Source organism: Fusibacter ferrireducens, assembly GCF_015352425.1.
Taxonomy (GTDB): Bacteria; Bacillota; Clostridia; order Peptostreptococcales; family Acidaminobacteraceae; genus Fusibacter_A; species Fusibacter_A ferrireducens.
Window position 1 is genome coordinate 312,699 of the sequence record NZ_JADKNH010000004.1, and the last position, 57,671, is coordinate 370,369.

Annotated in this window: 53 protein-coding genes, 1 riboswitch and 1 other annotated feature (2 of these 55 cut by a window edge); of the genes, 42 read left to right on the forward strand and 11 right to left on the reverse strand. The window is 37.9% G+C overall.

Annotated features, from left to right (window positions below):
• From ISU02_RS08375 to ISU02_RS08490, 23 genes are all read left to right on the forward strand, one after another.
• Positions 1 to 377, forward strand: partial view of a branched-chain amino acid ABC transporter permease gene (locus ISU02_RS08375; RefSeq protein WP_194701361.1) — the 3' portion only. The gene continues 646 nt to the left of window position 1, outside the view; 377 of the gene's 1,023 nt are visible here — the last part of the coding sequence; its start codon lies beyond the left edge, outside the window; it ends in the stop codon at positions 375 to 377.
• On the forward strand, positions 374 to 1,162 hold the full coding sequence (locus ISU02_RS08380) for an ABC transporter ATP-binding protein (protein ID WP_194701362.1): 789 nt from the start codon (positions 374 to 376) through the stop codon (positions 1,160 to 1,162). The genes ISU02_RS08375 and ISU02_RS08380 overlap by 4 nt, the downstream gene beginning before the upstream one ends.
• Positions 1,155 to 1,862: an ABC transporter ATP-binding protein gene (locus ISU02_RS08385; protein WP_194701363.1), complete on the forward strand. Its 708-nt coding sequence runs from the start codon at positions 1,155 to 1,157 to the stop codon at positions 1,860 to 1,862. The genes ISU02_RS08380 and ISU02_RS08385 overlap by 8 nt, the downstream gene beginning before the upstream one ends.
• 8 nt (positions 1,863 to 1,870) lie before the next feature.
• The gene (gene dhaK, locus ISU02_RS08390; RefSeq protein ID WP_194701364.1) at positions 1,871 to 2,866 is read left to right on the forward strand and encodes a dihydroxyacetone kinase subunit DhaK; all 996 of its coding nucleotides are present in this window, start codon (positions 1,871 to 1,873) and stop codon (positions 2,864 to 2,866) included.
• Positions 2,863 to 3,489 carry a dihydroxyacetone kinase subunit DhaL gene (dhaL, locus tag ISU02_RS08395; RefSeq protein WP_194701365.1) on the forward strand — a complete coding sequence of 209 codons (627 nt, stop codon included), beginning with the start codon at positions 2,863 to 2,865 and terminating at the stop codon, positions 3,487 to 3,489. The genes dhaK and dhaL overlap by 4 nt, the downstream gene beginning before the upstream one ends.
• Positions 3,490 to 3,649: 160 nt before the next feature.
• Positions 3,650 to 4,147 (forward strand): L-2-amino-thiazoline-4-carboxylic acid hydrolase, encoded by a 498-nt coding sequence (locus ISU02_RS08400; protein ID WP_194701366.1) that lies wholly within the window; start codon positions 3,650 to 3,652, stop codon positions 4,145 to 4,147.
• Between the two features lie 220 nt (positions 4,148 to 4,367).
• The gene (locus ISU02_RS08405) at positions 4,368 to 6,113 is read left to right on the forward strand and encodes a sigma 54-interacting transcriptional regulator (protein ID WP_194701367.1); all 1,746 of its coding nucleotides are present in this window, start codon (positions 4,368 to 4,370) and stop codon (positions 6,111 to 6,113) included.
• A gap of 310 nt (positions 6,114 to 6,423) precedes the next feature.
• Entirely contained in the window at positions 6,424 to 7,485 is a 1,062-nt protein-coding gene (locus ISU02_RS08410) for a hypothetical protein (protein ID WP_194701368.1), read from the forward strand.
• A gap of 97 nt (positions 7,486 to 7,582) precedes the next feature.
• Entirely contained in the window at positions 7,583 to 8,518 is a 936-nt protein-coding gene (locus ISU02_RS08415) for an ABC transporter ATP-binding protein (RefSeq protein ID WP_228727756.1), read from the forward strand.
• Positions 8,519 to 8,527: 9 nt separating this feature from the next.
• Entirely contained in the window at positions 8,528 to 9,868 is a 1,341-nt protein-coding gene (locus ISU02_RS08420; protein ID WP_194701369.1) for an ABC transporter permease, read from the forward strand.
• Positions 9,861 to 11,003 carry an ABC transporter permease gene (locus ISU02_RS08425; RefSeq protein WP_194701370.1) on the forward strand — a complete coding sequence of 381 codons (1,143 nt, stop codon included), beginning with the start codon at positions 9,861 to 9,863 and terminating at the stop codon, positions 11,001 to 11,003. The genes ISU02_RS08420 and ISU02_RS08425 overlap by 8 nt, the downstream gene beginning before the upstream one ends.
• A 56-nt stretch (positions 11,004 to 11,059) precedes the next feature.
• On the forward strand, positions 11,060 to 11,464 hold the full coding sequence (locus ISU02_RS08430; RefSeq protein ID WP_194701371.1) for a secondary thiamine-phosphate synthase enzyme YjbQ: 405 nt from the start codon (positions 11,060 to 11,062) through the stop codon (positions 11,462 to 11,464).
• A 282-nt stretch (positions 11,465 to 11,746) separates the two neighbouring features.
• Entirely contained in the window at positions 11,747 to 14,521 is a 2,775-nt protein-coding gene (locus ISU02_RS08435; RefSeq protein WP_194701372.1) for a sigma 54-interacting transcriptional regulator, read from the forward strand.
• A gap of 1,028 nt (positions 14,522 to 15,549) precedes the next feature.
• Entirely contained in the window at positions 15,550 to 16,578 is a 1,029-nt protein-coding gene (locus ISU02_RS08445) for a tripartite tricarboxylate transporter substrate binding protein (protein ID WP_194701374.1), read from the forward strand.
• 123 nt (positions 16,579 to 16,701) lie between these two features.
• Complete coding sequence (locus ISU02_RS08450) at positions 16,702 to 17,250, forward strand: tripartite tricarboxylate transporter TctB family protein (protein ID WP_194701375.1); 549 nt, start codon at positions 16,702 to 16,704, stop codon at positions 17,248 to 17,250.
• On the forward strand, positions 17,250 to 18,767 hold the full coding sequence (locus ISU02_RS08455; protein ID WP_194701376.1) for a tripartite tricarboxylate transporter permease: 1,518 nt from the start codon (positions 17,250 to 17,252) through the stop codon (positions 18,765 to 18,767). The genes ISU02_RS08450 and ISU02_RS08455 overlap by 1 nt, the downstream gene beginning before the upstream one ends.
• Positions 18,767 to 19,609 carry an MBL fold metallo-hydrolase gene (locus ISU02_RS08460; protein WP_194701377.1) on the forward strand — a complete coding sequence of 281 codons (843 nt, stop codon included), beginning with the start codon at positions 18,767 to 18,769 and terminating at the stop codon, positions 19,607 to 19,609. Before ISU02_RS08455 ends, ISU02_RS08460 begins: the two co-directional genes overlap by 1 nt.
• A gap of 153 nt (positions 19,610 to 19,762) precedes the next feature.
• Positions 19,763 to 21,790 carry a sigma 54-interacting transcriptional regulator gene (locus ISU02_RS08465; RefSeq protein ID WP_194701378.1) on the forward strand — a complete coding sequence of 676 codons (2,028 nt, stop codon included), beginning with the start codon at positions 19,763 to 19,765 and terminating at the stop codon, positions 21,788 to 21,790.
• 209 nt (positions 21,791 to 21,999) lie between these two features.
• Entirely contained in the window at positions 22,000 to 22,965 is a 966-nt protein-coding gene (locus ISU02_RS08470; protein WP_194701379.1) for a 2-hydroxyacid dehydrogenase, read from the forward strand.
• Positions 22,966 to 22,977: 12 nt separating this feature from the next.
• A complete protein-coding gene (locus tag ISU02_RS08475; RefSeq protein ID WP_194701380.1) occupies positions 22,978 to 23,670 on the forward strand; it encodes an RraA family protein in 693 nt (230 codons plus the stop codon).
• Between the two features lie 70 nt (positions 23,671 to 23,740).
• A complete protein-coding gene (locus tag ISU02_RS08480) occupies positions 23,741 to 24,874 on the forward strand; it encodes a metallo-dependent hydrolase (protein ID WP_194701381.1) in 1,134 nt (377 codons plus the stop codon).
• A gap of 163 nt (positions 24,875 to 25,037) precedes the next feature.
• Positions 25,038 to 26,495, forward strand: coding sequence for a sodium/proline symporter PutP (gene putP, locus ISU02_RS08485; protein WP_194701382.1), 1,458 nt, complete (start codon positions 25,038 to 25,040; stop codon positions 26,493 to 26,495).
• Between the two features lie 179 nt (positions 26,496 to 26,674).
• Entirely contained in the window at positions 26,675 to 26,827 is a 153-nt protein-coding gene (locus ISU02_RS08490) for a hypothetical protein (protein WP_194701383.1), read from the forward strand.
• A gap of 193 nt (positions 26,828 to 27,020) precedes the next feature.
• Here the strand turns inward: ISU02_RS08490 and ISU02_RS08495 are convergent, their stop codons facing one another.
• Entirely contained in the window at positions 27,021 to 28,919 is a 1,899-nt protein-coding gene (locus tag ISU02_RS08495) for an NAD(+) synthase (protein ID WP_194701384.1), read from the reverse strand.
• Positions 28,920 to 29,031: 112 nt separating this feature from the next.
• A complete protein-coding gene (gene map, locus ISU02_RS08500) occupies positions 29,032 to 29,919 on the reverse strand; it encodes a type I methionyl aminopeptidase (protein WP_194701385.1) in 888 nt (295 codons plus the stop codon).
• A gap of 361 nt (positions 29,920 to 30,280) precedes the next feature.
• Here map and ISU02_RS08505 point away from each other — a divergent pair, with 361 nt between their 5' ends.
• The 10 genes from ISU02_RS08505 (at position 30,281) to ISU02_RS08550 (ending at position 39,394) form a co-directional block, all read left to right on the forward strand.
• Entirely contained in the window at positions 30,281 to 31,372 is a 1,092-nt protein-coding gene (locus tag ISU02_RS08505; protein WP_194701386.1) for a chemotaxis protein CheW, read from the forward strand.
• A 50-nt stretch (positions 31,373 to 31,422) separates the two neighbouring features.
• Positions 31,423 to 31,815 carry a chemotaxis protein CheW gene (locus tag ISU02_RS08510; RefSeq protein ID WP_194701387.1) on the forward strand — a complete coding sequence of 131 codons (393 nt, stop codon included), beginning with the start codon at positions 31,423 to 31,425 and terminating at the stop codon, positions 31,813 to 31,815.
• Positions 31,816 to 31,831: 16 nt separating this feature from the next.
• Positions 31,832 to 32,875, forward strand: coding sequence for a PocR ligand-binding domain-containing protein (locus ISU02_RS08515; protein ID WP_194701388.1), 1,044 nt, complete (start codon positions 31,832 to 31,834; stop codon positions 32,873 to 32,875).
• Positions 32,876 to 33,267: 392 nt separating this feature from the next.
• Entirely contained in the window at positions 33,268 to 33,525 is a 258-nt protein-coding gene (locus tag ISU02_RS08520; RefSeq protein WP_194701389.1) for an HPr family phosphocarrier protein, read from the forward strand.
• Positions 33,526 to 33,694: 169 nt separating this feature from the next.
• Positions 33,695 to 34,018 (forward strand): PTS sugar transporter subunit IIB, encoded by a 324-nt coding sequence (locus tag ISU02_RS08525; RefSeq protein ID WP_194701390.1) that lies wholly within the window; start codon positions 33,695 to 33,697, stop codon positions 34,016 to 34,018.
• Positions 34,019 to 34,226: 208 nt separating this feature from the next.
• Positions 34,227 to 35,384, forward strand: a complete 1,158-nt coding sequence (gene nagA, locus ISU02_RS08530; protein WP_194701391.1) for an N-acetylglucosamine-6-phosphate deacetylase — start codon at positions 34,227 to 34,229, stop codon at positions 35,382 to 35,384.
• Between the two features lie 80 nt (positions 35,385 to 35,464).
• Positions 35,465 to 36,190 carry a glucosamine-6-phosphate deaminase gene (gene nagB, locus ISU02_RS08535; protein ID WP_194701392.1) on the forward strand — a complete coding sequence of 242 codons (726 nt, stop codon included), beginning with the start codon at positions 35,465 to 35,467 and terminating at the stop codon, positions 36,188 to 36,190.
• A gap of 14 nt (positions 36,191 to 36,204) precedes the next feature.
• Positions 36,205 to 36,453, forward strand: coding sequence for an HPr family phosphocarrier protein (locus tag ISU02_RS08540; protein ID WP_194701393.1), 249 nt, complete (start codon positions 36,205 to 36,207; stop codon positions 36,451 to 36,453).
• A gap of 6 nt (positions 36,454 to 36,459) precedes the next feature.
• Positions 36,460 to 38,160: a phosphoenolpyruvate--protein phosphotransferase gene (gene ptsP / locus ISU02_RS08545; protein ID WP_407646430.1), complete on the forward strand. Its 1,701-nt coding sequence runs from the start codon at positions 36,460 to 36,462 to the stop codon at positions 38,158 to 38,160.
• A 76-nt stretch (positions 38,161 to 38,236) separates the two neighbouring features.
• Complete coding sequence (locus tag ISU02_RS08550; protein WP_194701395.1) at positions 38,237 to 39,394, forward strand: MFS transporter; 1,158 nt, start codon at positions 38,237 to 38,239, stop codon at positions 39,392 to 39,394.
• Positions 39,395 to 39,488: 94 nt separating this feature from the next.
• On the opposite strand, the gene ISU02_RS08555 is transcribed toward ISU02_RS08550, so the two are convergent.
• Positions 39,489 to 40,373 carry a selenium metabolism-associated LysR family transcriptional regulator gene (locus tag ISU02_RS08555; protein ID WP_194701396.1) on the reverse strand — a complete coding sequence of 295 codons (885 nt, stop codon included), beginning with the start codon at positions 40,371 to 40,373 and terminating at the stop codon, positions 39,489 to 39,491.
• 127 nt (positions 40,374 to 40,500) lie between these two features.
• On the opposite strand from ISU02_RS08555, the gene ISU02_RS24290 reads away from it, so the two are divergent.
• The 4 genes from ISU02_RS24290 (at position 40,501) to ISU02_RS08575 (ending at position 45,532) form a co-directional block, all read left to right on the forward strand.
• Positions 40,501 to 42,150 (forward strand): ATP-binding response regulator, encoded by a 1,650-nt coding sequence (locus tag ISU02_RS24290; protein WP_194701397.1) that lies wholly within the window; start codon positions 40,501 to 40,503, stop codon positions 42,148 to 42,150.
• Between the two features lie 162 nt (positions 42,151 to 42,312).
• Positions 42,313 to 42,539 (forward strand) — a binding site (T-box leader).
• A 321-nt stretch (positions 42,540 to 42,860) separates the two neighbouring features.
• Complete coding sequence (gene cysK / locus ISU02_RS08565) at positions 42,861 to 43,766, forward strand: cysteine synthase A (protein ID WP_194701461.1); 906 nt, start codon at positions 42,861 to 42,863, stop codon at positions 43,764 to 43,766.
• 14 nt (positions 43,767 to 43,780) lie between these two features.
• Entirely contained in the window at positions 43,781 to 44,389 is a 609-nt protein-coding gene (gene epsC / locus ISU02_RS08570) for a serine O-acetyltransferase EpsC (RefSeq protein WP_194701398.1), read from the forward strand.
• Positions 44,390 to 44,731: 342 nt separating this feature from the next.
• Complete coding sequence (locus tag ISU02_RS08575; RefSeq protein WP_194701399.1) at positions 44,732 to 45,532, forward strand: ATP-binding protein; 801 nt, start codon at positions 44,732 to 44,734, stop codon at positions 45,530 to 45,532.
• Between the two features lie 255 nt (positions 45,533 to 45,787).
• On the opposite strand, the gene ung is transcribed toward ISU02_RS08575, so the two are convergent.
• The 6 genes from ung to thiC all read right to left on the reverse strand — a co-directional run bounded on the left by ung (position 45,788) and on the right by thiC (position 50,604).
• Positions 45,788 to 46,459 carry a uracil-DNA glycosylase gene (gene ung / locus ISU02_RS08580; RefSeq protein ID WP_194701400.1) on the reverse strand — a complete coding sequence of 224 codons (672 nt, stop codon included), beginning with the start codon at positions 46,457 to 46,459 and terminating at the stop codon, positions 45,788 to 45,790.
• A gap of 123 nt (positions 46,460 to 46,582) precedes the next feature.
• A complete protein-coding gene (thiE, locus tag ISU02_RS08585) occupies positions 46,583 to 47,185 on the reverse strand; it encodes a thiamine phosphate synthase (RefSeq protein ID WP_194701401.1) in 603 nt (200 codons plus the stop codon).
• Positions 47,182 to 47,970, reverse strand: a complete 789-nt coding sequence (locus ISU02_RS08590) for a hydroxyethylthiazole kinase (protein ID WP_194701402.1) — start codon at positions 47,968 to 47,970, stop codon at positions 47,182 to 47,184. Before ISU02_RS08590 ends, thiE begins: the two co-directional genes overlap by 4 nt.
• 4 nt (positions 47,971 to 47,974) lie before the next feature.
• Entirely contained in the window at positions 47,975 to 48,787 is an 813-nt protein-coding gene (thiD, locus tag ISU02_RS08595; protein ID WP_194701403.1) for a bifunctional hydroxymethylpyrimidine kinase/phosphomethylpyrimidine kinase, read from the reverse strand.
• Positions 48,774 to 49,274, reverse strand: a complete 501-nt coding sequence (thiW, locus tag ISU02_RS08600; protein WP_194701404.1) for an energy coupling factor transporter S component ThiW — start codon at positions 49,272 to 49,274, stop codon at positions 48,774 to 48,776. The genes thiD and thiW overlap by 14 nt, the downstream gene beginning before the upstream one ends.
• Before the next feature lie 13 nt (positions 49,275 to 49,287).
• On the reverse strand, positions 49,288 to 50,604 hold the full coding sequence (thiC, locus tag ISU02_RS08605) for a phosphomethylpyrimidine synthase ThiC (RefSeq protein ID WP_194701405.1): 1,317 nt from the start codon (positions 50,602 to 50,604) through the stop codon (positions 49,288 to 49,290).
• Between the two features lie 109 nt (positions 50,605 to 50,713).
• Positions 50,714 to 50,823, reverse strand: a riboswitch (TPP riboswitch).
• Between the two features lie 222 nt (positions 50,824 to 51,045).
• On the opposite strand from thiC, the gene ISU02_RS08610 reads away from it, so the two are divergent.
• Positions 51,046 to 51,579, forward strand: coding sequence for a GNAT family N-acetyltransferase (locus ISU02_RS08610; protein ID WP_207736229.1), 534 nt, complete (start codon positions 51,046 to 51,048; stop codon positions 51,577 to 51,579).
• Here the strand turns inward: ISU02_RS08610 and ISU02_RS08615 are convergent.
• Both ISU02_RS08615 and ISU02_RS08620 read right to left on the reverse strand, forming a co-directional pair.
• On the reverse strand, positions 51,566 to 52,465 hold the full coding sequence (locus ISU02_RS08615) for a PhzF family phenazine biosynthesis protein (protein WP_194701407.1): 900 nt from the start codon (positions 52,463 to 52,465) through the stop codon (positions 51,566 to 51,568). The genes ISU02_RS08610 and ISU02_RS08615 overlap by 14 nt on opposite strands.
• On the reverse strand, positions 52,452 to 53,003 hold the full coding sequence (locus ISU02_RS08620) for a Holliday junction resolvase RecU (RefSeq protein ID WP_194701408.1): 552 nt from the start codon (positions 53,001 to 53,003) through the stop codon (positions 52,452 to 52,454). Before ISU02_RS08620 ends, ISU02_RS08615 begins: the two co-directional genes overlap by 14 nt.
• A gap of 731 nt (positions 53,004 to 53,734) precedes the next feature.
• Between ISU02_RS08620 and ISU02_RS08625 the strand changes: the two genes are divergently transcribed.
• From ISU02_RS08625 to ISU02_RS08640, 4 genes are all read left to right on the forward strand, one after another.
• The gene (locus ISU02_RS08625) at positions 53,735 to 53,968 is read left to right on the forward strand and encodes a glutaredoxin family protein (protein ID WP_194701409.1); all 234 of its coding nucleotides are present in this window, start codon (positions 53,735 to 53,737) and stop codon (positions 53,966 to 53,968) included.
• A gap of 334 nt (positions 53,969 to 54,302) precedes the next feature.
• On the forward strand, positions 54,303 to 56,792 hold the full coding sequence (locus tag ISU02_RS08630) for a DsrE/DsrF/DrsH-like family protein (protein WP_194701410.1): 2,490 nt from the start codon (positions 54,303 to 54,305) through the stop codon (positions 56,790 to 56,792).
• A 62-nt stretch (positions 56,793 to 56,854) separates the two neighbouring features.
• Positions 56,855 to 57,118 (forward strand): metal-sensitive transcriptional regulator, encoded by a 264-nt coding sequence (locus ISU02_RS08635; RefSeq protein ID WP_194701411.1) that lies wholly within the window; start codon positions 56,855 to 56,857, stop codon positions 57,116 to 57,118.
• Positions 57,119 to 57,535: 417 nt separating this feature from the next.
• On the forward strand, positions 57,536 to 57,671 hold the 5' portion of the coding sequence (locus tag ISU02_RS08640; RefSeq protein ID WP_194701412.1) for an efflux RND transporter periplasmic adaptor subunit. The gene runs 1,103 nt beyond the window's last position; the window shows 136 of its 1,239 coding nt (coding positions 1–136); its start codon is at positions 57,536 to 57,538; its stop codon lies off the right edge, out of view.

Here is a 57,671-nt window from a genome sequence, read left to right on the forward strand (position 1 = left end):
CAACTTTAATGGGCATCAACACAACACGTTACAAGATCACCAGTTTTGTTATTTCGGCAATGTTAACTGGGCTTGGTGGTGCATTTTATGTGCATATGGTTAGGTTTATTGATCCAAATACCTTCAACTTTGATATTTCCATTCTCATCATAAGTATTGTCATCTTGGGGGGCATGGGAACCATGAAAGGCATTTACTTGGGCGCTGCGCTTTTGATCTCATTTCCTGAATGTTTGAGATTCGCCAGCGAATATCGCTTTATAATCTATGGGTTGATCCTTGTATTGATGATGCGATTTAAACCAGAGGGTATTTTAGGCGGTCAAAGTAAAAAACCATATAAAATGCCAAGTGGAATTGAAGGTGATTATCAATGAAGACAAAGAATAAATTGCTTTTAGAAGTGCAAAATTTATCGATAAGTTTTGGCGGTTTAAAAGCTGTGGATGAAGTGACATTTAAGGTGCATGAAGGTGAAATTGTAAGTATTATCGGGCCTAATGGCGCTGGAAAGACAACTATTTTTAATCTGCTGACGGGCATCTATAAATCGGATAGCGGCAAGGTTGTTTTTGATGGCGAAGAAATTCAAAATAGAACGCCTCAGGAAATTGTTAAAGCAGGCATTGCAAGGACATTTCAAAATATACGCCTCTTTAAAGAAATGCGTGTGATTGAAAATGTTTTAACGGGCATGCACATCAATACCGATTATAATTTTGTGGATTTACTCTTTAGAACTAAAAAGTTTAGGACGATTGAAAAGGAAAAGACGCTGAAGGCGATAGAGATTTTAGATTCTATTGGACTTGCTGATAAAATAAGTGACTATCCATCGAATTTGCCCTATGGTGACCAGAGACGTCTTGAAATTGCAAGGGCAATTGCCACAGATGCCAAAATCATCATTTTAGATGAGCCAGCGGCAGGGATGAATCCTCAAGAGTCCGAAGAACTTTTACAATTTATCAAGACACTTGTCCAAAAAGGGTACACGATTCTTTTAATAGAACATGATATGAGTGTGGTTATGAATGTCTCAGATCGTATTTATGTGATTGACCATGGTAGGAAAGTCGCTGAAGGTTTACCGGAAGAGATTGCCAATAACAAATTGGTAATTGAAGCGTATCTCGGTAAGGAGGTAGAAGATTGTGCTTAAAATGCAAAATATTCATACGTATTACGATAACATCCATGCTCTAAAAGGCATTAATCTAAACATCAATAAGGGTGAAATTGTAACACTTATTGGCAGCAATGGCGCGGGTAAAACCACGACGCTTGGTACCATTACAGGTCTTTTAAAGCCTAAAGAGGGCAAGATTCTATACAATGATGAAGATATAACTTGTGTTCAACCAGGGCACATTGTTAAAAAGGGCATCAGTTTATCTCCAGAAGGCAGAGAAGTGTTCCCGCAATTAACTGTTTTCGACAATTTGAAACTTGGAGCTTATACGCGCTCTGACAAGAAAGAGATCGATCAAAGCTATGAAATGGTCTATGAATTGTTCCCGAGATTATTTGAAAGAAAGACACAGATTGCTAAGACTTTAAGTGGTGGTGAACAGCAAATGCTTGCCATTGGCAGAGCTTTGATGTCCAAACCTGAAATTTTGCTCTTAGATGAACCTTCTCTTGGATTATCGCCCAACTTGGTCCTATTGATCTTTGAATTGATTAAGGATATCAATAAACTGGGCATGACCATTTTACTTGTTGAACAAAATGCAAAGATGGCTTTAAAAGTGGCAGATCGAGGTTATGTTTTAGAAACCGGAAAGATTATCATAGAGGGCAATGCAAAGGAACTGTTAAACGATGATCGTGTCAAACAAGCCTATCTTGGAAATTTATAGGAGTGATTATGAAAAAACTAATTAACAACCCAGATCATGTGGTTACAGAAATGCTCAGAGGGATTGAAAAAGCACATCCTGAATTGACTTATCACGAAGGATTCGAAGTCATCTCTAGAAAAGATAAGAAAACAAACAAAGTGGGCTTGGTTTCTGGCGGAGGTTCAGGGCATGAACCGGCTCATGCAGGCTATGTTGGCTACGGTATGCTCGATGCAGCTGTCTCAGGAAACGTATTTGCATCTCCAAGTCCAGACAGAATTGTGAAGGGCATAGAAACAGCGAATTCAGGTGCAGGCGTTCTATTAATTATCAAAAATTACTCTGGCGATATTATGAATTTTGAAATGTCTAAAGATATTGCAGAGATGCAAGGCATAGAAGTGGATTATGTCGTTGTAAAAGACGATGTGGCTGTGGAAGATAGCACGTATTCAGCTGGCAGAAGAGGCATTGCAGGCACTGTCTTTGTTCATAAAATTGCAGGTGCAAAAGCTGAAATGGGCGGCAGTTTAAGTGAAGTCAAAGCAGCTGCAGAGAAGACGATTCAAAATGTGCGTTCAATGGGTATGGCGATGGCACCATGTATTTTACCAGGTGTGGGGAAACCCGGATTTACACTGGGAGAAGATGAAGTTGAAATCGGTATGGGGATACATGGCGAGCCAGGTGTGTTTCATACCAATGTCAAGTCCGCAAAAGCATTTGCAGAGATACTGGTTGAAAAAATACTGGCAGATTACGATTACTCGGATTCGGAAGTGGCAGTAATGATCAATGGCTTGGGCTCAACACCATTGATGGAGCTCTATATCATGTACAATGAAGTGGAAAGTCTTTTAAAGGAAAAAAATATTAAAGTCTATAGATCATTCGTGGGCAATTATATGACGGCACTTGAAATGTCAGGTTGTTCAGTGAGCTTGTTGAAACTGGATGATGAATTGAAAACACTTCTGGACTATGAAGCCAATACGCCGGGATTAAAAGTGAGGTCATTATGAATAGCAACAATATAGTGGACATGTTTTTAGAAATTGCTGAAAAAATAGAATCTGAAAAGGATTATATCACAGAACTTGATTCCGTTCTTGGCGACGGCGACCACTGGGTCAATATCAATAAGGGCTATCAAGAAATTGTTAAAATGGAAGACACCCTAAGGGGGCTACCGCTCAGTGAATTGTTTATGAAAGTTGGCATGAGCATTATGAGTGTGGTCGGCGGGTCATCAGGTGTTTTATATGGCGATGCTTTTTTAAAAGCTTCCATGACCTTAAAAGGACAAGAAGCCATGGACTTACAAAAAGGACATGAATTTTTAGAGACGGCGCTGGATGCCATGATGAGCAGAGGCAAGGCAAGTCCAGGGGACAAAACCATGATCGATCCACTGTTCAGTGTGGTAAAAGCATATGGTGATGGACTTGAAAAAGCACTTACGAAGCAGGAACTGGGTGCCGCGATATCAAGGGCTGCTGAACAAGGGATGCTGGACACCAAAGCAATGATTGCAAAAAAGGGTCGAGCAACTTATAGAGAAGATAAGGGCGTTGGATATATCGATGCAGGTGCAGCGACCATGTATTATCAACTGGACATCTTGGGAAAACATATTTGTAAGTAATATCTATAAACGTTTTAAGTGAACGTACCCAATGAACAGCCAAAGGCACTGTGCCAAATAAATCTGTTAAATTTTAAGATTTGATTCAGCGTATTAAAGCATTTGTTTTATAGATTTTTCAATTTAAAATCTAAATAATATAAATCAATGGAGAGAAGAGATGAAAGAGATCAAAAACACTGCAAAACATACGGATAATGAGGTTGTCAATGGCTTAAGAAGTGCTATTGAACATAGAGCAACATGGATGGCTTTGATGATGGATGAAGCTAAAAAAGCGGGATTTGATTCAGAAAAATTCACAAGAGATGCTATTTTTAAAACAGGTGGATTTCACGGTGAAGATATAAAAGCGCGTCAAGTTGGAGAAGGCATTGTAAACTTTGAAAAGACTTTTCTACCAGAAAACACAAAGAAGATCTTCGAGATGGAAGTGAAAACTTGCAATGAAGAAAAGCTTGAAGTAGAATTTAATTATTGCCCACTGGTTGCTGCGTGGAAAAAGCAAGGCTTTTCAAATGAAGAGATTGAGCTCATGTGTGATTGTGCAATGGATGGCGATAGAGGTATCGCAAAAGCAAATGGATATGAGTTTAAATTAGGTAAAACCATTGCTGCTGGAGATGATATTTGCGAAGTTAATTTTTATAAAAAATAGAGCGTTAGTGTGTCAAAAGTTGAGCAGTCATCTATCTTATGATGTCGTTTATGGGTAGTTAGCGATACAGCATATGATGGGGACGTCATGCGAAACGGACGTTTGACACTCTAATCATAGGCTTAAAAGCAATTAAGGTGTCATCAGAAGGTGGCACCTATTGCTGATTGTGGAGGCTTTAAAAGCGTACATATAAATCATTCGGGTTGGGGGAGATAAAATGGATCTAAAGCTCATAGGACATACGGTGTCTAACATATGTGAAGCAATTGCAAACGTTTTAGATGTGGATGTTATTGTGGTGGATCAAGATTTGACGATTATAGGCAACACTTATAAATACATGTTTGAAAATGAAATTGATGTGACGAGTAATTCAATCATAGCAACCAGCATTCTAGAGCGGAAGAATAAAATTGTTATGGACATCAATGAGTTTGAGAAATGTCGCATATGTAAAAATAATGCAATCTGTAAAATCAGAGGGGTTATCTCCATACCACTTATCCACGAAGACAATTTATTCGGTGCAATTGGCTTGATGCTTGAAAGTTATGAAAAACAAGAAAAATTCTCTGAAAATTTACAAGGCATTACGACTTTCTTGGAAAACATGTCTGAATTACTCATCAGTAAACTGATCAGTGTCGATCAGGTGAATCGCATTGAGGTGATCAATCATAAAATTGAGCACATTATCACGAATGTCAAAGATGGCATCATCTATTTGGACAAGGATGATCGTATTTCTTACTATAATAATGTGTTTAAAGCCTATTTTAATATTCAAGAAGATATCAAAAATCGGAATATTGACGAAGTGATTAATCATACGATTATTAAAAATTACTTGTTTAGCAAGAAAAACTTATCGGATGAAGTCTTTGTTTTGCAAAATAGTCAGGTGAATTTTAAGGGGCTTATCAGTTGCGTCAATACGAATTTGAATTCGGAGTATTTGGGCAGTGTGATTACATTTAGAAAGATTGAAGAAACTTTCCGAGTGATGAATGAGATGCTAAACAATAAGTCAAGCATTAAAATGAGTCACCTCATATGCAAGGATGAGACGACCTATCGTGCTGTGGAAAAAGCCAAAAAGGTGGCTATTTATGATGAGCATGTTTTAATAACAGGAGAAGAAGGCACGGGTAAAAAGACGTTGGCCTACAGCATTCACAATTTTTCAGATCGAAAATCCAATTATGTGATTACGATTGATTGCAAGTATCTGCCGAGAACGTATTTCTTGTCTGAACTCTTCGGCATCGGCGAGAGTATGATCAATCCAGGGATGATGCAACTGGCGGACAAGGGGACGATTGTCTTTAACGAAATTACGCTGTTGCCGCTGAACATCCAAATGGATTTACTGAATTACATTATTTCTGGAGAGATTGAACTTGAAACGGGGATTGTCATTAAAGATATCGACGTTAGAATTATTGGAACAACTCAGTATGATATCCAAGATAAAATCAAACAGGGTTATTTTAATGAAGAACTCTACTATAGGCTAAATATGCATGCCATACATTTACCGCCATTGAGAGAGAGAAGCTATGAAGATTTTAAAGGCTTCATCTTCAAGTTCTTAGATATTTATGCAAAAATATTTTCGAAGTCGAGTTTTACCATTGAAAGTGAAGCTATACGAGTGCTTCGAGCGGAGATTTGGCAAGATAATTTGACGGGTCTTGAAAAGTTTTTAGAACAGCTCGTCTGTAATTGTAATGAAAGTTTGATTACACGGTATATGATTGAAGATGAGCTGGATAGAATTCATGAAGTGGATCGGTCCAAGAAATGCATCTTAACATTTGATGAATATGAAAAGGATTTTATTGAAAAAGCGCTACATCAATATAGAGGTGTCAAAAACCAGATTGACATTGTGGCAGATAAACTGGGGATAGGTCGGGCGACGCTCTATCGAAAAATCAATAAGTATAATATTGTACCATAGCATAGGATGTTACTATACACTGAAACAGCCCTCATTCGCTCTAAACGAGAGAACAAGGGCTGTTTCTCTTTCTCGGTTAAGTCTGGAACAATACATATATGCCTCTAGGGCGCTGGAAGTTATGGATAAAAACTTGAATACTTGGATAAACCATGACTTTTGTCATGATTTAATCCGTAGATTCATGACAAAGGTCTCGTGTGTAAAATCTGGTTAGAGTTTATAATGGATTTATAGTGAATGGATCAATAGAACTATTGAATAGGATAAACTGTTGAATCGGATAATAGGAAAGGTTAGGAGGATCACTATGAAAATGAAAACAACGCTTCATAGAAAATACGTGAAGGGATTTATATTACTCTTGTTATTATCTTTGACACTTACAGGGTGTCTTGGAGAGTCAGATTATAAGGCTTATCATGAGGCGGCCCTCAAAACAGCTGGAATTCAAAGAGGAGGTCAATCTCTGAGCGTTAGTATGGATCAGGCATTGTTCGCAGAAGCCTTAAGTAATCACGCATTAAATGGTCTAGAGCATGTTCAGTTTGATTTATCTGGTCAATTTGATTATGAAAAAAACTTAGCACTGTATGATATCTACTATTACTATAATGGTCTTGGAAGCGATATCCAATACATTAGAAAATCAGAGTCAGAACAGTACATTAAAATGCCTCTCTTTAAAGACTACTTAAAACTCGATACTCAAGCCAATGTAGATGAAGGTATGGACAAAACTGCTCCTGTAAATGGCAATACAGATGTCATTAAAAATATCATCTCTGAAATTCATACTGAGTGGCATGCCATGATTCAAAAGGAAAATATTTTCGTAGGTGAAAAAACGACGATTAAGAATGAAGATGGCAATGTGAAAGCGACAAAGTTTACGATTAAACCCACAACTGAACAATTAGCACTCATGGAGAATCATATAAAAACCAGTCTTTTAGCACACTCGGATGAGCTTGTAAACGTGTTTAATTCATATTTATTGCAGGAAACACCTATGGCAGGCACATCGATGGATCGTGAAGCAAGCACCAATAACTCTGGAGAAATGATGAAGATGGATTCAGATAGCGTCAGAAAACTCATCGAAAACTCAATGTCCAATATGAATATTACACATTACGAAGAGATGGCCTATGTGGATTTAGATGGCTATATAATAGAAGAAAGCACTGCTATTGGGATTGAATATACGCAAACGGATCAATTTACCCCACTGTTTAGATCTCAGGAAATTGTCATCAATTCTAAAAACTGGGGTATAGAACAAACACAAAAATTTGATTTTCCAGAGATTGACGCGAGCAATAGCAAGTCATTGGAGGGGTTTGATTTTAGTGGTGGCATGAAGCAATAGTTTAAAAGCTATAATTTTTAAGCAATAGTTTCTAAACAATAGTGTTTAAACGATAGTTTCGCGTAAGCAATATAACTATGAAAAAGGAGAGACTCATATGATGCTAGAAGTAAAAACACTCAAAAAAAAATATGGTGAATTCACCGCTGTGGATGGCATATCACTTCATATAAACAAAGGGGAAGTTGTAGGGCTTTTAGGACCCAATGGTGCAGGTAAGTCCACAACGATCTCCATGATCGCCACACTCTTTAAACCGAATTCAGGCGAAATCTTATTTGAGGGGGAGAATATCGTCAAGAATCCTAAAGTGATTCAACCCTTTATCGGCTATGTGCCTCAAGAGATTGCACTTTATGAAACGCTTTCAGGGTATGAAAATCTTAAATATTTTGGTGCACTATACGGCCTTAGCGGCAAGGCAATTAAAGAGCAAATTCAAAGAATTTCTAAAATTATCGGGATAGAAGATCGGCTTAAAGATCGGGTAAGCACTTATTCTGGAGGAATGAAAAGGAGAATCAACATAGGCGTGGGACTTCTTCACAATCCAAAGCTCGTCATTATGGATGAACCCACAGTGGGCATAGATCCTCAGTCTAGAAATCACATACTCGAAACGGTCAACAAATTAAAGTCAGAAGGCATTAGCGTGCTCTACACCAGCCACTATATGGAGGAAGTTGAGGCGATCTGCGAGCGCATCTACATCATGGATCATGGCAAGATCATAGCAGACGGAACTCAGGAAGCACTGCTTGAACAGTCTAAAATACAAAGCGGCATGAAACTTAAATTTGAGAAGCCTGTGGCACAGATTGTAGATCAGATTAAGGCAATGGCTTGGGTAACTCAGGTTCAAATTTTGGATGAATATGAAATGATTATACGTTCAAGTGGCAATGGCAGTAGTCATAAAGATATTCTCAATGCGCTTATGGCCATGAATTCAGGACTCATATCATTTGATATTCAAAAACCGGACCTTGAACAGGTATTTTTACACATGACGGGTAGAGGGCTCAGAGATTAGGAGGAGAAAATGATATTAAAAATGCTCAAAAAAGACATAGCAGTCCTCTTTTCTGAACGCAAAAGTCTAATAATCTTTATTATAATGCCTATTGTTTTAACCACGATTTTGAGTTTTTCACTTAAGGGCACTTTTCAAGAGACGGGCAAGTTTAATGCGTTTAAAGTAGCCATTGTCAAAGCCTATGATTCAGAAGAAGATCTCTCTTATTTCAGAACAAAGCTATCTGCATATGTGGATTTCGATAAAGTAATGGCAGATCAAAATAATATGGACTTTGAAAAAGTATTTTTTCAGGACTTTTTAGAAAATGAGGATGTCAAATCTATTATGACTAGTGTAGTGATGACAGACGAAGAAGCTCAAAAGGCACTTTTAAATGATGAAATTGTGGCTATTTTTTACTTGCCGAAGGGCTTTATTTATAACCAACTCATCAATTTTACAATGCCCTATCGCAATGAAATTCAGATTAGAATGATTTCCAGCTCTGAACATCAATATGCATCTCAAATAGCAGAATCTGTCATGATGAGTTATTTTGATCTCATGAATGAAAAAGTGATTCAAAAAAATGTTTTTATAGAGGTTGGCGCATCTTATTTGGATACTCAAGACCTTTTTGCTCATCTTGGAGAGATACTGGATAATCGTGTGGAAAATCCTAATTCGGGCAAAATGCAAGCGACAGCTGGCATGCAGATTCAACATGAAACCATAAGCGGTGAAAAGGCAATCGACAGCTTTACTTACTACAGTATCGCTATGATGTCAATGTTCATACTCTATGCCTCTGGTTATGTGGGCAGAGCGCTTTTGAGAGAAAAGAAAATGCAAACCTTGAGTAGAGCCGCAGTAGCTGGTGTAACCAAGGTTAAAGTACTCGTCAGCAAATTCTTGATGACTCTGATTTTATGTATGGTTCAGATGTCGTTGCTCTTGATCTATGCCAAAATCGTTTTAAAAGTAGACTGGGAAAGACCTTTAATGATGGCAATCGGTATTTTATTCAGTGCAATTGCAGTGAGTGGCTTAGGTATTTTCATAAGTGCCATTACATTGACACGGGATTCTTATAAAGTTGCCAATATATTTGAGACTGTATTGATTCATATATTTGCACTATTTGGCGGCAGTTATGTGCCGCTGGAAGTATTGCCGAGCATCGTTTCTAGAGTGAAGTTCATCGCTCTAAACAGTGCGGTACTAGATTTGTTCTTGGGTATTTATAAGGGGGTTGAAATATCTAATCTCCTGCCGCAGATTGGCATGTTAACCTTTATAAGCATCCTATTTTCATCACTTGCAATTTGGATTGTCAGCAAGAGGGAGGCGCAAGATTATGCTTAGACTTAAATTGAGACTTTTAAAAGACAATACTTCGCTGTATGTGATCATGATTTTGATGAGCCTCTTGCTTACGGCAGTCTTTGGAAACGCTTTTAACGGCGACTATAAGGGGACAATATTTATAGAAGATACGACAAACAGTGTTGAAAATTCAGATTTGATTCATACCTTAGAGCAGGAAGGCAGTTTCGACATCAAGTTGGTTTCCCATGAAGAAGGACTGAAAAAAGTCTCTGGAAGAGAGGGGTTGATGTTCATACAACTGAGTGATGAAATCAAGATCTTTGAGCTGAAACCCACTGTGGAACGCTATCAAATTGAAAAGCTGCTAAATGATGCTGTGTCATCGCGCAATACTTTAGAAGAATATTCGGAAAAGGTTTATCAGATTATTTCAGAGAACTCTGAAATTGCAGTGGATAAAGCGTCTCTGGTTCAAATGGTAAAAGTGAAAGTTAAAGTTTCTGAGAAAAATGATAAAGTGTTTACACTGGATCATCAGATCTTCAAAGCGGATCTGCTTTCAAATTTTGACGCCAAAATTCACTATATGGTGGGCATGACTTTGTTCTTTGTAACTTATTCATTGCTCTTTACAGTGGGCGACTATTTAGAGGACAGACGATTGCACACGTTGGATCGGATGATGGTGTCGCCGATATCCAGATTTCAGATTTTAACGGCAAATGTGATCCCTGCATTTTTGATTGGCGCTTTTCAGATTGTGGTGATGATCTTATGCGGTCAATATTTATTTGGCATCCAGTGGGGCACACAAGTGGGATTAATTCTCATCATAGGCATTATGTATATTTTTACGATGACTGCATTGAGTTTCTTCATTGTGAGTCTTGTGAAAAACATGTCTCAACTTGGAGCGATATCCCCCATTATATTGACAGGCATGGGGATGCTTGGCGGATGCATGTGGCCTCTGGAGATTATAAGTTCCAAAATGCTTCTTACCTTGGCGAACTTGACACCACATCGATGGGCAATTCATGGCATTGAAACGCTTATGATCACAGGACGTGCTTCTGAACAAACGGTTATAGCTGTAGGCATCCTGTTTTTGATGGGCTGCGTTTATATGGTTTTAGCTGAACGCATGCTTGCCTATAAAATAAGTGATTAGACACGCTTAGATAACCGTATAAATAGAATAACAAGGTTATTTAGGAGGTGTGGTTTATGTTTGAATCTATTGAAATCAAATCAAAAGAGAAAATTGAAATGATTGATATTATGGATAGTATAAAAGAAGCCGTCACAAAGAGTGGTGTTAGACATGGCATTATTGTCGTATACGTGCCACATTCCACAGCGGGGATCACTGTCAATAAAAATTACGACCCTGTAGTTGAAGAAGATATCATGAATAGAATGAATGAGCTGATTCCAAAGGATGGTCATTATCAACACATAGAAGGCAATTCAGCGGCACATATTAAGGCCTCTATATTTGGCAGTTCCGTCACTTTGATCATCAGCAATGGGCATATTGAGCTTGGTATGTTCCAGTCGGTATTCTTCTGTGAGTTCGATGGCCCGCGTAAACGCAAGTATTTCATAAAAATTATGAAAGATGAACACTAAATTATGAACATTGAACCCCCAATATAAAAATATATAATCAAAATTGACCAGCCACAGGCTGGTTTTTTTATGTGTGCTTTTAGCTAAAAGGACGTCGCTTCACAAAAGCATTTAGGAGGCCATTTTATTTATATCTTGCTGGAGTAAGCTGTTTAGATCGTTGACAAAGCGATTCTTCCTGCAATGGTAACAACAATTGTGCGTTGAATTCTAAGTAGGGGTTAGGTATAATTGAGAAAAGCCAATGGATGACCGTGAAGAGATAAAGGAAGTTAGTCAAATATGAAAAAAGTGGATCAAATTTATGAGTATATGAAACAACATCATAATGAAGGCGTCACAGCATCTAAAATTGCTGAAGTGCTTGAACTCGATCGCACAAATGCCAGTCGTTATCTCAACTTGCTTTGCCAAGAGGGCAAGTTGACGAAACTTTCGGGACGACCTGTGAAGTATGTGTTGGTTGGCATGCAGCTTAATCAAGCGAGTGATGAGCGACAAGATGATAAAATACGTGAGTCCAAGAGCAAATCACCTCGCAGATTAGAATCGCCCACTGTAGAGACGTCTAAGTTAAAATCAGAGCACAGTCTTTTGGGGCGAAAGTTTTCTCTGGATATGCTCATTGGCGCAAGTAAGAGTTTAAATGTCCCGATTCAACAGGCAAAGGCGGCGATTTTATATCCTCCAAGAGGGTTGCATACACTGATTTTAGGGGAAACAGGCGTCGGTAAATCCATGTTTGCAGAACTCATGTATCAGTTTGCAAAGGAAGCACAGATGCTCAGTCCGGATGCGCCTTTTGTACGATTCAACTGTGCGGACTATGGTGAAAATCCGCAACTGCTCATGGCTCAAATCTTTGGCGTGAAAAAGGGCGCGTACACAGGTGCTGAGAAGGATCGCGATGGTCTTTTAAAGAAAGCAGATCATGGAATTCTTTTTTTAGATGAGGTCCATAGACTTTCCAACCAAGGTCAAGAAATGCTGTTTACCTTCATCGATAAGGGGCAGTTCAGTAGATTAGGGGATAGTGAAGAAAGGCAAACAGCGGATGTTCAAATTATAGCGGCAACCACCGAAGAACCTGAATCTGCATTGCTTAAAACATTTACGAGACGCATCCCAATGACGATTAAATTACCACCTCTCAAAGAACGTGGGCTTAAAGATCGTTATAAGCTCATAGAAAATTTTATCAAAGAGGAGTCCAAACGGCTTTCCAAGAGTATTTATATTAACAGAAATGCACTTGAATCCATGTTGCTCTATGAGTGCCCAAGCAATATAGGGCAACTTAAAAGCGATATTCAATTGGCATGTGCAAAAGCTTTTCTCAACTTTAAGTCTCAACGTAAAAATTATATTTTAATAGAGCAATCGGATTTGCCGCAACAAGTTAAAAAAGGGTCTATGAAAATTAAAGAACATCGACAAAAACTTGAAAAATTGCTCAAGCATCAAGAAGATATCTATAAATTTTATTATGATGAAGAAGAGACCTACCTCAATGAGGGTGCGCTTAGAGAACCGCACTTTTATGAAAGTATTGAAAACCGTCTTGAAGCGCTCAGAGCAGAGGGCAAAACAGAAGAAGAGATCACTCAAATTATGAGTCTCGATATTGAATTGCACTTTCAAAAATATATCGTAGAAATTCCAGAGCAATATAAAAAAGAAGAAATCGGCAAGGTTGTTGACAGTGAAATTGTGGATATCACAGGAGAAATTTTGACTTATGCACAGGAACGACTTGACAAAATCTATGATGAAAAAATCTATTTTGGTTTAGCACTTCATCTACAGGGCAGCATAGAGAGGATTAGAAGCCATCAATCAATTTATCACCCTAAGCTCAATGTGATTCGAGTCAATTATCCAGATGAGTTTGTGGTGGCAATGGAAGTTGCCAAAAGAATTGATCAGGCTTTTGAAATCGAAACCCCACTGGATGAGATTGGCTATCTCGCCATGTTTTTATCATCTAATCCCTATACGATGGAAGGTGAGCCAGAAGATTTAGTGGGGATATTGTTGATCATGCACGGCAATTCCACAGCAACGAGTATGGCTCAGGTTGTAAATGATCTTGTGGGTATAGAACATTGCGAAGCGTTGGATATGCCCCTGAGTATGCGGCCAGAAGCAATGTATGAAATGGCAAAAAAAAGAATTGAGAAGATCAACAATGGGCGTGGTGTACTGATTTTAGTGGATATGGGCTCGTTGACGAGTTTTGGAGATATGATCTACGAAGAAAAGGGCATTCTCACCAAAACACTGGATAAAGCCAGCACGCCGATGGTGCTAGATGCCTGCCGAAAAGCCGTTTTGGGAAGGGATCTTATAGAGATTTACAATTCGTGTTTAGATCTGAGTGGAACGGTGGTTAAGGCGCGTGAAAATCCAAAAAAACCTTTGATTATCACAGCATGTTTTACCGGAGAAGGTGCAAGTGAAAAATTGAGGCAGATTATTGAAGAGCATCTTGAACTGGATGATATCTATCAGGTCATCAGCCTCAACTTAATAGATCGACGCGAGTTTGTCAGCATGCTCGATTTCTATAAAGAGGCTTATGACGTGCTTGCTATTGTGGGAACCGTTGAAATAGAAGTGGATGGCATTCCTTATATTTCTGCTGTGGATTTACTCTCAGGTGCAGGGATCGATGTGCTCAAAAAAATTATAGAGCGAGAAGATTTGTTTTATAGAATTGAACAGTCGTTGGGAGCGCACATTAAATCGGTGAACAGTACCAGCCTGTTGAGTCAAGTGAGACATTTTATAGATCGTACAGAAAAAGTTTTGAAGATCAACCTCCATCAAGATGTGAAAGTGGGTATTGCACTACATCTGAGTTTTCTAGTGGATAATTTAATACAGAAAATTGTGATGAATCCCAAGAAAGAACTGAATGACTTCATGGCTCAATATTCTCTTGAAATAGAGCTTGTACGCAATGAATTGAGAGCAATTGAGCAAGCCTATGAGGTTCGATTTTCCACAAGCGATCAAACTTATATTTTAAAGATGTTTTTAGCAAATAACGAGTGAAAGGGAGTGCCTCACCCCAATATCGGCCCGCTCCACTATATACCCAAAGGGCTAGAGTCCTCGGCAGGTACCGCGGATAGCTTTTTAGATGTGTATTGGGGTTTTGTGTTTGGTGGAGTCTTGGATATGAAATAGATGTATATAATGAAACGGGAGAGTAATTTGTTGCGGGATGAGGGCAGGATGGAAGGACTTTGATTACGAGGGTCAGCAATTTGAAGATTTTTTTACAAATATTATGATTAAAGGTAACTCTAATTTTTCACCAGTAAAGTCTTATGGAAATATTGGAGATAGACAAAAGGATGGATTTGATAAATATAAAGGTATTTCCACACCAATTCATCAAAAAATATTAGAATTAAGAAAACAGTTTTCCAATGTTGAATTTGCAATTTTTCCTTCAAATAAACTTGAAGATAAGTTCCTTATTTTGATCAGAAAATTGAACTCTGTCCTGTAATTATGCAGATTATGAGTGTCAAAATTGGAAATCCAATTTTGAATCTTTAGAGAAAAATGGTAAAGATAATTTGACCGATAATCCGTCCTAAAATGCTATGATATATATAGGCCTTTTTAGGGCGGTTTTCAATGTATGGATGATGTCTCATAAATAGATATTTAGAAAAGGCCTTTGTTAAAGTATTGCTTAAAACTTAAAAAGTATGTCAACAATGAAATCTTTTTGGTTTCATTGTTGAAGTCACAATGATATAAAATTAACATGAGTTTTCTTGGAATGCATTAAAATCAATACATTCCTTTAGAACCCTAATTGGCATCAATTTTGCAACTATTAAAGATAACTAATGTGAAAGGGGGAATTCAATAGCTCAATTATTGAGTAATATTGCACAATTTATGGTAAAGGTAATAAGTGACGCAATTTACGACTTAGTTATAATAATTTGATTTATGATTAAGTATAATTTTAATCCCGCTGGAATTTCAAGTATGCTATTGAAAAAGTTTGCTAATGCGGGCACTTAACGATGGAGTATACAAAATATAAGGAGAGGTTTATTATGGGTAAAATGTTTAATAAAAAATTCTTGGTTCTATTCCTAGCTCTTGTAATGATGTCAGTTACTGCTTGTGGTCAAGAAACAACAGAAAAAGAAAATGAGGCACCAGCAGCTGCAGACAATACAAATAATCAGGCAGCAGCAAGCACTGCATCTGAGGCGGATGATTGGCCAAGCCAACCAATAAATATTATGGTACCTGCTTCAGCAGGCGGTGGAACAGACATTTTTTCTAGAACTTTAGGGGAGTTTATTACAGAAGAAACGGGTGCTCCAGTGGTTATAACAAATCAATCAGGATTAGCAGGATATGAAATGGTTCGTACACAAGATCCAAATGGTTACAATTATGCAATGGCGATTACAGGTCTATTAATCTCCAAAGCACAAGGCGATTTGGACTATGGTCATGAGGCATATGATCCAGTTGGAATGATCAGTGCAGAAACTTCAACAGGAATTATCGTTCGTGCGGACTCTCCTTACCAAACAGTAGAGGATCTTTTTAATGCAATTAAAGCGGATCCTCAATCTGTAGTAGGTGGTATTTCAATGACAGGTTATCCATACCTTTACATGCTTGCGATTGAAGATGCCCTTGATATAGATCTATACTGCGTAGATGCAGGTAACTCCGCAGAACGTAACACAGCATTATTAGGCGAACAAGTAGACTATATTATCTCAAATGCAGCTGTTACAAAACCTTATCTTGAGTCAGGCGATTTTAAATATCTAGGAATTGCAGCGAAGGAGAGAAATGCTTTCATTCCGGATGTGCCAACATTTACTGAATTAGGCTATGATTTAGTATTCCCGGGCCAAGCTATTTATTTAGTGGCACCTAAAGGCACTGACCCAGAAGTTATTGAAAAATTCAATGGCGTATTAGATAAAATATTAGCAAGAGAAGATTTTATAGAAAAAATGACCAGTATGAGCTTCGGTGTGGTGAAAGGTATATCTGTTCAGGAAACATTAGACGAACTTAACGATGCGGCAGCGACTTTTGAAAAATATACAAAGTAAACATTTTAATTGAACGAAAATAAGTCTTAAAGAGGCGTTATAATTCATAAAATATCCTACAAGAGTTGTAATTGTAGGATGTTTTATGGTTACGCGTAATTATTATTTTTGGAGGTCTAATTTATGACAAAAAAAATCGATGTATTTATCAGTTTAATCATCCGCGGTTTTTATACGTATAGTGACATAGTGCTTGGTTTTATTATAGTAGCAGTGTCAGCGGGATTATATATGAATACAAGTCATTTAAAGGTATCAGCTCAGTCAATTACCCCGATGGATAGTGCACAGTTCGTACCCAAACTAACATTTGGTATACTGATTTTTTTAGGCATTATAATATTACTTCAAGGTGTTAAAAAGATTAAAGAAAATAAAAAAGCTTTACCAGAAGGAGAACAGTTAATTGCTGCTATTATTGGTTTTAAACGTGCAACAATTGCTTTGACTAGTATTGCTTTATTTATACTCCTAATGACTCGAATTAGTTTTATAATTGCAGCAATTTTATATTTGATGTTTAATATGTACTTTATGGTGGAACGTAGAGGCTGGAAACATAAAACGTATTTTATTACTGCAGTGATTGTTTCAATATCATTATATTATCTGTTTAATCGGTTCATTTATGTCAAACTGCCACTTGGTTTCTTGAAAGGGGTGATCGGATAATGACAGCACTTATTGGCGGTGCAATGGCACTAATAACGGTAAAAAATGTTCTTTTAATGTTTGTGGGCGTAATTGTTGGCATTCTTTTCGGGGCTATACCAGGTTTGAGTTCTACCATGGCAATTGCGCTTTTTCTACCAGTTACATTTGGGCTTAGTACTTATGAATCCTTTGCACTTTTAGTTGCCTTATATATAGGCGGTGTATCAGGAGGCTTGGTATCTGCGATATTGATCAATATCCCAGGTTCGGCTATGTCTATTGCAACAACGTATGATGGGCATCCAATGGCTAAAAATGGCCAAGCTCATAAAGCATTGGGCGTTGGAGTTGTATTTTCATTTTTAGGGACACTTTTTGGTTTAGCAGTCATGATATTTGCAGCGCCTGCTCTTGCGCGTTTTGCAATTACATTGCAGCCTTATGAATACTTTGCGTTATCTTTTATGGCATTGTCTTTAATAGCAAGTGTCAGTGGTCAAAATATTTTTAAGGGCCTAATGGCAGGTTTCATGGGAATTGCTTTTTCTACAATTGGTATGGCGCCTATTGATGGTGTTGTTCGATTTACATTTGGCAATATACAATTGATGAATGGATTCACCTTATTACCTGCAGTAATCGGTATGTTTGCCGTTACAGAAATTCTTTTAACAGTGGTTAAACCAGTTTCTGCGGATAAAGTTGTACAACAGGAACGTGAACATATAAAAGGCTTTGGTTTTTCTTTCAAAGAATTGATAGGTCAAACAAAAAATTTAATTTTAGCATCATCAATAGGAACAATTGTTGGATTTTTACCTGGTATGGGGGGATCGCTTGCAAATCAGGTGGCTTATGTTGCCGTACAAAAAACTTCAAAGTATCCTGAAAAATTTGGAACAGGTATTATTGATGGTGTCGTTGCTTCTGAATCTTCAAATAATGCATCCATTGGTGGGGCAATGATTCCACTCTTAGCGCTAGGTATTCCAGGTGATGGACCAACAGCTATGTTGCTTGGTGCATTTATGATTCATGGATTGGTTGCAGGACCAATGTTATTTAAGACAAGTGGTGAGTTAGTATATCTGATTTTTGCTGCCTTAATTATATGTAGTTTTATTATGGTTGTTGTTGAATTTTATGGGATCAAAATTATTGTAAAAGCACTTAATATTCCCCGTGAAATATTATATCCAGTCGTTATTACAGTTTGTGCTGTTGGTGCATATGCGGCAAATAGCAATATGTTTGACTTATGGACTCTTTTAGTCTTTGGTATATTAGGCTTTATGATGTCAAAATTTAAATTACCGCGTGCTTGTTTTGTATTGGGTTTTGTATTAGGATCTTTAGTAGAGACAAATTTAAGACGTGCTATTCAATTGAGTAGAGGATCCATCATGCCGTTCTTTACTAGACCGCTTACTGTGGTGTTATTGGCTGTGACTTTTATCATAATTATTAGAACTGTTTGGGTTCAAATTATACTGCCAATGAAAAATAGTAAAAAAGCAAAGGGGGAATATGCATAATGGAAAAAAAAGACGTAAACAAAGTTAAAGATATTTCTGCGCGTGCCCTTAGAATGATGAATAATCCATGGACGATACAGCATGAGCCATTTGAAGTTATCGATGATGTTTACTTTGTAGGCACATCTTGGGTTTCCTCTTTTTTAATAGATACGGATGAGGGTCTTATTTTAATTGATTGTGCAATGCAAGAGACCTTATATTTATTAATAGACTCAATCCATAGACTTGGATTTGATCCGAGAAATATCAGTAAATTGCTATTGACGCATGGGCACTTTGATCATTGTGGTGCAGTACGTGCGATTCAAGAAATGAGCGGGTGTGAAGTTTGGATAGGTAAAGATGATGCTTACTTTTTTACTGAAAGAAGAGATTTGATCGTATTTGAAGATCATGTCCCTGAATTCAGAATTGACCATTATTATGATTATTCTAAACCGATTAAAATGGGCGAAATAAGCATTATGCCTGTTCATTGTCCAGGGCATACTGAGGGAACAACGAGTTTATTTTTTGATATTGAGAAGGATGATAGCGTGTTAACTTGCGGGATACATGGTGGTCTTGGCTCTTATGTGATGAGAAAAGAAAATTTATTGAAGAGTAACATGCCACTTTCGCTCCAAACGACTTATTTAGAAAGTATCGATGCAATTGTCGATAAAAAGGTAGATGTGGTTTTACCTTCGCATGTTGGTCACCTTGTGGATCATGATTTTTTAGGCATTGCCAAAAGTGGTGACAAACGTAAATTTATTGATTCTAGTGTATGGTTAAGAATGCTATTGTCTAAAAAACAAGAAATGCTAGACATCATTGAAAAAGAGAGAGAAGCATAGATTTCGCTCAGAGATATCAGAAAGATTGAAAAGAGATTAACGACTATATGTGCTTATAGTCGTTTTTTGTTGGATAAATATATGATATCATCTGATTATAAGATGTGAAATTGAGTTTGAAGTAGTCGATTTTTAAGATGGGGGATGTTTTAAATGGATAATGAAATTATTATTATTTCTACAACTGCTGCGGTGACACGGAAAGTTAAAGAAGTTATAGAATCCAGGGAAATGGATTTCCCTATCATTGAAGCTACAATGGAAAATGCTTTAGAAATATCCAATAGGGAAATTTCAAGAGGTACTAAAGTCATTATATGTAGAGGTGGTACAGCTACATATTTAAGAGAGAGAGTTGATGTCCCTGTTATAGATATCCGGCATGGGTTTATTGATATTTACTATTCTGTAAAACAAGCAAAACAGATATCAGAACATATTGGCGTTGTTGGATATAGTAACTTATGTGATGCAGCCTCAGATTATGTTGACATAATGGGAGATGATATACCAATATCGATTGTCGATACAGATGATGAAATCGAAAAGAGGCTTATAGAGCAAAAAGAAAAAGGCATCGAAGTTTTTATTGGTGGATTTCAACTCTTTGAAGCAGCAAAAAGAAATGGTGTGACTCATATTATGGGAGAGGCTGATCCAGTAGCAATCAATAAATCCATTGATGAAGCGCTTCATTATTTAAAAATTGAACATGAGCGAAGAGAAAAATTTGAAACGATTAATGCCATACTAAATTGTACTTCAGATGGTATTATTGCAATAGAAAATAGTGGGAAAATACTGCATATTAATGAGATTGCCAAAAAAATATTTGCCTATAATAATGCAAAACATATTAATGAGATAATCCCTAATTCTAAACTTTTAGATTCAGCGATGCATGGCGTAGAACATTTTAATGATTTTATAAAATTCGGCAGTGATGCAATTGTTGTCAGCAGTGTGCCCATTAAAATTGAAGATAAAACGATTGGCGCTGTAGCAACCATTCAAGAAGAAATTAAAATCCAGTCGATTGACCGGGAAATTCGGAAAAAGCAACTTGGAGATGGATATGTTGCTAAAAAAACATTTAAAGATATTGTCGGATCATCACAAGAGATAAATCAAGCAATACGCCAAGCTTCTAGGTATGCTAAATCAGAAAGCACTGTTTTGATTTATGGTGAGACTGGAACGGGAAAAGAAATATTTGCCCAAAGTATACACAACTATTCAAGAAGAAGCAATCAACCCTTTGTTGCAATAAATTGTGCGGCATTACCGGAAGCTGTACTAGAGAGTGAATTATTTGGTTATGTAAAAGGGGCGTTTACAGGTGCTAGCAAAGAAGGCAAGGTCGGTATTTTTGAACTCGCTCATAATGGCACAGTTTTTTTAGACGAAATAGGAGAAATTTCGACAAATGTTCAAGTTAAGCTTTTAAGAGTTATTCAAGAAAAAGAAGTATCAAGAATTGGAGATGACAAAGTTACTCCCATTGATGTTAGAATATTGGCAGCAACGAATAAAAATCTCATTGAGGAGATTCATAAAAAAAGATTTCGTGAAGATCTCTATTTTAGATTGTGCGTCTTAGAATTGGAACTGCCTCCGTTAAGAGATCGAAAAGAAGATATTAAAGAACTGATGATGCATTTTATTGATAAAAAAACAATAAAGAGAATCAAGTTTCCAAAGAAAACGATAGAACTGTTTGAGTCATATGATTGGCCTGGCAATATACGGCAACTGTCTAATGTGATTGAGCGTTTGATCGTTATTAGCGAGGATGGTGTTATTTCTGAAAAATCAGCTGCAGATGCTCTGAAAGACATTAAACTTAGAAAACCTGAAGAAGACAAGTTTGACGCACCAGTAACAGATATGGAGTTAAAACTTATTCGGCTTATAGAGAATATGCTGAATAGGGACAGCGTCGATAAATGCAGCCATAGAGAAAATTATAATGGTAAAGTAGAGGATGAAACTGAGGAACCAAAAATATTTTCTGATTTTGAAGAGGGCCTTGATATGGATAAGTATTTAGAAAAAGGTGAGGCTGAAATTATAAAAGCTGCAATAGAAAAATGCAGTGGCAATCGTGAGCGGGTAGCAGCGTATTTAGGCATTAGCAAGGCGACTTTATGGAGAAAAATGAAAAAGTTTGATCTTCTGTAGTTAAACAATGCTTTAATAGAATAGAGTTTCAATATTGAAATAATTTTACGGAAATGAAATGTCAAAAATCTCAAATTCGAAATATGTTGTTGAAATATTCACGAAAAAGAAAAAAAAAACCTAGAAATAGTGTAAAAAACCTATTTTTTAAATTGGCACGCTAATTGCAACATATAAAAGACAATGATATGTTGAAAGGAGTGAACAATTTGAAAATCGCTTTAGTTGGTATATTTCCAAGTGGTACTTATGAAATGTTTGATGAAATGATACCAAAAGATTTATTTGAAATTGAGATCATTGATACTCAAGAAAAATACGAAGCATTGACGGATGCTGAAATTATGGTTTTAAGATTGTTTAAAATCACAAAAGAAGATATTGAAAGAAATCCGAATTTGAAATTTATTCAAAAATGGGGTGCTGGCTACGATACTGTTGATATAGAAGCAGCAGGTAAACAAGGCGTTTATGTAGCAAACTCGCCAGGTGCAAATGCTTATGCAGTATCTGAGATTGCAATTTTACAAATGTTAGCGGTTTATAGAAATCTTATCATTCAGGATGAAGCAATGAGAAAAGGGATTTGGACAAAAATAAACTATCTAGACCGTTCTTTTTGTATTCTGAATAAGGTTGTAGGTTTAGTTGGATGTGGCCATATTGGAAAAGAAGTTGCTAGAAGAGTACAGGCATTTGGTGCTTCAGTCCAGTATTACGATATGTTTCGTATGAGTGAAGAGGAAGAAAAAAGTCTTGGCATGCGTTATGTTGAAATGGATGAACTCTTTAAGACATCAGACATTATAAGTCTTCACCTTCCGCTTAATGCAGGAACGAAGCATATTGTAAATCGTGAAAAATTAGCGCTTATGAAACCAACCTCTATTATTGTCAATACATCAAGAGGCGGCATCATTAAAGAAGATGATTTGATTGAAGCACTTGAGAATGAAGTAATTCTAGGTGCTGGATTGGATTGTGTTGAAAATGAACCCATTCAACCAGATAACCCAATTTTAAAGGCTCCAAATGTTACCTTATCGCCACATATTGGGGGTACATCTGCGGATCTGTTGGTACACATGGTCCCTTTAATGGTAGAGAATATAATTGCTTTTGGTAGTGGAGATAAATTTAAATATGTTGTAAATAAACAATTTATTAAAGAATAGTGGAGGCAGGAAATGAGTGTAGGCAATAGAGTGTTTTTAAAAAGAGATTTACCTTCAAAGGAACTTGTTGAGGCATTTAAAGAAATACCAGCTGCAAATATTGAAGATTGCATGAACAGAATTTTCGGATTAAATCCAGAAATCAAATTAATGTCAACTCCTAAGCAAAATATGGTGGGGGTAGCATTGACGGTTAAAACACGTGCAGGTGATAATTTGATGATTCATCAAGCATTGGAAATGGCGGGTGAAGGTGATATTATTATCGTTTCAAATGAAGGCGATAGAAGTAGAGCTTTGATCGGTGAAGTCATGGCACAGTATGCACAATGTACACGAAAAGTTGCTGGACTTGTGTTTGATGGCGCTATTAGAGATATAGATGAGATTTCAAAAATGCCACTATCGATTTATGCTTCTGGGTATACGCCAAGTGGTCCATTCAAAGAAGGCCCAGGCGAAGTAAATGTACCAATTGCGATTGGTGGCGTAATAGTAATGCCGGGTGATATTCTTGTAGGTGATAGCGATGGTGTTATTGTTATTCCTAAAGCAGATGCGGAGACTGTATTAGCAGAAGCAAAAATTGTCTGTAAAAAAGATGCGGAAAAAGTGCAAGCTGCTATCCATGGGACAGCCAATAAAAATTGGGTGAATGAAAAGTTAGTGAAAAAAGAATGTGAGTTTATTGACAAAACTTATTAAAAGCACTGAAGAAATTTATATCTAAAATCTTGAGAATTCGAGTGATATCGACTAGAAAAGAGATGAGAAAATGGTGGATTTAATAATAAAAAATGGGAGAGTCATAGATCCGTTGAATGGCGTTGATAAAATATGTGATGTGCTTGTGCAAGATGGTAAGATCAAAAGTATTAGTAATTTTAAAGATGTAGAATGCCAAAAAGAAATTGATGCGACTGACTGTATTGTAACACCTGGTCTTATTGATTTTCATGCACATGTTTATCCATTGGCTGAGATTGGTATCCCGACGGAGGTTACATGTTTTTCTTCTGGGATTACCACAATTGTAGATGCAGGTAGCACTGGCTGTGCGAATTATGAATCCTATCGTGGATTCATAAATACTAGCAAAGTGAGGATAAAATGTTTTCTTAACATGTCATCAAGTGGGCTGACTTCTAGTAGCTCCCATGAAAATATTGATCCTCAATTTTTCAATTCAAAAAAGATTAAATGGCTGTTTGATAAATACCCTAATGAGTTATTAGGATTAAAAATACGTTTTTCAAAAGAAATTGTTGATGATTTAGGCATTGATCCCTTAATAAAAACAATTGAACTTGCGAATGAAATAGATGTTCCGATAGTCGTTCATAGTACAAACGCCCCAATTTCTATAGATAGATTGGTATCCTATTTGAGACCTGGTGATGTTTTAACACACGCATACCATGGTATTGGAAACTCAATTTTAGATGAAAATGGCAAAGTTTCATCTGGGGTTAAAGATGCCAGAGCTAGAGGTGTAATCTTTGATGTTGCAAATGCAAGGTTTCACTTTGCTTTTAAGACAGCGAGAGCGGCGTTAAGCGAAGGCTTCTTGCCAGATGTGATAAGTACAGACTTGACCACTAAGAGTTTGTATAAAAAGCCTCAAATTTTTAATATGATGTTTTTATTATCTAAATATTTGAATATGGGATTGGATTTATATGAAATTATCTCGCGTTGTACAAGTATCCCTGCTGATTTAATGGGTATGAAAGGTGTAATTGGCTGCCTGAGTGAAGGTGCATGTGCCGACATAACCATTATCAAATGTCTTGAAAGAGAAGTCCATTTTGAAGATTGGGATGGTGATAATCTAACTGGAAACAGATTATTGAAGACAATGCTTACGGTAAAAGATGGTCAAATTGTATTCCAGGATATTGAACTTTAGTAATCCCCCCTCATTTTTATATAGAAGCGTCTATGACATTTGAAATTTAATGTTTTAGGCGTTTTTATATTCAAAATGTATAAATATGCAATTTTGATCTTTTGAAGTTACAATCATATGTTATAATTAAAGGCATTAAAATTAGATGGGAATATTAATATTTATGAATAGTGGTATTTTATTCACTTTTATATTCTATTTTATCTGTATGTTTGGCATTGGGTTGTACTATTATAAAAAATCCAAAAATTTATCAGACTACATTTTAGGTGGGCGTAGTTTAAACGGCTGGGTAACTGCTTTAAGTGCTCAAGCATCAGATATGAGTGGATGGCTTTTATTGGGATTGCCTGGGGCAGCTTATTTAAGTGGACTTGAAGCGGGTTGGATCGCCATTGGGTTGTTAATAGGGACTTTTATTAACTGGAAATTTATCGCAAAGAAGCTCAGAATTTATACAGAGTATGCAGGAGACTCCATTACAATACCTGATTATTTGGAAAATCGTTTCAAAGATCATTCTAAAATACTACGTGTGTTATCGGCTACTTTTATTTTATTTTTCTTTTTAATCTATACGTCTTCAGGATTTGTTGCTGGGGCCACTCTTTTTGAAAATGTATTTCATTTGGACTACCAAGTGGCACTACTTGTTGGAGCAGTCATCGTGATTTCTTATACATTTTTGGGTGGTTATTTAGCGGTTTGCTGGACGGACTTTTTCCAAGGTACATTGATGTTTTGTGCAATTATTATAGTGCCTGTTGCAGGGATTATTCAGTTAGGTGGCTTACAAGGTGCCATACAAGCTATTCAAAATGTTGATCCAAATTTACTAAACTTATTTATGAATGCTAAGGGTGAAAATATAACTTTTATGGCAACTGTATCGAGTTTGGCATGGGGGTTAGGATACTTTGGACAACCTCATATTTTAGTTCGATTTATGGGGATTAGAAGTGCAGATGAAATCAAGAAAGCTAGACTAATCGCAATGGTTTGGGTAACTTTATCCTTGATTGCCGCTATATTTGTGGGGATCATTGGTCGAGCTTTATTGCCTGCACTTGAAGATGCAGAAACTGTCTTTATGACTTTAGTGGGTTTGGTTTTTCATCCTGCAATTGCTGGCATCTTATTAGCAGCTATTTTGGCCGCAGTTATGAGTACTGCGGATTCACAACTTTTAGTAACGGCATCTGCGATTTCAGAAGATTTTTATAAAGTGATCTTTAGAAAAAATGCAAGCAACAAAGAATTGGTATTCGTCAGCCGTTTGACGGTTATGATCACGGCAATCATTGCATATTTAATCGCCAGAAATCCAAATAATTCAGTTATGGATTTAGTATCATATGCTTGGGCTGGATTTGGAGCCACCTTTGGACCCATTATTATACTGTCACTTTATTGGAAGCAGATGAATAAATGGGGTGCACTTGCAGGTCTACTATGTGGTGGCGTGACAACTATTGTGTTTAAGGCGTTAGATACAGGCTTATATGAAATCGTACCGGGATTCATCGTGGCACTGATCGTGTCAATTATTGCAAGCATAATCACTGGTGGAGCAGATAGAGCAGTGCAAGAGCATTTTGACAAGGCACAAGAGCAATACTGACTTAGAGAAAGAAGAGGGGGTCAAAATCTGAAATTCAATTGGATTTTGGCTCTTTTTTAAAATAGCGAAATGTGAGATAAAAAATTTTCTCCGTGGCCGCTATACTTAATATACCTAAGGAGTAAACCAAATGGCAAAATATGATAATATGCTCGCAATTCTATAAAAATGAACCGTGTGTGAGCGATGGACAACTGATAACCGCTTCTGGAATCGCTGCCTTAGAATTTACGGTTCAGGTCTTAAAAGCGTTGGCGGTATGGACACCTAAAATGCTAGATGAATGGTATGGTCTTTTTAAGTACCACAAAATGGATTTCTTTGAAAGCTGAAAATGAGAAGAGGCATTTCATATGGAATGCTCCAGCTAATAATAATACTCCGACCAAATCTTGTTATTTAAAAAAGCACCTGATCAAAACGCCGATCAGGTGCTCTTAAAATTATTTTAAATAGGCTTAGTTTTCTCGCATGTACATCTTAAAGTAAGAAGATGTTGATATCTAAGTTTGAAAGACGGATCATTTAAAAAGGATATTTGACATCGGAAGGCATACGCCAATCTCCTCGTGGGGATAAGGATACTGTACCCACTTTTGGACCATCTGGAAGACAAGAACGTTTGAACTGTTGGGTAAAGAATCTATAGAAGAAATTATTCAGTGTCTTATCTATTTCCTCTGCGTTAATTTGAGGGAATGCAATACGTGCGAGCACCTCAATTTTTTCTTTTGAGAAGCCGTTGCGGACAAAGTGATACAAGAAGAAATCATGTAGATCGTATTTGCCAATGGTCTCTTCAGTGGATTGCATATCAGATTCATCCTTTGAAGGCAGTAATTCAGGGCTAATAGGAGTACTGCATATGGATGTCAACACTTCTTTTAGTTTGGGATGCATATCACCATAAGCCGATACAAGATATCTTACAAGTGTTTTGGGAACACCCGAATTTACAGCATACATGGACATGTGATCGCCATTATAAGTGCTCCAACCCAGCGCCAATTCCGACAGATCTCCTGTCCCTATGACCAAAGCATTTTCTTGATTGGCAACATCCATTAAGATTTGTGTACGCTCCCTTGCTTGGACGTTTTCATAAGTGACATCATAGCAGTTAGAAGCGTGACCAATATCTTTAAAATGTTGCTCACAGGCGGGTTTGATATCAATAGTTCTTGCAGTGATGCCCATTAACGCCATTAGACGATCTGAATTGGACTTTGTTTTGTCGCTTGTTCCAAATCCTGGCATGGTGATACCGATGATATTTTCAAGAGGTAATCCAATCATTTCATGCGCATCGGCAATTACCAGTAAGGCCAATGTACTGTCCAAACCACCTGAAATGCCAATAACAGACTTTTGGATACCTGTTTTTTTAAGACGTTGTGCTAAACCACGTGCTTGCAAATGTAGAATCTCTCTACAACGTTCTTCCTTTTCATCACCTACGGGAATAAAAGGGAATGGATTGACATAGTGTGGCAGGGTCTCTTCTTGGGCTGTAGCTTCAGCGGTGATAAAGTTGTATTTATAAGCTTGGGTTTCATTTATTTTAATGCCTTCGGCAAAACTATTAAATTTAACGCGGTCATTTTCGAGTTTTTCGAGGTCTAAGATAGCGGTCATAAGACCAGTGCCGTCTTTTTCTTCTGCAACGATGCCGCCATTATAGGCGATGATGTTGTGACCGCTAAACACCAAATCGGTTGTACTCTCTCCCAAACCAGAGGATGCATATATGTAGGTGCCCATACATTTACCGGATTGCATTTTGACGAGGTCTCTTCGGTATTCGCTTTTGGTGGCCACTTCATTAGATGCAGAGGGGTTGACAATAATGTTTGCACCATACATGGCATGGATACCACTGGGTGGATTGCTAACCCATAAATCTTCACAGATTTCACAGGCAAGTCTTAAACCGTCAGGTGTTTCAACGATAAGGTCGGGTGTAAACGCCACTTCTTGATTGCAAAATGAAATTTGATCTGCCATACGTGATGAGGCGGGACTAAACCATCTTTTTTCATAGTACTCAGAATAGTTGGGTAAAAACGTTTTCGGTACAATGCCCAATATTTGAAACCCCTGTATGATCACTGCGGCGTTAAAGAGCAACCCTCTTTGTTTTACCGGACAGCCTATGATCGTGATTATTTGATGATTATTTTCTCCAAGGTATTGGCATATCTTTTGTATTTCAGATTCAGCTGCCTTCGAAATATAAGGCTTTAGGAATAAATCACCACAGGTATATCCTGTTAGGGACAACTCAGGAAATAATAAAACCTCAACATGTTCTTCAATAGCTTGCTTCATAATTTTAATTATCTCTTTTGAATTTGCCTCAGGATTGCCCACAACAACTTCAAAAGAACCTGTCGCTACTTTGACAAATCCATATTTTGTACCCATTTTTAGCACCTACTTTTCCTTTAAAATCATTAAAAATAAACTTGCACTTTTATTTTACCATATTGTATGAAATTCTTGTAGAGAGGCAAATTAATTTTACAATGCATAGCCGTTAATAGGCTAAGATTTCATAGCCTTCATTTGTCACTAAGACCATGACTTCCCATTGTGCAGAGGGTTTGCCGTCTGCCGTATAAACCGTCCAACCATCTGCCTCGTCTAAGAAAATTTCATCTGAACCTTGATTGAGCATAGGCTCAATTGTGAAGACCATTCCAGGCACCAAGAGCATCTCCGTTCCCTTTTTTGAGACGAAGCTCACCCAAGGCTCTTCGTGAAATTGTAATCCAATGCCGTGACCACCAATTTCCTGTACAACAGTGTAACCGTTATTTAAGGCATGTTCATGAATGGCTTGTCCCATGTCGCCTAAAAATCCCCAGGGTTTTACCTGTGCTAAACCGACTTCAATGCATGCCTTTGTCACATCCACAAGGCGTCTATTTTCTGCACTGGTATTGCCAATGCAAAACATTCTAGAAGAATCTGAGAAATAGCCATTATATATGGTGGAAACATCGATGTTGATGATATCGCCATCCTTTAAAATCACGTCATCTGAGGGGATGCCGTGACATACTTGATCATTGATGGATGTGCAAACGCTTTTAGTATAACCTTCATAGTTGAGTGTTGCTGGAATGCCGCCTAATGCCAATGTTTTTTCATGAATGAGAGCATCAATTTGATTTGTTGTCATGCCGATGTGTAATTTATCAGATATAAAATCTAAAATGGCGATATTGATTTTGCCACTCTCTCGGAGACCGTCAATCTGTACTTGATTTTTGATGATTTTTCGTGGTGGCACAATGCACCCTTGTGCTTTATATCTGGCTATTTTTTCGTCGAATGCTTCGTGACAGTCTTTATATTCGATACCACTTTTGCACCAACAGAGATCATTTTTATTCATTTTTTTTCTAAATCTTTTATACATAAAAAACACCTTTTCCTTGTTGTAGATCATTTAATTTTCATCTGAAAATAATGGATGTATTTCGGAGAGCGTCATAAGAATACAATTAAATATAGCATTATATTCTATTAAATTCAAATATAGAAAATGTGTTTTAAAGATAAGGAAGACGCACTGAAATGAATTTACGAATCAGGCATTCATTTATATTGGATAGAGTTTAAAAAACACAATTTAAGGGTATATTTATGAAAATGTATAAATTTGTGTTTCCACAAATATTTAAATTGGAAAAGATCAAAATTTGCGCATTTTACCTGTAGAAATGAGATACTAGGGGCATCGAATTTCTATAAATATAATACTGAAGGGGGGGAAAAAAATGGGTGAAAGATATGTATCCGAAACATTAACGGTAAACCGGAAAAACTTGACTGAAATTCTTAGCTTAGTTGAAGAACTTGTGATTAACAAAGTGAGTATCGAAAAAATAAAAAATGGAGATACTGAAATTTCATACAGCAAAGTATTAGATCAGGAATTGAGAATTATTTCAGAAATTCAGAGCAATGTAAAGAACATTGGCTTGGCAAGACTAGAAACCATTCACGCTTCTTTGGAAGAGATTGTTAAGCAAGAAGCTTCTCAGCGTCAAATGAATGTTGATTTTGTTTTTGAAGGGGCAAAGACGGAAATTGAAGCGTCGCAATTAGATCATATTCATAATATTCTAGCAGGTTTTATCCAAGATATATTTGAAAATCACTCTAGTCGTGATTTGAATCAAATCAGGGTGAGTGCTCATTCAGATAATAAGAATTTTTCAATAAGTGTTGAAGGGCATGAGGCGCAAACGAACAGCACTGCCATCAGTACGGTTTCTTCTGCTAATATGCTTGAACTGACAGCATTAAGCGAAGATAAGGCAATTGAGAGCCTCCAAAACAACAATTGTAAAAATGTACTCTCTGATTTAATTGAGTTAAGGGATCAACTTGAGTATTCTGGTGGTCTTATTAATTTCGAATCAGAAGAACATCAGCTTATGCGCCTCGATATAGTAATACCTGTTGCATCTTCTATCATGACAGGGATGCTCATCCAATGCGACGATCAATCATACGCGATACCAACAGAATTTATTGAAACGATTATAAATACAAAAAATGTTAAACAACAAGAAGCCTTTCATCAAAATATGATCTTGTATTTAGATCGAGTCATAGCCGTTGAAAATATAGCAGAGCGTTTAGGCGTGGAAGCTTCAGGCGAATTATCTGCAATTGTAATCGTTCGTGTCAAAGATGAATTGCTGGCGTTACTTGTGGACTCTGTTATTGATCAAGTGGATATGGTGGTAAAGGCAAAACCACCAACGATAAAGAACGTCAAAGAGTTTCGTGGGACGACCGTATTAGGAGATGGGAAGGTAACACTTGTACTGGATGTACCATTCCTAATCAAGAATGCTTAGGGAGGAGGGTGTATGATAAATTCCTTTGAATTTATGCATACAAAGTGGATATGCAAGTATTAATATTCATAATAAAAGATAAGGAATATGCGATTGAAATTAATCGTGTAGACACCATAGAAAAGCTGGAAGCAATGACCTATATCCCAAAATCAGACAAAGAAATCATGGGCCTCATAAGTAGTCGTGGTCACGTCATTACTGTTATTGATACAAGCAAGCTCGTCATGCATAAGGTCGACCAAGAGGAGCTTAAAAAATTGATTATCATTACTGTACGAGGAGAGAAAATAGCACTTGCGGTTACAGATATAGAAGATGTCATAGATGTTGATGAACAAGGCGTTGAATTCGTAGATAACGCCAGAGCGGTTTCTGTAATCAATATCAATGAGAGAGTCGTCATGCTATTAAATGAGAATCAACTCGATAAGATATATTAAATTAGGAGGCAGAAACATGATTAAGATGTTGAGAAATGGCAATTTGGATATAGAGGCATTAGAAATTAAAGATGTTATCGATATAAAGACACTTCAAATGTTTCAGGATAACTTTGCAATTGGAATGAACATCGCAAGTGTAACCGTTGATAAGAATGGAACGCCTGTTACCGAAGAGAGTTCATATACAAAATTCTGTATGGATTTCACACATTCCACTAAAGTTGGTGATGATCGATGTGCTGAATCGCATCGAAAAGCAGGTGAAGTCGCTGCACAGACAGGTAAACCTTATGTTTTTACATGTCATGCGGGTCTTATAGACTTTGCTGCACCCATTATGGTGGAAGGCCATTTGCTGGGCACTATTCTGGGTGGACAAATTTTAACTTCAGATCCTGGGGAAGAAAAGTTTAGAAAAACAGCAATTGAAATAGGGGTTGATCCAGAAGGCTATGTGAATGCCTCTAAGGAAGTTTACAAGACAGAAGAAAAAAATGTAACTGCAGCAGCAGAAGTGCTCTATATTGTCACAAATGCGCTTTCGAAAACAGGCTATGAACAGCTCAGACTGAGTCACATGTCACAGGAACTGTCTGAAAACGTAACACAGATTGCGGCGACTATGGAAGAGTTAACAGCATCTTCTGTGGAAGTTACTTCGAATCAACATTCTCTAAGTGAGGAGATTCTCAATGTTAAAAAGGTATCCAATGAGATCAACTCTATATTGGATTCAATCAAAAGTATTGCAGATGAGACGAAAATGTTAGGTCTAAATGCTGCAATCGAAGCTGCCAGAGTAGGTGAGGCAGGTAGAGGTTTTGGCGTAGTAGCCACTGAGATTAGAACCTTATCCATGAACTCAAAGGATACAGCCATAAAAATTGAAGAATTGACAAAGAGTATAGAGGTATCTGTAGACAGTACGATTAAAACTTCAAATGCGACGCTTCTCACGACGGAACAACAGACTGCGGCAATTGAAGAAGCCACTGCGAGCATCATGGAGATGACGATTCTTGCAGATAATTTAAATTCAATGACGAATACGAAGTAGTTGGTGTGCACTCAGCACAATTATCATTTGAAATAAATGATAATTGTGCTTTTTTAAAGAAGTGCGATGCGAGCGCAAAACTATTTTTATACGAATTGCATGTAAATATTCACGAACAATAAATTTTAGTGTGTATTTACACACTGATTTAAAAAGACTACACACTAAAGATAAAATACACACTAAAACAAATGAAAAAGCATACAAAAACATCAGTTTTTACACGGTAAATACAGATATTTTATGTGTTTTTTTTATGTCTTCAAAAAAAAATAGCTTACAAAATCAACGTATTAGAGAATTTGTCGAACGAAAAATTAACATCGATTTAACTTTGGCATGATATATGCGTTAATATAGTGTGCAAAATAGTGTGCAAAGGAGGTGTTAGTATGAAAGACTTTTCAGTAACGGTGAACAGTGCAACGGGATTGCATGCAAGACCCGCAAGCCAATTGGTAAGTGAAGCTTCTAAATTCCAAAGTGAAATTAAATTGATTAAAGGCGAAACATCGGTTAGTGCTAAAAGTATCATGGGTGTCCTGGGATTGGGTGTTTTAACTGGGGATAAAGTGCGTATCACTGCTGATGGTGCTGATGAACATGATGCGATTAAAGCTTTAGAGGCTCTATTTGAATCCGGTTTATAATCTGATTAAAGGTGTCGTAAATTTAATTGATGAATGCAGAATCTTTTAAAATTATGGCTAAAGCGTATTTAAAACCCGATCAAGAGCGTATTCAGAACGCTATTAAAAATTACATGAAATTAAAAAATGGTGAACACACTGATCAAGCCGTTTTGAAAGGGAGCACGCAATGAAGAAAATATATTTATTTTGTAGTGCGGGCATGTCAACCCATATACTTGCTAATAAAATGCAGGAAGTTGCAGATGTTCATGATTTAGGGGTGAAAGTTGAAGCTTTCCCCCTAACTGAAATAGACGAAATATATAACGCTGAACCTCCAGACTGCATTTTAATAGGACCACAAGTTAGATTTATTTATGAAGAAACCAAGAGTAAGTATAAGCCTCTAAAAACCCCTGTTGGATTAATTGATGCGAGAGACTATGGCACGATCAATGGTGAGAAGGTCTTAGATGATGCAATAAGGCTTATTGAACAGGGTGTTGAGTAAAATCCATTTATACAACCGTGTTTAGGGGTAGCGTCCTTTATTGGATGAATGCCCTTAAAAAGGTTTATTTTCATTTCTGAAAGAGTTACTATTAAGGTGAAGATAATGATTGAGGGAGAGATAATTAAAGTAGGAAGCATCTATGAGAAAATCTGAAATCAGTTGAAGGTCAGAACTTTATAAAAACAGATATGAGGAGGTGAAATTTATGAAAGCAATTATCAACGCACAAATTCTTTTGGAGGATCAGATCATTGAAGAGGGTTATCTGCTCTTTGATGAAAAAATTAGAGGTTATGGTTGCATATCTGATTTTGAGGAGACATTAAGTCGCTTAGAGTTATCGCGTGATACTGTTGAAATCATAGAGGGTGAAGGTCGGTTTGTCGGCCCGGGGTTTATAGATATACACATACATGGTGCTGGCGGCAGCGACACTATGGATGGTACTCAGGAAGCCCTAGAAATCATTTCAACTACAGTTTTGAAGAGTGGCGTGACACGATTTTTGGCAACGACGATGACGATGGCAAGTGATGAGATTAGAGCGGCGCTAGAAGCCATAAGAGAGCGGGTCAAAAGGCAAAAAAATCAAAAGACAGCTCAAATTTTAGGGGTTCACCTTGAAGGGCCGTTTATCAATGTGGCTAAAAAAGGCGCTCAAAATGGTCAATATGTTGTGCCTCCAGATTTTGAATGGGTTAAACCGTATTTGGATCTTATAAAAATTATTACGATTGCACCAGAAAATGATGCGCATTTTGAATTTATAGAACAAATGAAAGCGTATCCAAAAGTTAAATTGAGCATTGGCCATACGAACAGTAATTTTGAAACGGCGATGTCTGCTTTTGAAAATGGTGTTACGCATATTACACACTGCTTTAATGCAATGCCGTCACTTCATCATAGAGAGCCAGGTGTTATCGGTGCTCTAATGAGTGAACCTTTTACAGCAGAGCTAATTGCGGATGGCATTCATGTGCACAAAGGATTGTTTAAAGGGTTGATCAAATGCGTGGATAAGGATAAGCTCGTGTTGATTACAGATAGCATGAGAGCTGGTGGCCTTGAAGAGGGCCAATATGATCTGGGCGGACAGAATGTCATTGTAAAAGAGGGTGCTTGCAGATTGGAAGATGGCACTTTGGCAGGCAGCGTTTTGACAATGAATCAAGCCGCTAGAAATTTTGCGAGACATACGGAGTTGCCTTTAAATGAGATTGTCAATTTGGTTTCTCTAAATCCTGCAAAAGTGATTGGCATGGATACTGACTATGGCAGTTTAGGCATTGGCAAAGTAGCCGATATCAATATATTCGATGAGCATTTTAATATTACTAGAACTTTTGTGGATGGCTTTTAAGATCAAGCAATACAGACGGATTAGATCAAGAAGAGTTTGGATAAAAACGATCCTGATATGAGATCTATAGGAGGCTTTATATGGAGATTATAAAAGTAAAGAGTTATAGAGAATTGAGTTTTAAGGCAGCTCAATTCGTTGCAAGCCAAGTGATTTTAAAACCAGAGAGCATTTTAGGTTTGGCGACAGGCTCAACACCTGAGGGCATGTACGCAGAAATTATCAAAATGTATCAAAATGGTATCGTGGACTTCGAAAAAGTGACGAGTTTCAACCTAGATGAATATATTGGTTTAGGGAAGGAAAGCGATCAAAGCTATGTGTACTATATGCAAGAGCATCTTTTTAATCATATTAACATTGCGCTCAGCAATATCAACATGCCAAACGGGTTGGCTAAAGATATAGAAAAAGAGTGTCTGGAATATGAAGAGCGCATTGCAAAATCAGGTGGCCTTGACTTACAAATTTTGGGCATTGGACGAAATGGACATATTGGTTTTAACGAGCCGGATTTAAAATTTGAAGCGAGAACACATGTGGTAATGTTAGATGAGCAGACGATAGAAGACAATTCAAGATTCTTTGAGTCTATTGATCAAGTCCCTAAAATGGCCATCAGTATGGGTGTTAAAACCATTATGCATGCAAAAAAAATAGTTTTATTGGCTTCTGGAGCAGAAAAAGCAGAATCTGTGTACAAAATGATTTACGGGAAAATAATTCCGGAATTACCAGCATCTGTTTTACAACTTCATCCAAACGTGACGGTTATTTGTGATGAAGCTGCTGCACGTCTTTTATAGAAAAGGGTTTTGTTATGAGATTTACAATTAATGATTTTTATGGTATTCACGCCAGAGTTGCAACACGGATTGTCAATCTTGTGGATCTCTATTCAGGAGAACTCAACTTTGTCGTAGGGGATAAAAGCGTTTCAGCCAGCAGTGTCATTGGCTTAATGCAAATGGGGGTAAAGCAAGGTGACATTGTCACCCTTGAATACATTAAGCCCATGAAAAATCAGGTTGAATTTGAGAAATTGTTATTAAAAATAATAGAAGGATAGGTGTATATTATGAGAGGCATTGGCGCATCAGATGGATATGGGATCGGTAAAGTAGTCGTTAAGAAAGAATTGAGTGTTCCAAAGAAAGCTTATATTGAAGATGTAGAAGCAGAAATTCAAAAAATCGAAAATGCATTTATAGCAGCTGAAAAAGATCTTGAAAGCGAATACGAACAAAAAGTAGAAACACTTGGCAAAGAGCATGGGGAAATATTTAAAGCACATATTGCCATGCTACAGGACCCAGAACTTAAGAAGACGATTTGCGATCTAGTGGAAAAAGAAAAAGTGACTGCAACGTATTCAACGCAGATGGCAATAGATCAATTTGTCGCTGTTTTTCAAAGCATGGATAATGAGTATTTTAGAGAACGTGCACTGGATATCAAGGACATTGGCGTGCGCATTCTTAAAAAGCTTTTAAACATATCTGATTCTGGATTTGAAGGGGAAGGGCTTGTTATTGTTGCAAAGGATTTAACACCTTCTGATACTGCCAAGATTGATAAAAAGCAAATTGAAGGTTTTATAACGGCAATTGGCGGCAGTACATCTCATAGTGCAATTATAGCTAGAACGCTTGGTGTACCAGCGATTATGGGTGTTTCTGGTATTGTGGAAGCTGTAAAAGATGGTGACATCATCATCGTAGATGGTTTTACAGGAGATGTGTTTATCAATCCAACTAAAGAGCTTTTACATGAATACGAACTCAAAAAAGTGGAATACGAAGCTAAAAAGAAAGAACTTATGATCTATAAAGAGCAACCATCCGTTACAAAAGATGGACATCATATAGAAATCGGCGCCAATATTGCCTCACCAGACGATGTAGAGCCAGCACTTGAAAATGGTGCTGAAGGTGTGGGCCTCTTCAGAAGCGAGTTTATTTTCATGAATCGTACAGAGGCACCTAATGAAACAGAGCAGTACATTGCATACAAAGCGGTTCTTGAAGGCATGGGAAAAAGACCCGTGGTTATTCGAACATTAGATGCAGGTGGCGATAAAAAAATCCCTTACCTCAATATTCCAGAAGAAATGAATCCATTCCTTGGATATAGAGCAATTCGTTACTGTCTTGTAGAGACTGATTTATTCAAAGTACAATTGAGAGCACTTATGCGTGCAAGTGTATTTGGCAATCTTAAAATCATGTTCCCTATGATCTCATCTGTGGAAGAAATCAGAAATTCTAAAAAGATTTTAGATGAGGTTAAATCGGAACTGGATGCAGAGGGCATTGCCTACGATCCAAACGTAGAAGTGGGGATTATGATCGAAATTCCTGCAGCTGCTGTGATTTCAGATGTACTTGCAAAAGAAGTGGACTTCTTTAGTATTGGTACAAATGACCTCATTCAGTACACCACGGCAGTGGACCGTATGAATGAAAATATCAAGGCACTTTATACACCGTATCATCCAGCTGTACTTCGCCTTGTTCACACGACGATTAAGAATGGCAATGCAGGAGGCATATGGGTTGGCATGTGCGGATCTGTGGCTGGAAATCCACTTATTTTCCCAATTCTTATAGCTATGGGATTGCATGAGTTCAGTATGAGTCCAGGCCAAATTCTAAAATCCAGAAAAATAGCAAGCCTCTATACGCTTGAATATTTAAATGAGGTTTTGGCACATGTATTGAGTTTAGGCACTGCTGAAGAAGTAGAAACTTATTTAAAGGCGACTTTCACACACTAAAACATTTTGTGATGGTATTCACCATAGGGGTATGTTATACTGATGTCGAAAATACGACGATTCAAGGAGCAACTCGGTGAACGAAAATAAAAAATATTATCCCTTTTACTTTATACTCTTTTTCGCTTGGTCATCTGTATACACACTGATTGCCATTTATCTTAGTGAAGAAGCAGGTTTTAAATTGGCAGAAATAGGTACATTGATGTCTTTTCTGCCTATTATTACATTGGTATTTCAACCCATATGGGGTGCACTTAGTGATAGTACCGGGCGTAAAAAAGGACTTCTTATAGGCATCATAAGTGTCAATGTAGTATTGGCACTTATGATGACTTTTTTCACCAGCAAAATGGCCATCATACTGATTTATTGTCTCTATACAGTCTTTTTGTGCGCTCAAAGTCCTATGACAGATGCCATGTCAATTGCGTATGTGAATAGAACACAGCAAGGTTCTTATGGGAGTATCAGGGCATGGGGTTCAGTTGGCTATGCAATTGGATCTGTAATCGTTGCACAAATTGTCTTTTATGCAGGGCTGAAATCCATATTTTACGTAGCAGCATTGTGTTTTCTTGTGAGTTTATTCTTACTGAGTCACATAAGAGAATACAAGCTTAAAGTAAATAGAGTGAACTACCTCAAGGATTTAGGGGATTTGCTTAAGAGAAAAGAATATGTTTTCATTTTAGTATACAGTTTTCTTTTTTCAGGCTCTTTTTTTGGTGGAGAACAGTATCTAGGACTTTACTTCAGGTGGCATGGTATTCCAGTTTCTAAGATTGGCATTCTGACATTTATTGCAGTGTGCATTGAAGTGCCTTTTATTTTTTATTCCAAACGGCTCATTAGATCTTTTGGCATTGTGCCTTTGATGCTTATAATGAACTGTGTGTCTATACTTAGAATGGGCATTTTAAGTTTCGGAAATATATGGGGCATTTTTGTAGTATCCAGTATTTTAAGAGGGGTCATTGTGGGCATATTTATTCCACTCTTTATTGAGGTGGTCTCAAGTATTACGCCTAAAGCCCTTTCAACATCTGCAATCTCCATTTATTCGGCGGTTTCCAGTGGGATTGCGACATTTAGCTTTACACTTCTTGGGGGCTTTTTAGCAGATCGATTGGGATATCCATTTTTATATGGCACTTATGGATTTGTGGCGATAATGCCTTTGCTACTCATCATTGTATTTAGAGGGATGCTTTCAAGGGCAATAGAAGAATGATCAAAAAACAACTGCGAGTTGCCGTAATGGATAAAGATGATTACGATGACTCGCAGTTTTATAAATTGAGTTTTTAGTTTTATAAATTTAACTTTCAATAGTAAGAAAGTAAGAGCTGTTTAAAGTCCTCGGCAGCATGTGATAGTGTACGTCTTTTATTAATCAAGAGGTGAATACTGCGTTCAATGTAAATGCCTTTGATTTTAAAAGCTCTAATGGGCAGATGCTTGCTGTAAACATCAAAAACGGTTTGAGAGATATATGTGAAACCGATATTTCGTGAAACTAAGGACAAAATGAGATTGAGATCATCTGTTTCCACCACAGTTTCTAGGAGAGAAACATCGTGACCTTGCTCTACCAAATGTCTTTGAAAATCCAGTCGAGATCCAGACTGTTCAGATCTGGAGATTAAATTGAACTGCAATAGTTCAGAGTACGACATAGTCTCTTTAATATCCGACTGCTCCGAACATATAAAAATGAGATCGTCTTGGAAGAGCGGCAAACATTGAAAACGGTCATTTTCAACTTTCATACCGACGATACCTAAATCTGCAGTTAAAGAACAGACGTCTTCAATGATGGTATTAGAGCTTTTTTCTTCCACAACAAAGCTGACTTCAGGATGTATGGCTTGAAAATCACTTATGGCGCGTGGCAGTAAAATAACGTTTGGCGTTGAACTGGTAGAAATATGTAGAGATCCTGTTATTTTAATATCCGATGCTGTCAGTTGGTGCAGAGCCTTATTTTTCATATTAATCATGTCAAGGGCATAATTTAAAAATTCTGTTCCCTGTGGCGTCAAATTGACTTCTTTAGATGTTCTATCAAAAAGAGATGAACACAATTCTCTTTCAAGATTAGAAATATGCAAACTGATGGTGGGTTGAGATAGATAAAGTGCTTTGGCAGCCTTTGAGAAATTTTTGTATTTCGCAACATTTACGAAAGCTTCTAACTGTCTGAAATCCATTAAAATCACCTCTTTAAAGTATTTTATCATACATATTATTTTTTGGATAGTCACCGCTTAAGTCCGTGAAAAAGAGCTTTTCAGTTAAAAGAATAGGGCGTATAATTTTAATTAAAGAGGTGATTGGGTGAAAGGGCAGAAAAAGAGGAGAAACTTTATTCTGGGGTTGCTGTTATTGGTTTTGGTAGCAGCGCTATCGTACAGTATTTTGATGATTGTTTCAGGTTTTAGACCTACTAGAGACATATTTCATATTTTAAGTCTTTTGGTCGTTGGTGGACTTGTTTTTACAATCAAATACGAAATCATAAAACGTGAGAAAATAATGCAATACTTAAAGGCACAGAACACACAGCTTTTAATGGTCTTCGATGAATTGCCCTTTGGTCTATTGACTGAGGACATTGATACTGGTGAGATCACTTATTGGAATCAGTGGCTTTCAGATAATACTAAAATTTCGAAGGAAGAGGCTTTTGGCAAGCTTTCTGGAGATATTTTTAAATTTGAAGACTTTGAAATCCTAAAGTCGTTGAATGTGAATGAAAAAAAGCCGTTATATGAGGGCATCTATAAAGATGCCACAGGTGCAGAGCGGATTTATCAAATATCAAGAATTGAGATTGAAGGCTTTAGTGATTTGAATATTAGAATCATTGTGGTCAATGATATCACTGATTATAGGCATCTTGAAAAAAAGGTGTTACAGTCTGATAAAATGAATGCGATTGGTCAACTTGCTGGTGGGATTGCTCATGACTTTAACAATCAACTCATGGGGATTGCTGGGTATGCGAGTCTTCTATTGGCAAATTCTGAAGGCAACTCTAGAGTTCAGGTGGAAAAAATATTACATCAAACAGGTGTGGCATCCGAATTGGTACATAAACTACTCACTTTTTCAAATCAAAATATTCATTTTGAGAAATTCATCAATGTGCAAAGAGTTGTAGAACATGCGCTTGCTGCCTTTCACGATTCTGATCACAAGTTGATTCGAATTCAAAAGTCAATGGAAGCTCCGAACTGTTATGTCCTTGGAGACGAGACGTTTATTGAGAGCGCATTTTTAAATATTATAAAAAATGCTTTTGAGGCCATTGAAGTCGAAGGGATTATAAATATATCTGTTTACGAGAAAAACTTAGGTAATGAGGACCTTGCGACTTACTATCAAGAGTTAGAGCCCGGTAAGTACTGCATTGTTGAAATAGAAGATTCAGGTCAGGGTGTTATGGAGAGCGAAATCGCAAAATGGTTTGAACCTTTTTATACTACGAAACCTTTCGGAGAAGGTCATGGCATGGGTCTTTCAGCGGTATATGGAACGATTACAAAGCATAACGGCGGGATAAAAGTGGAAAGTGTTCTCCATGTGGGCACTAAATTTACAGTGGCCTTACCCATTATCAAAAAGAATCAAGTGAATAGAAAACACGCGATTATGATCTTAGATGACGATGAAATTGTCTGTGAAATCATTGAGGCGGTGTTATTTGAAAGTGGTTACAGCAATGTAAAAATATTCAATGATACGCAACAACTCAAATTGGATGATATCATTTTATTGATCACAGATCGAAATGTGCATTCTGATTTCCATGTGTTTTTGGAACAGACATTCAAACGATACCCAAATTTGAGTATTGTAGGGATAAGTGGTTACTTCACAGAAGAAGATTATGCACTTGTTAAAATGTATTCAAGGCTGAGACTACTTGAAAAGCCCATAGAGACGAGAGTTTTGACTACAACGATTAATCTCCTTTTAGACTGATCGCCTTCTCTAAGTGGGATTTGCAACACATATGAGCATTAATTGTTGGCCTTTGCGTTCATAATTTATTTATAAAAAAAGGGTTGACAGAAATTTATTATAGCTGTAAACTAGTAACAACAAATAATAACCGACTAAATTAGTTGGAATTAAATTTTCAGTTTAAATGTGTTGAAGAAGGAAAGTAAGTCAAAGGAAACTCACAGAGAGAAAGTCATTGGTGGAAGATTTTCAGGGAAATTTGATTGAAGTGCCCTTCGGAGCAATGTACCGAACTAACAGTAGGCTACATCGGGATCTCCCGTTATAGAGATAGAGCATTAGAGTGCTTGAAAGTGGGCTATCAGCCAATTAGAGTGGAACCGCGGAGTATAGACTTCGTCTCTTATAGAAATATAAGAGGCGGAGTTTTTTTAATTATTAATCATTAGTTTTCGTCCAGCATAGAGTCAGGAATGTTTAGCCTGCTCTAAGCGGTTAGACGAGAACGGGTCAGGCAAAACAAAGGTTTGGCGGACAATGATATAAACAACAAAATTTGAACCTAAAGCTGTGATGAGGAATGTTTACCCTCAAACAGCATCAGTGAAAATTGGTTTGAGGCATCGTGAGATGTCGCAAATGTTGTTATTAATCAGTAGTCTTAATCCAAAGCGGATCTAGACACCTCACTTTAAACTGAATATCTTATGAGAAAGGATATGAATAAAATGATCAAATCGAATGTAAAAGAACTTGTAGGCAATACACCTGTTGTTAAACTTGAAAGAATACCTTCAGAGCATATGGCAGATGTCTACATCAAACTTGAAGGGTTCAATGTAACTGGAAGTGTAAAAGTGAGGCCAGCATTGGGCATGATAGAAGGAGCAGAGAGGCGAGGCGATTTAAAACCAGGGATGGTCATCGTTGAACCAACCAGTGGTAATACTGGTATTGCGCTTGCCTATATTGGTAGAATGAAAGGCTACGATGTGAAAATTGTCATGCCAGATACCATGAGTGTGGAAAGGCGCAATATTATAAAAGCATATGGCGCAGAGCTCATTTTAACAGATGGTACAAGGGGGATGAGTGGTGCTATTCAAGAGGCAACTTTAATGGCGGAAGACGCCAATGTGTACATGCCTCAACAGTTTAATAATTCAGATAACAGTTCGATTCACTATGAAACGACAGGTGCTGAAATCATAGATGATTTTGATGAGCTGGATGCTTTCGTGGCAACAGTGGGCACTGGTGGCACGATTACAGGCGCTGGCAAACGGTTAAAAGAGCATTTTGAATCGCTGAAAGTATTCGCTGTGGAACCGGTGGAATCGCCAGTATTATCGGGAGATAAACCTGGTCCACACAAAATTCAGGGGATCGGTGCTGGATTTGTACCCGATGTTTTAGAAGTTAATGTCTATGATGAGGTTCTAAAAGTCAGCAGTGAAGATGCTTTTAAAATGACCAAGAGATTGATGGAAGAAGAGGGACTATTCCTTGGTATATCTTCAGGCGCAGCAGTGGTTGCAGCACTTGAAGTTGCCTCCAGACTAGGGCAAGGTAAAAAGGTATTGACATTATCACCAGATGGAGGAGAAAAATATATTTCCAGTAATGTATTTTAGGAAAGAGGTAGATTATGTTTAAAAGAATAAAGAGTCACCTGGATAATATATTAAACAGTGACCCTGCTGCAAGAAGCTATTTAGAAGTACTGTTGCTGTACCCATCGGTACATGCAGTGGCAGCTTATAGAGTATCCCATTTTCTATATGAACATAAACTCTTTTTTATGGCAAGATTGATTTCTCAAACCTCTAGACTTTTTACAGGTATTGAGATTCATCCAGGAGCAACTATCGGTCATGCGCTCTTTATCGACCACGGCATGGGCGTGGTTGTGGGAGAAACTACAATCATTGGCGATTATGTGACCATTTATCAGGGTGCTACTTTAGGCGGTACTGGCAAAGACACTGGCAAGAGACACCCTACTATTGGGGACAGAGTTGTGATTGGTGCAGGTGCGAAAATCCTAGGCCCTATTCACATAGCGGCAGGCAGTAAAGTCGGCGCAGGTTCAGTCGTCTTAAAAGATACCAAAACAGAATCCACCGCCGTGGGTATCCCAGCCAGAGTCATCGGTGGTGTTGATCGTGCCATCATTCCGATTGAAACCGTAAGAATAAAAAGAGAACAATATGATCAAACCAAAAAATATGAAATTTATAACGATATGAGCATATAACCCGCGGGAAGATGCATCTGCTTCTTCCTAAATCAGTGGCATAATTGCCACTGATTGCAAGGCAACAGGCTTGCCGCGGGTTACGAGGGTAGCGGAGCGGACCGAGTATCCAAATTAGAAGAAGCTAGGCATCTTCCCAAATCAAAGAAAGCATAGGAGTTCGAAAGGGACTTGTATGCTTTCATTTTGTTATCTGTGATAAATAGGAGAAATTTTTTTAAAAGGTAACACATGTTACATACCTAAATCGAACTTCCTAATATAATAAGGGTATAAGATATGGAACTGGATCAAATGATCTGAAAATGAGGATGAAAACCTAGAGGTTATTAGGAGGCGCAAATGAAAAGAAATGTGATTGAGATAAATGAAGAGAAGTGTATTGGTTGTGGATTATGTGCAGGTGCTTGTATGCAAGGTGCCATCGAAATTATAGATGGCAAAGCGAAACTTGTAAGTGAATCCTACTGTGATGGTCTCGGTATGTGCTTGCCGAAGTGTCCAGTGGACGCAATTCATGTTGTGGAAAAAGAGACCGACCAATTTGATGCTTCTAGAAAGAATATTAAAGCCAAATCAAATAGCGAGATGAAAACGGAAACTCAATCTGAATCAGTTGCACCGCTTGCCTGTGGATGCCCAGGAACTGCATCCAAATCGATTCAAAGGACAGCTCAGATAGAACCACTTGGTGTGGTGACATCGCACGTACAGTCAAATTCTCAAAATAGTATTCAACCTGAGAGTAATACACACGCGGCATCGAATGTCGTCATCGGTTCAGAACTCATGCAGTGGCCAGTGCAACTTAGACTTGTGAGTCCAAATGCACCTTATTTCAAGAATGCAGATTTATTGATCGCAGCAGACTGTACGGCGTTTGCCTATGGCGATTTCCATAGAGAGTTTATCAAGGGCAAAATAACCGTAATTGGTTGTCCAAAATTAGATGACAATCAATACAATACCGATAAGATTGCACAAATCCTTGCTGAAAATGATATTAAGAGCATCACTGTCGTTCGAATGGAAGTACCTTGCTGTGGTGGCATGATTCAAGCGGTCAAACAGGCGATGCTCAAAGCACAATGCATCGTGCCATATAAAGAAGTGACCATTTCATCAGACGGTAGAGTATTATAAGCGGATAGAGTTTTGTAATGGGTAGGGCCTAAAGGCATCCTTACATGAATAGATTTAAAAAACGTGGCATTTGAAGTTTTATTCAAATGCCACGTTTTTTTATAAATCATTAGTTGTGATAAATAGCTTGAACATAAATGGCGCTCAGCGAGTAACATGAGTATACTCATGTGAATACTAGACGATAGATTGGAAGTAATTAGGACACGCATTGGCGCTAAAAAAGCTAAACCAAAACGAGATTTTAGCATTAGGTTATTCAATCTGCCAATTGATCGGCGTGAGTCCTCGACTTTCCAGAAAAGCATTTGCCTTTGAAAAATGGCCACAACCGAGAAAGCCCCTATGTGCGGATAACGGACTGGGATGTGTTGACTTCAATATGAGATGTTGTGGCTTGGTAATGAGTTTAATTTTAGTCTGTGCAGGATTTCCCCAGAGCATAAAGATAATTGGCTCTTCGCGATTATTCAGCAAGGCAATCACAGAATCTGTAAAGGTCTCCCAACCCTTTTGGCGATGTGAATTGGCTTCGCCGGCACGAACCGTTAGAACCGTGTTGAGCAGTAATACCCCTTGTTCAGCCCATGCGGTTAAATTGCCATGTGTTGGGATTTTACAGCCCAGATCGCGTGCAAGCTCTTTGTAAATATTGACGAGTGAAGGCGGTGTCTTAACACCCTTTAAAACTGAAAAACAAAGTCCGTGTGCTTGCCCAGCACCATGATAGGGATCTTGTCCGAGGATGACCACTTTAACCTCTTTATAAGCCGTTAAACGAAAGGCATTATAGAGATCCTCTTTTAATGGATAAATCTTTTGTGTGCGATACTCATGAATTAAAAATTGTCTTAAATGTTGATAGTAGTCTTTTTCAAATTCGGGTGATAGCAGCTCTTGCCAGTCATTTTCAAATATTTTTTTCATCTTAAAACCTCTTTATTGTAATCGTTAGTGTATATTTTGGATAAAGTGTACTCTCATTATACCATATCATTAAGCCTTTGAAAAAAGACCTTCAAAGGCTCAACTAGACTACAAGAGATGTAATTATAATGCTTTAAAATTTTTCACAACCGTCACGGGATCAGCATTTGAAAGAATCGCATCAGATACGGCGAAACCATCCACGTGTTCATATATGTCTTCAGTAATATTGGAAGGGGTTAAACCGCCAATGCCAAAAATAGGAATTTTAACGGACGCTCGGATTTGTTTTAATGTCTCATGAGAAATTAATTTGGCATTGCATTTTGTGGAGGACTGATAAAAAGCCCCTACACCGAGATAATCCGCTCCGGCATTTTCACATAACTGAGCACGTTCGGGTGTTTTAGCAGTGGCTCCTATGATTAAATTAGGGCGTGCAATGCGCCTAACATATTTAACGGGTAAATCATCTTCTCCAAGATGAATGCCTTGACAGTCTGTGATCGTGACCACATCCAGACGATCGTTGATGATTAGAGGGACTTCGAACAAGTTACAGAGTATAGAAAGCTGATGGATTTCATCCAGTGCTTGTTCCCAGCTGAGTGATTTTTGACGATATTGAAGGTATTCTATGCCAAGTGGCAATACTTTTTTCAAAATTTTCAGTTGTTGATCAAAGGGGTTTGAATTGGTGATTAAGTAGATTTTTTTTGTATTCATATTGAGACCTCTATTTCAGATATTTCAGATATTAGATCTATTTTAAATTGTCCCAACCTGTGTTGAGAGGAGATTTCTGCTCTGATGGATGCCGACTTATAGGCTTTGCACATATCTTCAATTTGCGATAATGTCATCAAGGAAACATTAGTATCAGCATTTGACGACTGTGATTCATAGAAGGGATTCGTATGGGAAGCATTGGCAATACAGACCCCTAATAATCCTGAAAGGACGCAACCTGTGCCCGATACTTTGGGCAAAAGAGGAGACCCCCCAGAGACAGAGCGGACGTGTCCTCTTTGACAAACGTAATCTATTTTGCCAGTGGCCACAATAATGGCCTTTGGATATTGATTTGAAATCAGCTGTATGGTTTTAAGTGCAATGGGGTTTGAGGCGTCAAAGGACTCAAACTGTGCATTTGAATCCAAGACAGTAATCTCATCATAATTGCCCTTTATAACTTGAAAATCATATTGACTTAAAAGTTCTAATGCAAACGTCTTTCGATAAGCGCTGAAATGGATGCCAACAAGGTCGATCACCAATGGCACACCGTGCACTTGTGCTTCAGAACAAGCCGCGTGAATTACTTTTTGTTTTTCTAAATTGACCATGCCAAGATTGATCACAGCAGCATCTATTTTAGAATAAATCGCGGCGTATTCTTCTGGTGTTTCAGACATGATTGGCGAAGCGCCCACAGCAGCGACAGTATCTGCAACAAACTGTTTGGTAACGTCATTTGTGATTAAGTGAATATTTTTTTTTAAGGTGATCATAGGTCTACCTCCATTTGTTAATGGCACCATAGTTGTCACCAAGGTGCACAGGATTTGTGAGTCCTGAAAGCAAATAGGCCTTGGCCTTTCGAATAGCCTCTTCTAAGGATTCACCTCTTAAAATATAAGCGCAAATAGCGGTGGAGAGTGTACACCCAGTGCCGTGAGAGAAAGGGGCTTCAATACGAGAACCTGAAAACTTTAAAGGGCGATCATTCTGAGATTTTATTAAAAAATCTGTGGCCTCATCTGTAAAATGGCCTCCTTTCAACAAAATGGCACAATTGTAATTTTCAAAAGAGGGCAGGGTTTGCTTGCTTAAATAATCTTGCGACCTCCTGTTCTTTTGATCTTCAGAGGGCACTATGTCAAAAAGGGCTTCATACTCATCGAGATTTGGTGTTATAAGTGAGAGTAGCGGCATAAGATTTTGCCGAATGGCTTTGCCAAGGGCCTGCTCACTTAATGAAGCGGCATTAGAAGCCTTTAATACAGGGTCCAATAGTATGAAGGGATGTGAGTGCTTATATTGAGTTAGGCATTCTACAATTGTGTTTAAGGAAGTCACAGAACCGATCATGCCAATCTTAATGGCATCAAAACGAAAGCGGGACAAAAGCCCCTCGAGTTGAGAGGCAATGACTTCACTTGGGAGATCAAACCGATCTATAACGCCGAGATCGTTTTGGCTTGTGACTGAAGTGGTAACAGTCATGGGGTATACACCCAATGAAAAAGCCGTGAGACAGTCTGATTGAATGCCTGCACCAGAGGTTGGATCTGATCCGGCAATGATTAATAACTTAGGCTTTTCCATGTGGCACCTTGAGTAACGACGTATAAGAAAGTGTCTTTAGCATGGCGTAGGCGATGATGCTTCCAGCAAGCGTGCTGAGCATAAATGGTGCGATGAAAAAGAAAGCGCCCTTGTCGATGCCCAGTAGGACTTTCGCAATGGGATAAGAGAGTAGAGCGCCCAGAATGCCAGTGCCAATGACTTCGCCTGCAAGGGCATAGATCATTTGATGGGTCTTCTTAAAGAGCAGACCTGCAAGCAAGGCGCCAATCATGCTGCCGGGGAATGCCAAAAGACTTCCGGTGCCCATGATATTTCGAAGTAAAGAGATGCAAAAGGCACTGCCAACAGCCCATGCAGGACCCAGCAATACCGCTGAAACGACATTGATTAAATGCTGTATGGGAAAAGCTTTTGCTGTGCCAACCGGAATGTAGAATAGTGAGCCAGTGACGACGCCTAATGCAATGAGCACACCTGAATAAGTCAATTTTTGAGTTGTTTTCATTGTAAAACCTCCATCAAGCTCTTAAAATATTGAGATCTTCGCCATTTAAAACTTTATTAAGTGTTCTTACAGCACACATTTTACCGCACATGGTACATGTTTTTTCATCTTCTGGATTGGTGCCTTGACGATAGAGACGTGCCTTTTCAGGATCAAGAGCATATTCGAACATTTTATCCCAATCCAACTGCTGACGCGCATGACTCATTGCGTTATCCCATGCTTTAGCATTTTTGACGCGTTTGCCAATATCACCTGCATGTGCGGCGATTTTAGAGGCCATAATGCCTTCGACCATATCTTCAAGTGTTGGCAATCTCAGATGCTCTGCAGGTGTAACATAACAGAGGAAATCAGCACCCTTACTTGCGGCAATTGCACCACCGATAGCACCTGTGATGTGATCATATCCAGGAGCTACGTCCGTTACCAAAGGCCCGAGCACATAGAATGGCGCACCATGACATAGTTTTTTTTCAAGGATGACATTGGCTTCAATTTCATCAATGGCCATGTGCCCTGGACCCTCAATCATCACTTGAACATTTTTAGTCCAAGCTCTTTTCGTGAGTTCGCCTAGGATGAGTAATTCTTGAATTTGACTGGCATCAGTGGCATCTGCAAGTCCACCTGGTCTCATGGCATCCCCAAGGCTCAGAGTCATATCGTATTTTGCACAGATATCCAGTAGATCATCAAAGTACTCAAAGAAAGGATTTTCTCTATTGTTGAGTCTCATCCATGCGAACATGAGTGAACCGCCTCTTGAGACGATGTTCATAAGGCGTGGATTATTAATAAAAGTCTTCGCAGTGTATTGATTGATACCGGCATGAATTGTAACAAAATCCACACCATCTTTGCCATGCTGTTCAACAACTTCTAAAAATTCATGTGCTTGAATGTCCTTAAGCTCTTTGTCATAAAATCCGAGCGCATCATAGACAGGAACCGTGCCAATCATTGCAGATGAAAATCCGATGAGTTCCGTTCTAAATTCGCGAGTTTTACCGTAGTTGCTGAGATCCATAATGCCTTCTACCCCGAGGTCAATGGCTTTTTTTGCCTTTGCAATTTCCACTGCATAATCATTTGAATCCTTAGAAATGCCCAGATTGACGTTTATTTTTGTCTTTAAGCCTTCACCAACGCCGACAGGTTTCAGAGCTTTGTGGTTGATATTAGATGGAATGACAATTCTGCCTTTGGCAACAAGTGCCATTAGGTCTTCTACTTTGATATTTTCATCATTTGCAACTGCCAACATTTCAGGTGTGGATATGCCTTGTTTTGCAGCGTCCATTTGCGTCGTGTACTTTCTGTTAATCATAGTAATAGTGCCTCCTCTTAAAATAATCATTTAGAATTTGATTTGAAGTAAAATTTGAATCATTAAAAAAAGCATTGACCGTAGTCAATGCTTGTGGTTTCTCTTTAAACAAGAGATCTGCGAGCTTTCCTACGCCAGTATTATCTGGATCAGGTACAAGGATAAAAGAATGGGTTCTTTTTCTCAGCTGCCCGGTTAGCAGCACTCCTAGCTAAACTATTCAATTGATATCAACATTAAAACATATTCTGCAGTATAAATCAATCCCAAAGCATGTTAAAATTAATTAAAGATACATAGATGCTTAGAGTGTCAAAAGTCAAAAGCTGAGTAACCCTCTAGCATATGATGTCGTTTACGGGAAGTACGCGATACAGCATATGCTAGAGGGTTCGTTCGAAACTGGATTTTGACACTCTAACTATGGATGAGGTGAAATATATGATCATTACAGAGACGGATAGATTGATTTTAAGAACATGGACACTGGAAGACTTGCCTTATGGCATGTCGCTCTGGGGTAACGTTGAAGTCATCAAGCACATTGGTCTTGAAAAACCCATGACGCGTGAAGAAGTTTTAGAGTCCATTAAAAAGGGCATAGACCATCAGATTCGAAATGGTTATCAACACTGGGCAGTCACACTTAAGAAGAGTGGTGAAATTATTGGCGCTTGTGGGTTTAATGCATTTCATCAGGTGAAAGAACAGGAGCGTTCAATTGAATTGGTCTTTCACTTTATGCCCGAGGCATGGGGCAATGGTTATGCCACGGAAGCTGCTGAGGCATGTCTCAATTATGCCCATGAGCATATAAAAACCGACCGAATAATTGCTGGTGTTGAGGGCGGCAATATTAGGTCGATTAGAATTTTAGATAAGCTTGGCTTTAATTATATGGGGCTTGTCTATTTTGAGGATTCAAAAAAATTTGAACCCATGTATGAATTTAGACTTACACCTAAACGTCGATAGTGGTTTCTATTCGAGCGTAGCCACCGACCCAAATTTCAGGAGAGCTACTTTCATGAACATGGCATTTGGTGTGGATTTCACTGGTAAGTCCCATAGTTTCGCCCTGAAGGATTTTAAGTTCCAGTGATTTCATTTTGCCAAAACCGTTGAGTCTGATGTGATGGTAGAGGTAACCTGTGAGAGCACCGTTGGATGTACCTGTTGCAGACTCTTCGTCAATGCCATAAAGCGGCGCAAAATTACGTGCATAAATTTGATTGTTTTCATAGGTGAAAGCGTGAACGCCAACGACGTTTTCTGAGGCAGACAGTGCTGAAAGTTTTTTAAAATCAACGGATAGAGCATTTAAAAGTGCTCTATTTTTTATGGGCAAGAGGATATCTCTGAGCCCAGTATCCCAAATCTCTACTGGAAGCTGGATTTGATGAGAATAAGCATCGTAATAACAGGTCATGTCTTCAGCCGAGATCGAAAAAATATGTCCTAAAGTCTCTTTTGAAAGTTCAGAGAGGGTTTCACCTCTAGGCGTTGTTTGAGACATATAGATCATAGGGGAGCCCTCTTCGATTTCTATTTTAAGCAGACCCGCTTTGGTTTTTTGAACGAGGTGCCGCTTAGGGAGTAGGTGTAATGTATTGAGCACATGAAATGCAGCGATTGTTGCATGACCACAGAGAGGCACTTCCTCAGTAGGCGTAAAGAAGGTGACCACAAAATCTGAAGTGTCTTCATCAGACTTTAGAACGAAGGCAGTCTCCGAATAGCCTAATTTAGAAGCGATCTTTTGTTTGGAGATATCGTCGAGAGGGTTTTCCAATAAAACGACGCCTGCGAGATTGCCACCCATTTCATGATGGGTAAAACTGTTTACTTTATAAGCTTTCATTGCTATAACCTCCTGAATTTTCGGTTTTGTATTTGACGTATTCATTTAATGTAGGCATATAATTTAAAATGGAGCCACTGCGTTCACGCTTGATTTCAAATCTTGTCATCATGGCCTTATATGGAATGGAACGTCTCTTGTCAGATTCTACATAGCTTTTAATAATGTCATAGGGCACTAAGAAAAAAGTATCATTGAATTTAAAGTGGACAATGATAAAAGCAAGTCCTCCTTGTCCTTCTATATCAGCCATGTATTCAATTTGATGCGTGTGTATATTGTTAAGAGGCAAACTTTTCAGATTGGTCTCTTTGGTATCAAAAGCCACACAAACCCCTTGTATGATGCCCAGAAAGTCAACCGTTGATTTTTTTTCAAAAAAGGCTTTCGTGATCATCCCAGTTTCATCAATGGCAACCACTTTTATAGGGGTACTAATTTTATCAATCCTGCAGAGCTTAAGCTGATGATAGTATTGGTGAGTCATGTTGAGTAACTCCTCAAGTGCATCTCCTCGATGACCTCTATTTCGCCACATGGTGACCTCCTAATATCGTTACCTCTATCATACCGTTAGACTTATTAAAAATCAACTTGTGAATAATTGAAAGGATACTTGTGGATAAAATTGTGGATAATGTGCATAACCGAACTTTATAATTTTGAGGAGGTGTTCTAATGAGCTTTTAATTGTTGAAATAGCGTCCAGATATGAATAAAAGAAGCTCAATGTTAAGAAATATTCGCTAAAACTTTACAATAAGTTAACAAAAGGCGAAACATTCGGAAAGTTTCGTCGATTCAAACTATTTTTCGTTGTAAATGAGATTGTGGAAAAGCTGTGTATAACCCGTTTACAAAAAAGATACATATTTTGAGGTTGACAAGTAATTGGTAGCAGAGTATCATAAAGGTAAACCACCCCCTAGCAGGGGGAATGATTGGAGGCTTTGATGAGAATCACAGTCACAGAAAAAGCAATACAAAAACTTAAGGGCGAAATTCTTAAGAAAGAAAATAGTGGATTTCGTCTTAGCATCAGAGGCATTGGATGAGGTGGTCCAGTCTTTGGCATTGTTCAGGATGAACAATATGAAAATGATTATATTGAAATCATTGAGGGTATAAAGGTCTTTGTAAGTCAGAAGGATATCGAGAAATTTGGTGGTTTTGAAATTGACTATTCAAGTTTCATATTGACACGTGGCTTTTATATTAGAGCACTTAGATATGGCTCTAAGTGTTAAATAAGATTTGGAGGTAAGAATTATGAGTAAAAAAGTAGTGGTATTTTCTAGTAATACATGTGGTTACTGCACCATGGCAAAAGAGTATTTAACTGAAAAAGGCGTTGCATACGAAGAAAGAAACGTATCCAACGATATTGAAGCCAGAAAAGAGCTGATGTCTAAAGGTTTCATGGGCGTTCCTGTGATCTATGTGGAAGACGAAGTGATCCAAGGTTTTAATAAAGCTAAATTAGATGAATTGTTAGGGCTCTAAGAAACTTTAAAGAGTCCTAGAGACTCTTTTTTATTTTTAATCTCAACCCCCTTTTGCGTGGGGTGGGGGAAATGAATTGCGGAACAATTTGTTATATTTATCACAAAGTATGATGTGAAATAGAATATATCAAATTATTTTTAGGACAAGTTATATTAGATACCCGATCATCCTATAGGTCACATACAGAATAAGGACACTTTTCAAATCAAGATAAAGAAAACTCAATGAAATAAAAACAAGTATCTTTAATGCATAAATAATGAGGTACATAGCTTCAATGCATATGTGCGTTAACATAGTGTAATAACAACTTAAAATATGGAGGTTAAACATGAAGAAGATTTTAATTGTTGGCGGTGTGGCAGGTGGCGCGAGTACTGCTGCTAGAATGAGAAGGATGGATGAGAGTGCAGAGATTATCATGTTTGAAAGAGGTGAATACATCTCTTTTGCAAACTGTGGATTGCCTTACTACATTGGAGGGGCTATCGAAGAAAGAAGTGCTCTCTTAGTGCAGACGCCTGAGGGCATGAAAGAGCGTTTTAATATCGATGTAAGAGTACAAAATGAAGTGCTTTCAATTGATCGTGAGAAGAAGACCATTTCGGTAAATGATATTGCAAACAATAGAAAGTATGACGAATCCTATGATGTCCTTGTGCTTTCACCGGGATCAACACCACTTAAACCACCCATTCCGGGCATTGATTCACCAAATATTTTTACGCTTTGGAATATTCCAGATGTGGACCGCATTAAGTCATATGTAGACCATACCAAACCTCAAAAAGCCGTTGTTATCGGTGGTGGATTCATAGGGCTTGAAATGGCAGAAAACCTTCACGATCGTGGTATGGAAGTCTCTGTTGTCGAGATGGCGGATCAAGTGATGGCACCAGTTGATTTTGAAATGGCTCAAATTGTTCACCGTCATATGAAACAAAAGAAGGTAAATCTATATCTCGGTGATGGTGTACAGTCTTTTGAATATCACAATGGACTCACAAAAGTAAAACTTCAAAGTGGCAAGATCGTGGAGGCTGACATCGTGATGCTCTCTATTGGCGTCAGACCTCAGAGTGAGCTTGCGAAAGCTGCTGGACTTGAGATCAATGGACGTGGTGGGATTGTTGTAAGCGATACGCTAGTTACTTCTGATCCAAGCATTTATGCAATAGGAGATGCTGTAGAAGTCGTGGATTTCATTGGCGGTCAAAAGACCATGATACCTCTTGCTGGACCAGCGAATAAGCAGGGAAGAATTTGTGCGGATAATATTGCAGGCAAAAATGTTTCTTATAAGGGGACCCAAGGGACTTCTGTTGCAAAAGTATTTGATTTAACCGTGTCATCAACGGGTGTTAATGAGAAGAGCTTAAAGCGTGATGGTAAAGTTTACGGCAAGGATTACTATACGACGATTATTCATCCAAATTCACATGCTGGGTACTATCCAGGCGCTATTCCAATGACGTTGAAACTGATCTTTGGTATGGATGGCAAGGTGCTTGGTGCGCAAAATGTGGGTTATGATGGCGTAGAAAAGAGAATAGATGTCATTGCAACTGCAATTAGATTTGGAGGTACAGTTTATGATTTAACTGAACTAGAACTCGCTTATGCGCCGCCTTATTCTTCTGCAAAAGATCCTGTCAATATGGCAGGTTTTGTGGGCGAGAACATTCTAAAGGGCATAACCAAACCGTTCCAATGGCATGAATTTGAAAATATAGACTCAGATGTCATTATTCTAGATGTTAGAACGCCTCTTGAAAGAGAGATGGGCTACATTGAAAACTCTATCAATATACCTGTGGATGATCTCAGGGAAAGAATGGTTGAACTGGATAAATCGAAAAAAATAGTTGTCTATTGTGCTGTGGGTATTAGAGGATATGCGGCGCAGAGAATCCTTGAACAAAATGGATTTGATAAAGTTTACAACTTAATGGGTGGTTACACAACTTATTCAGTTGTATTCTGCCAAGATGATGCCACAAAATGCGGTGGAACCCTGCTCGGTGAAGATATTCACGTGTCGGAATTTGGCGATGTTGAGGATTTAGATGAAATTGCAAACCCAAATGCAGAAACGATTAAACTCAATGCATGTGGTCTTCAATGTCCAGGCCCGATCATGCAGGTTCATAAGTCCATCGAAAGCATGACCTCAGGAGATATTTTAGAAGTAAAGGCAACTGATCCAGGCTTTATGAATGATATTGGCGTGTGGTGTGAAAAGACAGGCAATACGCTTATGGATTCTGGAAAAGAAGACAAAGCCTTTTTTGCAAAGATTAGAAAAGGGAAAAAGAAAGCTGTAGCACATGTAAATACGGAAACGGCTGTTAGAGATGATAAAACCATGGTGGTGTTCAGTGGTGATTTAGACAAGGCCATTGCCACTATGATCATAGCTAATGGTGCGGCATCTATGGGCAAAAAGGTGACCTTATTCTTCACTTTCTGGGGGCTCAACATACTGAGAAAATCTGAAAAAGTATCTGTTAAGAAAGATTTTGTCAGCAAAATGTTCAGCGCAATGATGCCTCGAGGCACGACGAAACTGAAGTTGTCTAAAATGCATATGATGGGTATGGGGTCAAACATGATCCGAATGGTCATGAAAAAACACAATGTGGATTCCATTGAAGATATGCTCAAAATGGCGCAAGAAAATGGTGTCAGAATGGTAGCGTGCAATATGAGTATGGACCTCATGGGCATCTCTGCTGAAGAGTTAATTGACGGCGTTGAATTTGGTGGTGTTGCATCTATGTTGGGTGCAGCGGAAGATTCGAATATGAGCTTATTCATCTAGTTTTGACAAAGCAAAGGAATCTGTTATAATAAATTTTATGAATAATGAGATGGAGGATTATAATGTCAACACCAGAATCTAAGAAAAAAATCATCAATCGACTTAAGACGATTAAAGGCCATATTCAGGGCATTGAAAATATGATTGAAAACGATAAAGGGTGTGATGAAGTCCTAATCCAAATAGCCGCTATAAAGCAGTCTATTCATAAAGTCGGATTAGCCGTTATGGAAGAACATGCATCGCACTGCTTTATGGAAGATGAAGCAGTAGATAAAGAAAAAATGGAAGAGTTGATTAAACTGATGTTTAATTATACGAAATAGAAGTTTATGAAGAGTGCTGTAAAAGCACTGAGATGATGTAAAATCAATTCATTAAAATTGCCAAGACAATATGTCCTGGCAATTTTTTTTTTTAAACAACAAGATTTGAGCCGAAAGCTGTGCTGAGGGATGTTCACCCTCAAACAGCGTCAGCGAAAATCGTTTTGGGGCATCGAAAGATGACACAAATGTTGTTGTATGCAAGATTTGAGCCGAAAGCTGTGCTGAGGGATGTTCACCCTCAAACAGCGTCAGCGAAAATCGGCATCAAAATAGCTTCTTATCTGGAAATGAGTTTTAATACATTTTTAATGTTGCGTTTATGAAATTTTATTAAAAATAAGATAAACTTAAGGGTAGCAATAATAAAAGAGAAATAATAAAAAATCATGTGAGCTGTTTGGAAGGAGTAAAACAATGAAAGGCAAGAAAAAATACTTAGTGATTCTTGGAATTGTTATCATAGTGGCAATTGTAATTGCAGCTACTTTTAAATCTAAATCCCAAGATCAAGATTCGAGCAAGGCGTCTATCTATGTTGATGTAGCCTCGG

What these genes read in the sequence shown, in the direction of transcription:
- ISU02_RS08635 (WP_194701411.1), top strand. Translation starts at nt 56,855, where the DNA reads ATGTCAACACCAGAATCTAAGAAAAAAATCATCAATCGACTTAAGACG.
- ISU02_RS08445 (WP_194701374.1), top strand. Translation starts at nt 15,550, where the DNA reads ATGGGTAAAATGTTTAATAAAAAATTCTTGGTTCTATTCCTAGCTCTT.
- ISU02_RS08455 (WP_194701376.1), top strand. Translation starts at nt 17,250, where the DNA reads ATGACAGCACTTATTGGCGGTGCAATGGCACTAATAACGGTAAAAAAT.
- ISU02_RS08405 (WP_194701367.1), top strand. Translation starts at nt 4,368, where the DNA reads ATGGATCTAAAGCTCATAGGACATACGGTGTCTAACATATGTGAAGCA.
- ISU02_RS08520 (WP_194701389.1), top strand. Translation starts at nt 33,268, where the DNA reads ATGAAAGACTTTTCAGTAACGGTGAACAGTGCAACGGGATTGCATGCA.
- ISU02_RS08525 (WP_194701390.1), top strand. Translation starts at nt 33,695, where the DNA reads ATGAAGAAAATATATTTATTTTGTAGTGCGGGCATGTCAACCCATATA.
- ISU02_RS08630 (WP_194701410.1), top strand. Translation starts at nt 54,303, where the DNA reads ATGAAGAAGATTTTAATTGTTGGCGGTGTGGCAGGTGGCGCGAGTACT.
- map (WP_194701385.1), bottom strand. Translation starts at nt 29,919, where the DNA reads ATGTATAAAAGATTTAGAAAAAAAATGAATAAAAATGATCTCTGTTGG.
- dhaK (WP_194701364.1), top strand. Translation starts at nt 1,871, where the DNA reads ATGAAAAAACTAATTAACAACCCAGATCATGTGGTTACAGAAATGCTC.
- ung (WP_194701400.1), bottom strand. Translation starts at nt 46,459, where the DNA reads ATGAAAAAAATATTTGAAAATGACTGGCAAGAGCTGCTATCACCCGAA.
- ISU02_RS08480 (WP_194701381.1), top strand. Translation starts at nt 23,741, where the DNA reads ATGGTGGATTTAATAATAAAAAATGGGAGAGTCATAGATCCGTTGAAT.
- ISU02_RS08505 (WP_194701386.1), top strand. Translation starts at nt 30,281, where the DNA reads ATGGGTGAAAGATATGTATCCGAAACATTAACGGTAAACCGGAAAAAC.
- thiC (WP_194701405.1), bottom strand. Translation starts at nt 50,604, where the DNA reads ATGATTAACAGAAAGTACACGACGCAAATGGACGCTGCAAAACAAGGC.
- ISU02_RS08435 (WP_194701372.1), top strand. Translation starts at nt 11,747, where the DNA reads ATGAAAAAAGTGGATCAAATTTATGAGTATATGAAACAACATCATAAT.
- ISU02_RS08555 (WP_194701396.1), bottom strand. Translation starts at nt 40,373, where the DNA reads ATGGATTTCAGACAGTTAGAAGCTTTCGTAAATGTTGCGAAATACAAA.
- ISU02_RS08515 (WP_194701388.1), top strand. Translation starts at nt 31,832, where the DNA reads ATGATTAAGATGTTGAGAAATGGCAATTTGGATATAGAGGCATTAGAA.
- thiD (WP_194701403.1), bottom strand. Translation starts at nt 48,787, where the DNA reads ATGGAAAAGCCTAAGTTATTAATCATTGCCGGATCAGATCCAACCTCT.
- ISU02_RS08510 (WP_194701387.1), top strand. Translation starts at nt 31,423, where the DNA reads ATGCAAGTATTAATATTCATAATAAAAGATAAGGAATATGCGATTGAA.
- ISU02_RS08610 (WP_207736229.1), top strand. Translation starts at nt 51,046, where the DNA reads ATGATCATTACAGAGACGGATAGATTGATTTTAAGAACATGGACACTG.
- ISU02_RS08400 (WP_194701366.1), top strand. Translation starts at nt 3,650, where the DNA reads ATGAAAGAGATCAAAAACACTGCAAAACATACGGATAATGAGGTTGTC.
- ISU02_RS08495 (WP_194701384.1), bottom strand. Translation starts at nt 28,919, where the DNA reads ATGGGTACAAAATATGGATTTGTCAAAGTAGCGACAGGTTCTTTTGAA.
- nagB (WP_194701392.1), top strand. Translation starts at nt 35,465, where the DNA reads ATGGAGATTATAAAAGTAAAGAGTTATAGAGAATTGAGTTTTAAGGCA.
- ISU02_RS08625 (WP_194701409.1), top strand. Translation starts at nt 53,735, where the DNA reads ATGAGTAAAAAAGTAGTGGTATTTTCTAGTAATACATGTGGTTACTGC.
- thiW (WP_194701404.1), bottom strand. Translation starts at nt 49,274, where the DNA reads ATGAAAACAACTCAAAAATTGACTTATTCAGGTGTGCTCATTGCATTA.
- ISU02_RS08540 (WP_194701393.1), top strand. Translation starts at nt 36,205, where the DNA reads ATGAGATTTACAATTAATGATTTTTATGGTATTCACGCCAGAGTTGCA.
- nagA (WP_194701391.1), top strand. Translation starts at nt 34,227, where the DNA reads ATGAAAGCAATTATCAACGCACAAATTCTTTTGGAGGATCAGATCATT.
- ISU02_RS08620 (WP_194701408.1), bottom strand. Translation starts at nt 53,003, where the DNA reads ATGTGGCGAAATAGAGGTCATCGAGGAGATGCACTTGAGGAGTTACTC.
- ISU02_RS08430 (WP_194701371.1), top strand. Translation starts at nt 11,060, where the DNA reads ATGTTTGAATCTATTGAAATCAAATCAAAAGAGAAAATTGAAATGATT.
- ISU02_RS08475 (WP_194701380.1), top strand. Translation starts at nt 22,978, where the DNA reads ATGAGTGTAGGCAATAGAGTGTTTTTAAAAAGAGATTTACCTTCAAAG.
- ISU02_RS08425 (WP_194701370.1), top strand. Translation starts at nt 9,861, where the DNA reads ATGCTTAGACTTAAATTGAGACTTTTAAAAGACAATACTTCGCTGTAT.
- ISU02_RS08615 (WP_194701407.1), bottom strand. Translation starts at nt 52,465, where the DNA reads ATGAAAGCTTATAAAGTAAACAGTTTTACCCATCATGAAATGGGTGGC.
- thiE (WP_194701401.1), bottom strand. Translation starts at nt 47,185, where the DNA reads ATGAATACAAAAAAAATCTACTTAATCACCAATTCAAACCCCTTTGAT.
- ISU02_RS08590 (WP_194701402.1), bottom strand. Translation starts at nt 47,970, where the DNA reads ATGATCACCTTAAAAAAAAATATTCACTTAATCACAAATGACGTTACC.
- ISU02_RS08415 (WP_228727756.1), top strand. Translation starts at nt 7,583, where the DNA reads ATGATGCTAGAAGTAAAAACACTCAAAAAAAAATATGGTGAATTCACC.
- cysK (WP_194701461.1), top strand. Translation starts at nt 42,861, where the DNA reads ATGATCAAATCGAATGTAAAAGAACTTGTAGGCAATACACCTGTTGTT.
- ISU02_RS08450 (WP_194701375.1), top strand. Translation starts at nt 16,702, where the DNA reads ATGACAAAAAAAATCGATGTATTTATCAGTTTAATCATCCGCGGTTTT.
- epsC (WP_194701398.1), top strand. Translation starts at nt 43,781, where the DNA reads ATGTTTAAAAGAATAAAGAGTCACCTGGATAATATATTAAACAGTGAC.
- ISU02_RS08465 (WP_194701378.1), top strand. Translation starts at nt 19,763, where the DNA reads ATGGATAATGAAATTATTATTATTTCTACAACTGCTGCGGTGACACGG.
- putP (WP_194701382.1), top strand. Translation starts at nt 25,038, where the DNA reads ATGAATAGTGGTATTTTATTCACTTTTATATTCTATTTTATCTGTATG.
- ISU02_RS08460 (WP_194701377.1), top strand. Translation starts at nt 18,767, where the DNA reads ATGGAAAAAAAAGACGTAAACAAAGTTAAAGATATTTCTGCGCGTGCC.
- dhaL (WP_194701365.1), top strand. Translation starts at nt 2,863, where the DNA reads ATGAATAGCAACAATATAGTGGACATGTTTTTAGAAATTGCTGAAAAA.
- ISU02_RS08410 (WP_194701368.1), top strand. Translation starts at nt 6,424, where the DNA reads ATGAAAATGAAAACAACGCTTCATAGAAAATACGTGAAGGGATTTATA.
- ISU02_RS08575 (WP_194701399.1), top strand. Translation starts at nt 44,732, where the DNA reads ATGAAAAGAAATGTGATTGAGATAAATGAAGAGAAGTGTATTGGTTGT.
- ISU02_RS08380 (WP_194701362.1), top strand. Translation starts at nt 374, where the DNA reads ATGAAGACAAAGAATAAATTGCTTTTAGAAGTGCAAAATTTATCGATA.
- ISU02_RS08420 (WP_194701369.1), top strand. Translation starts at nt 8,528, where the DNA reads ATGATATTAAAAATGCTCAAAAAAGACATAGCAGTCCTCTTTTCTGAA.